Source organism: Veillonella sp. ACP1 (assembly GCF_000286635.1).
Taxonomy (GTDB): domain Bacteria; phylum Bacillota; class Negativicutes; order Veillonellales; family Veillonellaceae; genus Veillonella; species Veillonella atypica.
On sequence record NZ_ALKL01000024.1, the window covers coordinates 173,015 to 230,685 of the forward strand.

At 39.2% G+C, this 57,671-nt stretch carries 57 protein-coding genes and 2 riboswitches (2 of these 59 running past the window's edge); of the genes, 46 read left to right on the forward strand and 11 right to left on the reverse strand.

The features are described 5' to 3' along the window. The 7 genes from HMPREF1151_RS08950 to HMPREF1151_RS08980 form a co-directional block, all read left to right on the forward strand. Positions 1-354: the 3' portion of a DUF805 domain-containing protein gene (locus HMPREF1151_RS08950; RefSeq protein WP_009661816.1), read on the forward strand. Its footprint begins 630 nt before the window's first position; the window shows 354 of its 984 coding nt (coding positions 631-984); the start codon falls outside the window, past its left edge; its stop codon occupies positions 352-354. 9 nt (positions 355-363) lie between these two features. Continuing rightward, positions 364-939: a DUF805 domain-containing protein gene (locus HMPREF1151_RS08955; protein WP_009661731.1), complete on the forward strand. Its 576-nt coding sequence runs from the start codon at positions 364-366 to the stop codon at positions 937-939. A 181-nt stretch (positions 940-1,120) separates the two neighbouring features. Continuing rightward, positions 1,121-1,747, forward strand: coding sequence for a DUF805 domain-containing protein (locus HMPREF1151_RS08960; protein ID WP_009661703.1), 627 nt, complete (start codon positions 1,121-1,123; stop codon positions 1,745-1,747). Between the two features lie 319 nt (positions 1,748-2,066). Then, positions 2,067-3,200, forward strand: coding sequence for a PLP-dependent aspartate aminotransferase family protein (locus HMPREF1151_RS08965; protein WP_009661751.1), 1,134 nt, complete (start codon positions 2,067-2,069; stop codon positions 3,198-3,200). Positions 3,201-3,212: 12 nt separating this feature from the next. Continuing rightward, entirely contained in the window at positions 3,213-4,397 is a 1,185-nt protein-coding gene (locus tag HMPREF1151_RS08970; RefSeq protein ID WP_009661846.1) for a MalY/PatB family protein, read from the forward strand. 11 nt (positions 4,398-4,408) lie between these two features. After that, entirely contained in the window at positions 4,409-5,368 is a 960-nt protein-coding gene (gene metA / locus HMPREF1151_RS08975; RefSeq protein WP_009661841.1) for a homoserine O-succinyltransferase, read from the forward strand. Between the two features lie 555 nt (positions 5,369-5,923). After that, positions 5,924-7,195, forward strand: coding sequence for an O-acetylhomoserine aminocarboxypropyltransferase/cysteine synthase family protein (locus tag HMPREF1151_RS08980; protein WP_009661723.1), 1,272 nt, complete (start codon positions 5,924-5,926; stop codon positions 7,193-7,195). A 359-nt stretch (positions 7,196-7,554) separates the two neighbouring features. Here HMPREF1151_RS08980 and HMPREF1151_RS08985 read toward each other — a convergent pair whose 3' ends face one another. Further along, positions 7,555-8,148, reverse strand: coding sequence for a PepSY domain-containing protein (locus HMPREF1151_RS08985; RefSeq protein ID WP_005375308.1), 594 nt, complete (start codon positions 8,146-8,148; stop codon positions 7,555-7,557). A 317-nt stretch (positions 8,149-8,465) separates the two neighbouring features. On the opposite strand from HMPREF1151_RS08985, the gene HMPREF1151_RS08990 reads away from it, so the two are divergent. After that, positions 8,466-9,023, forward strand: a complete 558-nt coding sequence (locus HMPREF1151_RS08990) for a biotin transporter BioY (RefSeq protein ID WP_005375383.1) — start codon at positions 8,466-8,468, stop codon at positions 9,021-9,023. 55 nt (positions 9,024-9,078) lie between these two features. Here the strand turns inward: HMPREF1151_RS08990 and HMPREF1151_RS08995 are convergent, their stop codons facing one another. The 4 genes from HMPREF1151_RS08995 to HMPREF1151_RS09010 all read right to left on the reverse strand — a co-directional run bounded on the left by HMPREF1151_RS08995 (position 9,079) and on the right by HMPREF1151_RS09010 (position 14,066). Then, complete coding sequence (locus HMPREF1151_RS08995) at positions 9,079-9,852, reverse strand: TIGR03943 family protein (protein WP_009661763.1); 774 nt, start codon at positions 9,850-9,852, stop codon at positions 9,079-9,081. 12 nt (positions 9,853-9,864) lie between these two features. After that, on the reverse strand, positions 9,865-11,391 hold the full coding sequence (locus HMPREF1151_RS09000; protein WP_038141577.1) for a permease: 1,527 nt from the start codon (positions 11,389-11,391) through the stop codon (positions 9,865-9,867). Beyond that, complete coding sequence (locus tag HMPREF1151_RS09005; protein ID WP_009661718.1) at positions 11,388-12,353, reverse strand: GTP-binding protein; 966 nt, start codon at positions 12,351-12,353, stop codon at positions 11,388-11,390. The genes HMPREF1151_RS09000 and HMPREF1151_RS09005 overlap by 4 nt, the downstream gene beginning before the upstream one ends. Before the next feature lie 264 nt (positions 12,354-12,617). Further along, positions 12,618-14,066, reverse strand: coding sequence for an aminoacyl-histidine dipeptidase (locus HMPREF1151_RS09010; RefSeq protein ID WP_009661750.1), 1,449 nt, complete (start codon positions 14,064-14,066; stop codon positions 12,618-12,620). 231 nt (positions 14,067-14,297) lie between these two features. On the opposite strand from HMPREF1151_RS09010, the gene HMPREF1151_RS09015 reads away from it, so the two are divergent. Genes HMPREF1151_RS09015 through HMPREF1151_RS09025 form a run of 3 tightly spaced genes read left to right on the forward strand, consistent with a single transcriptional unit; the run spans position 14,298 to position 17,524 of the window. Beyond that, positions 14,298-15,749, forward strand: a complete 1,452-nt coding sequence (locus HMPREF1151_RS09015) for a nicotinate phosphoribosyltransferase (protein WP_009661872.1) — start codon at positions 14,298-14,300, stop codon at positions 15,747-15,749. Between the two features lie 8 nt (positions 15,750-15,757). After that, positions 15,758-16,528 carry an NAD(+) synthase gene (gene nadE / locus HMPREF1151_RS09020; protein WP_009661746.1) on the forward strand — a complete coding sequence of 257 codons (771 nt, stop codon included), beginning with the start codon at positions 15,758-15,760 and terminating at the stop codon, positions 16,526-16,528. Positions 16,529-16,546: 18 nt separating this feature from the next. Next, positions 16,547-17,524, forward strand: a complete 978-nt coding sequence (locus HMPREF1151_RS09025; protein ID WP_009661699.1) for an asparaginase — start codon at positions 16,547-16,549, stop codon at positions 17,522-17,524. Between the two features lie 84 nt (positions 17,525-17,608). On the opposite strand, the gene HMPREF1151_RS09030 is transcribed toward HMPREF1151_RS09025, so the two are convergent. Beyond that, positions 17,609-18,385: an adenosylcobinamide amidohydrolase gene (locus HMPREF1151_RS09030; protein WP_009661786.1), complete on the reverse strand. Its 777-nt coding sequence runs from the start codon at positions 18,383-18,385 to the stop codon at positions 17,609-17,611. A 172-nt stretch (positions 18,386-18,557) separates the two neighbouring features. Between HMPREF1151_RS09030 and HMPREF1151_RS09035 the strand changes: the two genes are divergently transcribed. The 3 genes from HMPREF1151_RS09035 (at position 18,558) to yfbR (ending at position 21,033) form a co-directional block, all read left to right on the forward strand. Then, complete coding sequence (locus HMPREF1151_RS09035; protein WP_009661757.1) at positions 18,558-19,469, forward strand: mechanosensitive ion channel family protein; 912 nt, start codon at positions 18,558-18,560, stop codon at positions 19,467-19,469. A gap of 45 nt (positions 19,470-19,514) precedes the next feature. Next, positions 19,515-20,369 carry a D-alanyl-D-alanine carboxypeptidase family protein gene (locus HMPREF1151_RS09040; RefSeq protein WP_038141579.1) on the forward strand — a complete coding sequence of 285 codons (855 nt, stop codon included), beginning with the start codon at positions 19,515-19,517 and terminating at the stop codon, positions 20,367-20,369. 76 nt (positions 20,370-20,445) lie between these two features. Then, on the forward strand, positions 20,446-21,033 hold the full coding sequence (yfbR, locus tag HMPREF1151_RS09045) for a 5'-deoxynucleotidase (RefSeq protein ID WP_009661728.1): 588 nt from the start codon (positions 20,446-20,448) through the stop codon (positions 21,031-21,033). Between the two features lie 9 nt (positions 21,034-21,042). On the opposite strand, the gene HMPREF1151_RS09050 is transcribed toward yfbR, so the two are convergent. After that, positions 21,043-21,921 (reverse strand): epoxyqueuosine reductase, encoded by an 879-nt coding sequence (locus HMPREF1151_RS09050; protein ID WP_009661803.1) that lies wholly within the window; start codon positions 21,919-21,921, stop codon positions 21,043-21,045. A gap of 128 nt (positions 21,922-22,049) precedes the next feature. Between HMPREF1151_RS09050 and HMPREF1151_RS09055 the strand changes: the two genes are divergently transcribed. The 15 genes from HMPREF1151_RS09055 (at position 22,050) to HMPREF1151_RS09125 (ending at position 37,054) form a co-directional block, all read left to right on the forward strand. Continuing rightward, positions 22,050-22,832, forward strand: a complete 783-nt coding sequence (locus tag HMPREF1151_RS09055) for a xanthine dehydrogenase family protein subunit M (RefSeq protein WP_009661720.1) — start codon at positions 22,050-22,052, stop codon at positions 22,830-22,832. Beyond that, positions 22,832-23,284, forward strand: a complete 453-nt coding sequence (locus HMPREF1151_RS09060; protein ID WP_009661798.1) for a (2Fe-2S)-binding protein — start codon at positions 22,832-22,834, stop codon at positions 23,282-23,284. The genes HMPREF1151_RS09055 and HMPREF1151_RS09060 overlap by 1 nt, the downstream gene beginning before the upstream one ends. Then, complete coding sequence (locus HMPREF1151_RS09065; RefSeq protein WP_009661823.1) at positions 23,284-25,575, forward strand: xanthine dehydrogenase family protein molybdopterin-binding subunit; 2,292 nt, start codon at positions 23,284-23,286, stop codon at positions 25,573-25,575. The genes HMPREF1151_RS09060 and HMPREF1151_RS09065 overlap by 1 nt, the downstream gene beginning before the upstream one ends. Before the next feature lie 33 nt (positions 25,576-25,608). Then, positions 25,609-26,367, forward strand: a complete 759-nt coding sequence (gene yqeC / locus HMPREF1151_RS09070) for a selenium cofactor biosynthesis protein YqeC (RefSeq protein WP_009661716.1) — start codon at positions 25,609-25,611, stop codon at positions 26,365-26,367. A gap of 8 nt (positions 26,368-26,375) precedes the next feature. Beyond that, a complete protein-coding gene (locus HMPREF1151_RS09075) occupies positions 26,376-27,092 on the forward strand; it encodes an NTP transferase domain-containing protein (RefSeq protein ID WP_009661842.1) in 717 nt (238 codons plus the stop codon). Next, positions 27,089-27,901, forward strand: a complete 813-nt coding sequence (gene yqeB, locus HMPREF1151_RS09080; RefSeq protein ID WP_009661845.1) for a selenium-dependent molybdenum cofactor biosynthesis protein YqeB — start codon at positions 27,089-27,091, stop codon at positions 27,899-27,901. The genes HMPREF1151_RS09075 and yqeB overlap by 4 nt, the downstream gene beginning before the upstream one ends. Continuing rightward, positions 27,885-28,616 (forward strand): XdhC family protein, encoded by a 732-nt coding sequence (locus HMPREF1151_RS09085; protein WP_009661743.1) that lies wholly within the window; start codon positions 27,885-27,887, stop codon positions 28,614-28,616. The genes yqeB and HMPREF1151_RS09085 overlap by 17 nt, the downstream gene beginning before the upstream one ends. Next, positions 28,606-28,920: an XdhC family protein gene (locus tag HMPREF1151_RS09090; RefSeq protein ID WP_009661844.1), complete on the forward strand. Its 315-nt coding sequence runs from the start codon at positions 28,606-28,608 to the stop codon at positions 28,918-28,920. Before HMPREF1151_RS09085 ends, HMPREF1151_RS09090 begins: the two co-directional genes overlap by 11 nt. Before the next feature lie 99 nt (positions 28,921-29,019). After that, the gene (gene cdaA / locus HMPREF1151_RS09095) at positions 29,020-29,832 is read left to right on the forward strand and encodes a diadenylate cyclase CdaA (RefSeq protein WP_005375475.1); all 813 of its coding nucleotides are present in this window, start codon (positions 29,020-29,022) and stop codon (positions 29,830-29,832) included. After that, entirely contained in the window at positions 29,829-30,746 is a 918-nt protein-coding gene (locus HMPREF1151_RS09100; RefSeq protein ID WP_009661855.1) for a YbbR-like domain-containing protein, read from the forward strand. The genes cdaA and HMPREF1151_RS09100 overlap by 4 nt, the downstream gene beginning before the upstream one ends. 2 nt (positions 30,747-30,748) lie before the next feature. Further along, entirely contained in the window at positions 30,749-32,350 is a 1,602-nt protein-coding gene (locus HMPREF1151_RS09105) for an NAD(P)/FAD-dependent oxidoreductase (RefSeq protein WP_009661707.1), read from the forward strand. Between the two features lie 135 nt (positions 32,351-32,485). Beyond that, positions 32,486-33,838 (forward strand): phosphoglucosamine mutase, encoded by a 1,353-nt coding sequence (gene glmM / locus HMPREF1151_RS09110; RefSeq protein WP_009661814.1) that lies wholly within the window; start codon positions 32,486-32,488, stop codon positions 33,836-33,838. Positions 33,839-34,261: 423 nt separating this feature from the next. Further along, positions 34,262-34,972, forward strand: coding sequence for a YaaW family protein (locus HMPREF1151_RS09115; protein ID WP_009661727.1), 711 nt, complete (start codon positions 34,262-34,264; stop codon positions 34,970-34,972). 94 nt (positions 34,973-35,066) lie between these two features. Further along, positions 35,067-35,621 carry a hypothetical protein gene (locus HMPREF1151_RS09120; RefSeq protein ID WP_009661775.1) on the forward strand — a complete coding sequence of 185 codons (555 nt, stop codon included), beginning with the start codon at positions 35,067-35,069 and terminating at the stop codon, positions 35,619-35,621. Between the two features lie 14 nt (positions 35,622-35,635). Then, positions 35,636-37,054, forward strand: a complete 1,419-nt coding sequence (locus HMPREF1151_RS09125; RefSeq protein ID WP_009661831.1) for a hypothetical protein — start codon at positions 35,636-35,638, stop codon at positions 37,052-37,054. 103 nt (positions 37,055-37,157) lie between these two features. Here the strand turns inward: HMPREF1151_RS09125 and HMPREF1151_RS09130 are convergent, their stop codons facing one another. Continuing rightward, on the reverse strand, positions 37,158-38,510 hold the full coding sequence (locus HMPREF1151_RS09130) for a hypothetical protein (RefSeq protein ID WP_009661738.1): 1,353 nt from the start codon (positions 38,508-38,510) through the stop codon (positions 37,158-37,160). A 542-nt stretch (positions 38,511-39,052) separates the two neighbouring features. On the opposite strand from HMPREF1151_RS09130, the gene glmS reads away from it, so the two are divergent. The 10 genes from glmS (at position 39,053) to HMPREF1151_RS09180 (ending at position 48,320) form a co-directional block, all read left to right on the forward strand. Then, positions 39,053-40,885, forward strand: a complete 1,833-nt coding sequence (gene glmS / locus HMPREF1151_RS09135) for a glutamine--fructose-6-phosphate transaminase (isomerizing) (RefSeq protein WP_009661807.1) — start codon at positions 39,053-39,055, stop codon at positions 40,883-40,885. Positions 40,886-40,943: 58 nt separating this feature from the next. After that, the gene (gene trpS / locus HMPREF1151_RS09140) at positions 40,944-41,930 is read left to right on the forward strand and encodes a tryptophan--tRNA ligase (protein WP_009661729.1); all 987 of its coding nucleotides are present in this window, start codon (positions 40,944-40,946) and stop codon (positions 41,928-41,930) included. Between the two features lie 28 nt (positions 41,931-41,958). Continuing rightward, the gene (locus HMPREF1151_RS09145) at positions 41,959-42,444 is read left to right on the forward strand and encodes a hypothetical protein (RefSeq protein WP_009661774.1); all 486 of its coding nucleotides are present in this window, start codon (positions 41,959-41,961) and stop codon (positions 42,442-42,444) included. Between the two features lie 103 nt (positions 42,445-42,547). Beyond that, positions 42,548-43,360, forward strand: coding sequence for an amino acid ABC transporter substrate-binding protein (locus tag HMPREF1151_RS09150; protein WP_009661770.1), 813 nt, complete (start codon positions 42,548-42,550; stop codon positions 43,358-43,360). Between the two features lie 123 nt (positions 43,361-43,483). Further along, the gene (locus tag HMPREF1151_RS09155; RefSeq protein ID WP_005375469.1) at positions 43,484-44,140 is read left to right on the forward strand and encodes an amino acid ABC transporter permease; all 657 of its coding nucleotides are present in this window, start codon (positions 43,484-43,486) and stop codon (positions 44,138-44,140) included. A 9-nt stretch (positions 44,141-44,149) separates the two neighbouring features. Further along, a complete protein-coding gene (locus tag HMPREF1151_RS09160; protein ID WP_009661810.1) occupies positions 44,150-44,908 on the forward strand; it encodes an amino acid ABC transporter ATP-binding protein in 759 nt (252 codons plus the stop codon). A 55-nt stretch (positions 44,909-44,963) separates the two neighbouring features. Continuing rightward, positions 44,964-46,229, forward strand: a complete 1,266-nt coding sequence (locus tag HMPREF1151_RS09165; RefSeq protein WP_009661733.1) for a hypothetical protein — start codon at positions 44,964-44,966, stop codon at positions 46,227-46,229. 141 nt (positions 46,230-46,370) lie between these two features. Further along, positions 46,371-46,817 (forward strand): universal stress protein, encoded by a 447-nt coding sequence (locus tag HMPREF1151_RS09170; protein ID WP_005379465.1) that lies wholly within the window; start codon positions 46,371-46,373, stop codon positions 46,815-46,817. A 142-nt stretch (positions 46,818-46,959) separates the two neighbouring features. Next, positions 46,960-47,946, forward strand: a complete 987-nt coding sequence (locus HMPREF1151_RS09175; RefSeq protein ID WP_009661874.1) for an IS30 family transposase — start codon at positions 46,960-46,962, stop codon at positions 47,944-47,946. A gap of 83 nt (positions 47,947-48,029) precedes the next feature. Further along, positions 48,030-48,320, forward strand: a complete 291-nt coding sequence (locus HMPREF1151_RS09180; RefSeq protein ID WP_005379548.1) for a metalloregulator ArsR/SmtB family transcription factor — start codon at positions 48,030-48,032, stop codon at positions 48,318-48,320. Between the two features lie 88 nt (positions 48,321-48,408). Here HMPREF1151_RS09180 and HMPREF1151_RS09185 read toward each other — a convergent pair whose 3' ends face one another. Beyond that, the gene (locus HMPREF1151_RS09185) at positions 48,409-49,398 is read right to left on the reverse strand and encodes an AEC family transporter (protein ID WP_009661737.1); all 990 of its coding nucleotides are present in this window, start codon (positions 49,396-49,398) and stop codon (positions 48,409-48,411) included. Between the two features lie 212 nt (positions 49,399-49,610). Between HMPREF1151_RS09185 and modA the strand changes: the two genes are divergently transcribed. The 3 genes from modA to HMPREF1151_RS09200 all read left to right on the forward strand — a co-directional run bounded on the left by modA (position 49,611) and on the right by HMPREF1151_RS09200 (position 51,804). Then, positions 49,611-50,399: a molybdate ABC transporter substrate-binding protein gene (gene modA, locus HMPREF1151_RS09190; RefSeq protein WP_009661726.1), complete on the forward strand. Its 789-nt coding sequence runs from the start codon at positions 49,611-49,613 to the stop codon at positions 50,397-50,399. A gap of 98 nt (positions 50,400-50,497) precedes the next feature. Then, complete coding sequence (gene modB / locus HMPREF1151_RS09195) at positions 50,498-51,166, forward strand: molybdate ABC transporter permease subunit (RefSeq protein ID WP_005379554.1); 669 nt, start codon at positions 50,498-50,500, stop codon at positions 51,164-51,166. Positions 51,167-51,174: 8 nt separating this feature from the next. Then, positions 51,175-51,804, forward strand: coding sequence for an ATP-binding cassette domain-containing protein (locus tag HMPREF1151_RS09200; RefSeq protein WP_009661755.1), 630 nt, complete (start codon positions 51,175-51,177; stop codon positions 51,802-51,804). 45 nt (positions 51,805-51,849) lie between these two features. Here HMPREF1151_RS09200 and cytX read toward each other — a convergent pair whose 3' ends face one another. Then, positions 51,850-53,049, reverse strand: coding sequence for a putative hydroxymethylpyrimidine transporter CytX (cytX, locus tag HMPREF1151_RS09205; RefSeq protein WP_009661802.1), 1,200 nt, complete (start codon positions 53,047-53,049; stop codon positions 51,850-51,852). A gap of 52 nt (positions 53,050-53,101) precedes the next feature. Then, positions 53,102-53,207: riboswitch (TPP riboswitch) on the reverse strand. A gap of 81 nt (positions 53,208-53,288) precedes the next feature. Further along, positions 53,289-53,383, forward strand: a riboswitch (TPP riboswitch). A 62-nt stretch (positions 53,384-53,445) separates the two neighbouring features. Between cytX and thiD the strand changes: the two genes are divergently transcribed. Together thiD and thiM are read left to right on the forward strand one after the other, a co-directional pair. Then, on the forward strand, positions 53,446-54,288 hold the full coding sequence (thiD, locus tag HMPREF1151_RS09210) for a bifunctional hydroxymethylpyrimidine kinase/phosphomethylpyrimidine kinase (RefSeq protein WP_009661739.1): 843 nt from the start codon (positions 53,446-53,448) through the stop codon (positions 54,286-54,288). Between the two features lie 4 nt (positions 54,289-54,292). Beyond that, positions 54,293-55,798 (forward strand): hydroxyethylthiazole kinase, encoded by a 1,506-nt coding sequence (gene thiM / locus HMPREF1151_RS09215; protein ID WP_009661788.1) that lies wholly within the window; start codon positions 54,293-54,295, stop codon positions 55,796-55,798. A gap of 177 nt (positions 55,799-55,975) precedes the next feature. On the opposite strand, the gene rbr is transcribed toward thiM, so the two are convergent. After that, positions 55,976-56,521 carry a rubrerythrin gene (gene rbr / locus HMPREF1151_RS09220; RefSeq protein ID WP_005379557.1) on the reverse strand — a complete coding sequence of 182 codons (546 nt, stop codon included), beginning with the start codon at positions 56,519-56,521 and terminating at the stop codon, positions 55,976-55,978. A 604-nt stretch (positions 56,522-57,125) separates the two neighbouring features. Here rbr and HMPREF1151_RS09225 point away from each other — a divergent pair. Further along, positions 57,126-57,329 carry a DUF951 domain-containing protein gene (locus HMPREF1151_RS09225; RefSeq protein WP_005379561.1) on the forward strand — a complete coding sequence of 68 codons (204 nt, stop codon included), beginning with the start codon at positions 57,126-57,128 and terminating at the stop codon, positions 57,327-57,329. 9 nt (positions 57,330-57,338) lie between these two features. Continuing rightward, positions 57,339-57,671, forward strand: the 5' portion of a protein-coding gene (gene selD, locus HMPREF1151_RS09230) for a selenide, water dikinase SelD (RefSeq protein WP_009661871.1). 699 nt of this gene lie beyond the right edge of the window; only the first 333 of its 1,032 coding nucleotides appear in the window; its start codon is at positions 57,339-57,341; its stop codon lies off the right edge, out of view.

The window sequence follows — 57,671 nt, forward strand, 5'->3', positions numbered from 1 at the left end:
GGTAGTAGTACAGCTGTTGAATCTGCTAAACAGGTTGTAATAAATTATTATACATATCTTAATAAGGAACAATATCAAGAGGCATATCGTTTATTGGCTCATCGAGAACGTGAAAAATATGGCACCTATGATCAATGGGTTAAATCTGTTAAAGCTACTCATAATCGTCAAATGTCTTCGCTCCGTTTACAAGCTGTGTTGCGAGATGATGACGATGTAGATCATATTTCCTTTGAGCTGACTTTCACAGATAAAGCCTATCCTAATCAAATGTTCGTCAAGATGATATATGAGCATGATACGTGGCGTATTGAGTCGATTGTGCCGTACGATCAAAAATATGAAGAGCGATAAGGAGGGCCTATGAATCAGAATATGATATATGATGTAAGTTATATGGATGCCCTTAAACGTGGATTCAAGCAATATGTTACCTTTTCTGGTCGTGCTAGCCGCAGTGAGTTTTGGCGTTTTATGGTGTGCCGAGAAATTATTTTAGACGGGCTAGCTTGTTTCGGTCTTATCGTAGATATGGTGCTCGGCAATACATCGGCTGCTAGTGATTATGCAATGGTGCTGCTCGTCATATTACAGCTCGTATTTTTTCTACCTAGTCTTGCTATTACCTGTCGTCGATTGCATGATGTTGGAAAGAGCGGATTAACATTTCTTTTAGTATTTATTCCTATTGTTGGTATCTTTGTGCTCTTATCTAATCTTGTGAAAAAAGGTGACGTATCCATGAATGTGTATGGGGGAAAAACAGGGTATACCTGTGTTACACCTGTTATGGAGCAACAGTTAGGCCTAGAGCATACGCCTACTGTAAGAGAAGATATTTTGATGGGTGCGGTGGCTATTATTTTATACGTTTGGATTTTTACCCAGCAGTTTGTTGAAAGTGCATGGGTATCCTTTAATGCTAGAGGCATGTTCTAGTCAAACCTCGTTTTACCATTTGGTAAGACGAGGTTCTTTTTATATGAAAATTTTATGAAAGTTTAAATATGGATTTATTGACTATATTGAAAAATATTGTAAAATGAATAATAGATGAAACTAAATAATTCGAATTAGATACTAAGTATTATGTAAATCATATTGTAGAAAGAGGTTCGGCATGCGTGCTTGTCCAAAGTGTGGACAAAGAATACCTAGTTCAGAGCGTTATTGTCCTTATTGTGGGCATATGAAAAATATTCCATTACCACTTGATGCCTATGAATTGGGTTTTATAGAAAATTTTAAACACTGTGTGGTTCATAAATATGCGGATTTTGAGGGACGTGCTAGTCGCAGTGAATACTGGCATTTTATGCTTGTGTACCAATTAATTATAGCCATTATATTGTTTATATGTGCTGCTATTAGTTGTGTAACACCTGTATCGGGGACAACGGGCGTTGGACTAGGTTTGGTAGTCCTTTTTATTTTGTCCATTGGATTTATCATACCAGGTGTAGCCGTTGCTGTTCGACGTTTACATGATCTTGGTTGGTCTGGGTGGCCTGTTCTATTGGGACTCATACCTTTTGTCGGGATTCCGGCAGTATTAATATTAATGGCCTTGCCTGGAAAGACCGCGGCTAACCGGTTTGGAAATCCAACAGGGGTAGAAGTCATTACAAAGCAAATGGCACATAAATATGGATTTATTGATGCGACCCCATCTACACCATTGACTATAGTACTTATAGTGGTGTTAGTTGTATTATGGTTACTAGTGGATTGGATGTTAGCAAATTGAATATATGTATAGAGCATCAGGATTAAAATAGAAGGTCTGTGAAAATGAGCAAAATTGCATTTTCACAGACCTTTATTGTATGTAAACTAAAAGTTATGACAAGTCATTCAAAATACATATGACTCAATAGACGTATTCAGCTATATGACAAGCCTTTTTAATTGACTAAGCACAGCGTACTTTTTATAATAGATATATTATAATACTATAGTTTCGAAGTGGGATTATTATTTCCTAGTTAAATACAGGAATTATATTATCTACGGTTGTAGTTTGCAGATAGAAACATATCTTATCAGATATATAAGGAGACAATACGATGAAGTTTAATACAAAATGCGTCCACGGTAGTGGTAAACCAGATAGTACAGGGGCCATCTCTCCAGCCATTTATATGTCCAGTACATTTACACATCCTGGTTTAGGTGAAACCACAGGATTTCAATATACACGTGAATCTAACCCAACTCGTGATCGCCTTGAAACTTTAATTGCAGGTCTTGAAGAAGGTACTGATGCTATCGCCTTTTCTTCTGGCATGGCTGCTGTTGATGCAGTATTCCATTTGTTTTCCCCTGGAGACCATGTTATTTTAGGGGATGATTTGTATGGTGGATCCATTCGACTATTTACTAATATCTACGAAAAGAATGGTGTTGAATTTACTTATGTAGGCACATCTGACCTTGATGCTGTACAAGCAGCATTTAAACCTAATACTAAAGCTGTTTATATTGAAACACCTACAAATCCGATGATGGAAATTACTGATGTACGTGCGTTGAGTAAAATGGCACATGACCGTAATGCACTTGTTATCGTAGATAATACATTTTTAAGCCCTTATTTCCAAAAACCATTACATCTTGGTGCAGATATTGTTGTTCATAGTGGGACTAAATTTATCGGTGGTCATCATGATGTGATTTCTGGTTTTACTATTGTGAAAGATGATGATTTGGCAGCTCAGTTGCGTCTTATTTATAAGACAGTAGGCGCGTGTTTATCTGCCTTTGATAGCTGGCTTGTCATTCGTGGCATTAAAACTTTGGCGCTCCGTATGGAACAGCATCAAAAGAATGCCATTGCTCTCGCAGAATGGTTGAAACAAGAACCGAAGGTAACAAAGGTATTATTCCCTGGACTTCCGGACCATCCAGGCTATGAAGTGAACAAATCTCAAACTACTGGCTTTGGTGGTATGTTGTCCTTTGAAGTAGATAGTGAAGAGACCGCTAAACAAGTGTTAGAAGGTATTCAATTGATTCAATTTGCTGAAAGTTTAGGCGGCACCGAATCCTTGTTGACATATCCTGTTACACAAACACATCCAGATTTAAAACCTGAAGATGCGGAACGCAAAGGGATTACACGTCGATTGTTGCGCTTGTCCGTTGGCATTGAAGATACAGATGATTTGATTGCTGATTTAGCACAAGCTTTCAATAAATAAAAGGAGGCTATTATGGGCCGATATAATTTTGACAAAATCGTAGATCGCAAACATACAAAGTCTCTAAAATATGATTTTGCTGCACAACGTGGTAAACCTGCTGATGTATTACCATTTTGGGTAGCGGATATGGACTTTGAAATTCCTAGTGAATTAAAGCAAGTCTTGTTAGATCGCGTTAATCATGGTATTTTCGGATATACGGAATCTGATGATGCATATTTCAATGTACTAAAAGAATGGTTTGCTAGCCGTTTTAATTGGAATATAGATAAAAAATGGCTCGTAAAAACTCCGGGCGTTGTATTTGCTCTTGCTATGGCAGTACGTTCTTTCACAAAGGAAGGGGAAGGCGTACTCATTAATCAACCTGTATATTATCCATTCAGCATGGTCATCGATGATAACGATCGTAATTTGATTAACGTTCCTTTAATTCAAGGGGCAGATACATATACAATCGATTTTGAAGGCGTAGAACGCGCTATTGTTGAGCATAATGTAACATTATTCTTGCTTTGTAATCCGCATAACCCTGTGGGCCGCGTGTGGACCGAAGATGAGTTAAAACGTCTTGGTGATATTTGTATTAAACATAATGTTATTATTATTAGCGATGAAATTCACGCGGATTTTGTATGGGATGGTCACAAGCATACTGTTTTTGCTAATCTTGGTGAAAGCTATGCTGAGCATTGCATCGTTTGTACAGCACCTAGTAAGTCCTTTAATATTGCAGGCTTACAAGTGTCTAACATTTTCATTCCTAATGATTCCTTGCGTCATCGATTTATCAAAGAAATTGACCGTGCAGGATATAGCCAATTGAATACGATGGGACTCGTAGGTTGCCAAGGCGCTTATGAAGTCGGTGGACCATGGCTTGATGAATTAAAGGAATATATTCAAGGTAATATTCAATATACCCTTGATTATTTTAAAGAACATTTACCAAAGTTGCACATGTATCGACCTGAAGGTACGTATCTCATGTGGTTTGATTGCTCCCAGTTGCCATTGACACCGGAAGAACGTGAACAATGGCTACTTAATGATGCAAAGCTATGGCTAGATAGTGGCTCCATGTTTGGTAAAGATGGTGAAAAGTTTGAACGCATTAATGTTGCCTGTCCTCGTGCAACATTGACAGAAGGTTTAGAGGCATTGCGTCGCGCTTATATTGCTAAAGGGTTTTAGGAGGTTTCACGATGCCCATTAAAGTTATTAAGAATTTACCGGCTATAACAAAGTTAGCACAAGAGAATATCTTTGTAATGGATACAGAACGAGCGGAAACACAACAAATTCGGCCGCTCCAAATTTTACTTGTCAATTTGATGCCTACAAAAGAGGTTACAGAAACACAAATCCTCCGCGCTCTTAGTAATAGCCCATTGCAAGTAAACCTAACTTTATTGCATACAGCATCTCGAAAATCTAAGAATGTAGATGAAGAATATTTAGATACCTTTTATCGTACCTTTGACGAAGTTAAAGACGAGTTTTTTGATGGCTTGATTATTACTGGTGCTCCTGTAGAGCTAATGCCTTTTGAAGAAGTAGATTACTGGGATGAGCTCGTAGAAATTATGAATTGGAGTGAAGAACACGTATACTCCACGTTCTATATTTGTTGGGGCGCACAAGCTGGTTTGTACCATCATTTCGGTATCAATAAACAAATTATGGATACTAAATTGTTCGGCGTTTATGAGCATGATATCTACAACGATCAACCAGTTCTCTTGCGAGGATTTGATGAAAAGTTCTGGATGCCGCACTCCCGCCATACAACAGTTTCATTAGAGCAAATTAAAGCACATAGGGAATTAGAATTGTTAGCTGGTTCTGAACCAACTGGGGCTGCTATCGTACGTAGTTTGGATAATAAACATATCTTTGTTTTTGGTCACTCTGAGTACGATTGGGATACACTCAATCGTGAATATGTACGAGACCTTGCTAAAGGTGAAGACATTGCGGTGCCAGAAAACTATTTCCCAGATGATGATCCAAAGCAAAAACCAATCGTAAGATGGCGTTCTGTAAGTACATTGCTATTTACGAATTGGTTGAACTATTACGTATATCAAGAAACACCATATATTATTGAACAAATTCAGAAGATGAAGTTTGAACGAGATAAAAATTTTGGTGCTTATATTTAAATACAGAGTATGTTGTCAGAACCTACCAGTTCTCAAAGCCGACACGCTACTGCGCTAAAGCGGAGCCCGAAGTCGTTTTGAGAACTGGTAGGTTCTTCTCATCTCGTACTTTAAGTTGGAGGCACCCAAATTTTGGGAAGCCAAAGTCGCCTTTGGGAACGCATTCGGTTCTTTTTATATCCATTTGTTTTAAGATGCGCCAAAATTTAAGTAGAGCTTGAAGTCGTTTTGATGTCCCCGAGGTACTTTATATCCATATTATATTTAAAGGGCGCCAAAATTTTGGCGCCCTTTAAATATGTTATATATGAAGAAAACCAAATCGGTTTCCAAGGACGACTTTGGCCCTGCGAAGGCCGTAGGCCGGAGTCAGACCCGGCCGGTGGAGCCATTGGAAATTGATTTGGTTGCGAAAGATGCACCAAAATTTTTGCCATAGCTTATAGTTATGGAGAATGTATTATAAAAAGTGGTAGACATATTTTTTAATACATAGTAATATAATAGGCATAAGAAATGAAGTTTATTCCTTTAGATGAATGGGAGTTGAATTTAATGAGCAAACAATATAAATTTGAAACATTACAATTACATGCAGGTCATACGGTGGATCCAACAGGTTCTCGTGCAGTACCTATTTACCAAACAACATCTTTCGTATTTAAAGATGCAGAGGAAGCAGCTGGCCGTTTTGCCTTGACTAATCCTGGTGGCATTTATTCTCGCCTTGGCAATCCTACTACTGATGTATTAGATGCTCGTGTAGCTCAACTTGAAGGTGGTGCTGGTGGTATTGCTGTAGCATCTGGTTCTGCAGCGATTACATACTCCATTTTGAATGTAGCGAGCGCAGGTGATAATATCGTTGCTGCATCTACATTGTATGGTGGTACATATAACTTGTTCACTGCTACATTGCCTCGTTTTGGTATCGAAACTAAATTTGTTAATCCTGACAATTTGGAAGAGTTTGAAGCAGCTATTGATGATAATACTAAAGCTGTATATATCGAAACTATCGGTAACCCAGGTATTAATCTTATCGATGTTCAAGCAGTAGCTGATATTGCACATAAACATAATATTATCTTAATCGTAGATAATACATTTGCATCTCCATACTTGTTCCGCCCATTAGAACATGGTGCTGACGTAGTAGTTCACTCTGCTACTAAATATCTTGGTGGTCATGGTACAACATTGGCTGGTGTAGTTGTAGAGTCCGGTAAATTCGACTATAAAGCATCTGGCAAATACCCTAGTTTCGTTGAAGGTGACGAACATTACAATGGTTTAGTATACGGCGATTTACCAATTCCTTTCACCGTAAAAATCCGTGCTCAATTGCTTCGTGATACAGGTGCATGCATTACGCCTCTAGCATCTTGGCAAATCTTGCAAGGTATTGAAACATTGTCCTTGCGCGTAGAACGTCACGTAGAAAATACTCGTAAAGTAGTGGATTTCTTGAGCAAACATCCTAAAGTTGCTTGGGTTAACTATCCAGAACTTGCAGATAGCAAATACAAACCATTAGCTGACAAATACTTCCCTAATGGGGTAGGTGCCGTATTTACATTCGGTGTAAAAGGCGGCAAAGAAGCAGGCATTAAATTGGTTGATGCATTGCAAATCTTCTCCAACCTTGCTAATGTAGCTGATGCTAAATCTCTTGTTATTCACCCTGCATCTACAACACATGCACAACTTAATGAAGAACAACAAAAATCTGCTGGTGTTACACCAGATATGATTCGCCTATCTGTTGGTCTTGAAAACATTGATGACATTATCGATGATCTTTCCCAAGCATTGGATAAAGCTTAATCCTTAACTTCTCAACTCCTTAAAGCATAACTCCAAAAACCTATAGAACATAAAAAGAAAACCTTGTAATAAGAGGCTGTACCAAGATGTCGTGACATAATTTGGTACAGCCTTTTTGTTTTGCATTCCATTGTTGAAGGGGATAGGACAAAACGTGTTGTTGATGTATAAATTTTATATAAGAAACAGCCCTTGAATTCAACGATTCAAGGGCTGTTAATATGTGTATATGTGTGTTTAAAAGGGTTTGTTTTATGTGTGTATAGTTTTTATGAGTGTTTAGTTTTTGAGTGTGTTAAGAAATTGGAGAGATATATTATATAGTGGTTAGGTATGTCTATATAATATATGGATTATGCTTAGTATTTAGTAGTTTTTACTTTAGCACTGAGAACTTTACCGGAAATAGCATCGATCTTAACGTCTGCTTTTTTGTCGCCGCCGTTAGTCATGTCTAGTTTGTAGACAAGTTTGTTGCCGTCCATTTCCAATTCCCATTCCATTGTTTGGAAATCGCTGCCTACGCGTTCGATAGCTCTTGTTTCAGCAGATTCTGGTGTGATGGAGTTTTGTGGATTAAAGCTGTGAGATTTCTTTAATTTGTTCCATGCACTAATGGATTTTGCTTGATTGGAAACAACTTGACCTGTTGCTTCATCGATTTTCATTTCCACTTTTTGTGTCTTAGTATATGCTTCTACTTCGTAAGTTGGATGATGTTTTGCATCATAGGAGATAGAAGTTACCATTGCATCTGGATAGTAGCGATGTAATGTAGTAACAGCGCCTACGTAGTCGATTTCGCTACTTTGCATTGGAGATGCTACGCTACCAACACCATTCCAGGAACTAGGAGCTGGGTAAGTAGGAGCTGCAGATGCTACGCCTGCAATCAATACAGTACTTACGCCAAGAGCACATAATACTTTAGACAAATTATTTACTTTTTTCATGTTAATTACCTCCATAAAAGGATTTTGCTTAAAAGCAATTGTGCAAGTAGATTTTACTCAATCTACTTATACATAATTTAATATCACAAAATGAATATAAAATGAAAACTAAAACTATATACTTATTTTTAGGTATATACATAATATATTCGACATACATTATGTATATCCTTTTTTTTATTTGTATATTTTGCATAATGTAAACTTAATATAAGTATATATGGTTGACATAAATAAAATGGAATGGTTTAATAACCTTGAATAGATATGTAGTTTGTTTAGATAGGTTTCTTTTATTCTATTAATGGAGGTATACCATGAGTTCCATTTCCAATCGACGTCTCAGCACAAGAGAGTTGACAATGACAGCCTTATTTGTAACATTAATTACAGCAGGTGCATTTATTCGTGTGCCACTTCCAAACTGTCCATTTACACTGCAGATTTTATTTACTACACTGGCTGGTATTATATTAGGCAGCCGCCTCGGTGCCATTAGTGTAGGGATCTATATTATATTGGGACTTATCGGTGTACCTGTGTTTACATCTGGCGGCGGGCCAGGCTATGTATTGCAACCTACATTCGGCTATTTAATTGGATTTATGGTTGGCGCCTATGTGGTGGGGCGCTTCAGTGAGCTTTCACCAACACATTCTGTTAAGACCTTACTCATTGGTGCCATAATTAATCTGCTCATTGTATATGGTTTTGGCATGATCTATTTATATATGATAATGAATGTATATTTAGGGACACCTATTGGTTGGTGGGCTGTTATCTGGTCTTGTTTCTTGATTCCTGTTGGGCCTGACGTATTTTTATGTGCTGTAGCTGCTGTGATGGGGAAACGTATTATAGGCCATTTGCGATAATATATACAAAATAGTAATAGAGGGCTATCACATTTGTGGTAGCCCTTTTACTATGTTATGGATATACATATCCTAAAATTTCTTGTGCATCTTTTGTTTTGTTGATTTCTATGTATGGTTGCTTGCGCCCGTGAAAGTCTCGTGTTGATACAGTGCCTTCTATGGTTACCCATTGTTTATTGCTATAAGAATCTCCATCATTCTTATGCATTGTTAGACCAATAGGGGCTACGTCTGCAATACAGCAAGCCATGGCCATACGTGAAAGTGTAAACTCATTGGATTTTAATGTATTGTCTTCTCGGTTAACATAACCTGTCATATAGATTTTGTACCCTACATATTCCTCTGGTTTAGAACCAAGTGCAACGATGGTGCGATAATAGTTATCCGAGTTTAATACGATTTCCTTTTTAGATTTTGAAATGCCAGGATCTTTGGCCTCATTATTGATTGTAATAACTTCGCCAATATCGTCTTGAGAAAAATTAAAATCATTAGTATCTTCTGTGGCGGCCGTATTTCCAGTTACTTGTACAGAATTAGGCGATAAAATTGGTGGAACCACAAATAACACAAGAGGAATTATGATTGGTGTAATAGAGCGCCAATTATGTTTATATTGTTTATTTGGGGACCAAAGGATTGAAACAATGCCTCCCAATAACAGAGCTATACCTGCTAAGAGTAAAAATAATTCATATCGAGGAGCCACATATAATTTATATTGGCCCGTAATGAGTAGATATAAAAAACTAATACCTAATGCCGTATATAGCAGACCCTTGATGACACTGAGTATATCTTTGTTTCGTAGTTCTGATAACATAGTCTGTTCTCCTTATACATTAAATAAAAATTGAAATAGCAATGTTATGATATACGTAATAATACTAATAGTAATAACTAAACGAAGTATAAATGATGTTGAGATATACTGACGTAACATATATACGTTTTTGATGTCAATCATAGGACCTAACCATAGGAAACCAAGAACTGCTGATATAGGAAATAAATTGCTTAACGAACGGCCTATAATGGCATCTGATGTAGAACATAGGGAGAAGAGGAAAGCTAAAGCTAGTAATAATGCATTAGCAATAGGTGTGGCTACATCGAGTGAACCAGAGAAGAAGGTAGGTTTTATCCATACTTGGAATAGGGCTAATGTGAAGGCTGCTGCAGAGAAGTAAATAAGTAATTGACTGAATTCACGCTCTACGTGCAATAGAAAGATTTTCTTTTTATTGCCTTCTTGATTTGATGAACCATACTGATAATCTTTTGGCTGAGGTAAATTGTTAGTGATGGTAGATAATTTGTGTGGTTTCCATTTAAATGTGAGGGCCACCATACATGCGATTAATATACCACCAATTATGCGAGCTAGTATTATTTGTGGCGTATCTGGAAATGCATAATAGGTTGCTAATAATGCGATGGGGTTCATAATAGGACTTGCGAGCATAAACAATAGTCCTATATGTTGAGGGATACCACGCTTTAATAATGCATTAAACATAGGAATAGTAGCACAATCGCAGATAGGTAATACAAGACCGCTACCAATGGCGATGCCATAGCTTTTAATAGAGTCTGCTTTCAGATAACGCATTAGCCAACGATCCGGTACCAATAGTGTGATAGCAGAAGAAATGATGGTTCCTAACAATAAAAACGGTATCCCTTCAAATATGATGCCTGATGCAATGGCTAGGACTTGATGGATGGAATAGGAAATACTATGACGGAATACAGTGACCAGTAATATATATAATGTCAATATAGCCACAATACCGTACAATGACCATGGCCATATCGGTTGAGAGAGTCTATTGTGAATGTCCTTTTCAGTAGGATTGACCAAAAGAGAACATTCGGGATTATAGGACTGTAAGAGTTTCTTTACTGCTTTGATTTGTGTCGTATCATTCGCATATAACATAATATAATCGGCGCTGTATAGTTGCGATACGACTCTATCCCCTAGTGCCTGTATCATAGATGTTATACTGTTGCTCTTTGCTGTGTAGATGACGCGTTCTAGATGACAGAATTCTTTTAGAATTGAATTGAAGAAGATGAGTTCTAACTGTTGAAATGAAAACATGCCATTCCATTCAATCCATATTTCTTTCGGTGTTGTTGTAGAAATATAATCCTGTATTTGTTGCACCACATGAGATAGGTTTTCTTCTATATCATCTGGCTCAATGGATAAAGGACTTTTTATAAACTCTGTATTACCTGTTTCAAAGCTGATGATTTCTGTAGAACCTAGTTTTTTTCGTTCTCGTAGCTCTAGATTGATTAGGGTGGTTTTGCCAGACCCTAATAAGCCTGTTACGACATATACAGGAATCATGATGCACTGCACACTTTCTCGTTTATAGATGGAATATCTATTTCGGTGCCAATAACAACTAGGTGATAGTCATTTAAGTGTGTAGCTGTTATAGCACAGGATTGCGGTGTGTATTGTAATTCCATAGGGCCTGATGCGGTAGGAATAATACCTTTAATCCGTAGTATTGTAGATGGTAAATTATTACAAAAATCAATCCATTGTGTATCATCGAGGGATTGTAGATTATGGAATGTATGGGTCACAAATGGTTGGTGCTCGTGATGGTGGACATCATGGTCATGATGACTGTGATTATCATGGTGAGCACCGTTGTAATCCTCACTGTCGTTACATGTATGGCAACTGCAGGTTTCGGAATCATGTTCATGTGCCTTATGAGTATTAGATTTTAGTTGGTTTATATCCTGTTGAAGTGCATCTACATCGGTATATATTGCCGTATGTGGTGCTAATTCAATGATGAGTTGTTTTGTTTTTTCAACCTGTTTTTCATCCTCTACATGAGTAAGTAGAATGGCATAACAGTGTTTGATTTGGTCCTTAAAGAAGGGGCCAAAGTTCTTAATTGCCATAGGTGCCTGCATGGCATCTACGACCGTTATAATCATGCTGACATAGGCTTTACTGGTGATATCGTCATCATCACAAGTATATAAAATTTCACTTAATTTACTAACACCAGATGGCTCTATATAGATTTGATCGATATCTTGCGTAGATAGAATATCGATTAAGGCATTTTTAAAGTTGCCTTGCAGACTGCAGCAAATACAACCGGAGGTTACTTCGCGTACAGTTGCGCCCGATGTAGATAATTGTTTTGCATCGAGACTGGTTTCACCAAAATCATTTTCTATAATTAATATACGTTCATTTGTGTTACCACAGTTTAATATATGCTGTAAATACGTTGTTTTTCCGGCTCCTAAGAATCCGGATATGATCGTAATTGGTATCATAATACGCCTCCCTTGTAAATGTAAACATAGTATACTACTCTTACATAACATATAAAAATACCCATAAGGGTATAAACAATAGTTTACAAAGTTAAGTAATAAGCGAGTTATAAGAAAAATTGATAATATTATACTAATATGAGTATATGTGAACATGTTTATATATTTATAACGTTGATTTTACAAAAAAGCGTATGCCTCATAGGATATATATGAGTACATACGCTTATTTGAATAAATATTATTATGTAAAACTTTGAAAAATTATTGTAATTTTTCTAGTAATGCTTTAAGGAATACATATACATGTTCTACAGAAGGTAGATGTACGCGTTCCGTATTTGTATGTGGGCTAATGATTGTTGGACCAAAGCTGATCATTTCAGTATTTGGTAAAACATTCTTTAATAAGCCACATTCTAGGCCTGCATGAACAGCGTTTACGCGGGCAGGGGTGTCGGACATAGTATTGTAAAGTGCGATAACTTGTTCTTCTAGTTTAGAGCCTTTATCGTATTCCCATGCAGGATAACCGCCGCTGCGGGTAGCAGAAACGCCTAATGTATCAGCAAGGAGTAATAATTTTTTAGTTAAGTATTCTAAGCTGTTTTTATTAGAGCTACGAACTGATACGAGGATGTCTATCGTATGTGTGCCTTCAGAAACAATAGCGAGATTATCTGATGTTTCTACAAGCCCTTCGATGGTTTGGCTCATAGAGTGAACCCCATCTTCTGCAAGATAGAGGTAGGAAATTAAGGCTTCTGCCGTATCATCAGCATACACTGTTGCCGGTGTAGGAATTTCTTCCACTACGAATGTTAAATCAGGATCTTTGATTGCAAATTCATGTTTGTATTCTTTTTCGTAGAATTTGATAAGGGTCTTAATCGCTTCTATATCCTCGTTGCGTACAGACATGGTTGCAACCGCTTTAGATGGAATCGCATTATGTTTAACGCCACCTACGAAAGAAGCTAGATTAAAGGAATATTGTTTTTCTAAATCATAAAGAACGCGAGCAAGTACTTGGTTTGCATTAGCTCGTTGTTCGATGATTTCGATACCGGAATGACCACCCTTTAAACCTTTTACAGTTAGTGAAAGCCCTGCATCATAACCAGGTAGATTATTTTCGCGCAATAGTGGGATAGATACATTAACGTGGCAGCCGCCAGCGCAGCTCACGCAGAACTCATGTTCCACTTCAGTGTCTAAGTTGATTAGATAGTCACCTGTTACTTGACCTTCTTTTACCGCTGCAGCACCATCCATACCTGTTTCTTCGTTAGTTGTGAACAATACTTGTAGTGGACCATGTTGTTGGTTCTTATCTTCTAGGACTGCTAAAATCATAGCGCCGCCCATGCCATTATCTGCACCCAATGTAGTGTCATCGGCGTGCATCCATTCGCCTTCGATGATGTTGGCGATTGGATCTTTTGTAAAATCATGGTTGGAATCATGACCTTTTACGCATACCATATCGATATGACCTTGAAGGATGACGGATGGACGATTTTCATAGCCTGGTGTAGCCGGTTTTTTGATAACTACATTCCACTCACTATCTTGGGTGGCTTCGAGACCTAAATTGTGAGCAAAATTGACAATGTAATCGCTAATGCCCTTTTCGTTGCCAGATCCACGTGGGATTTGGCTCATTTCTTTAAATATTTCTAATACGCGTTTTGCTTGAACGATTGCGTCCATTTGGCACCTCTCATTCTGAAAATATATCCCATATAATTCTAATTATCTTAGTTGCTATGAGATTATTCATGTTTATTCATTAGTTAATAAGTAATTATTATCTATAATATAGTTATATCACATGTACTATGAATAGAAAAGACGATGTATATAGTTTATAATAGTATCATGCGTAATGTATAACGAACGCGCTGTATTATATACCTTTTATTTATATAGGATGGTGAAAGTATGCAACATGAACGTCGCAACATTAGTATGCTTATGGATCTCTATGAGATGACCATGGCTCATGGGTACTTTACGAAACAAGACAATACAGACCGCGTTGCCTTCGACGTATTTTACCGTCGCAATCCGGACAAAGGTGGATTTGCTATCTTTGGCGGATTGGAACAAGTTTTAGAATACATTTTGAATCTTCATTTCGATGAGGAGGATATGGCGTATTTTAAATCATTGCATTTATTTAGTGATGAATTTTTAGAGTATTTGCGCAACTTCAAATTTACCGGTGATGTATATGCCTTCAAAGAAGGTACCATCATATATCCTAATGAGCCGATTATGACCATCGTAGCACCTCTTATCGACGCACAAATTGTGGAAACAGCAGTGCTTACTATGATTAATCATCAATCGCTTATTGCTACAAAGGCGAACCGCATCGTGCGCGCCGCCGATGGGCGCATTGTATCCGATTTTGGGGCTCGTCGCGCTCACAATGTAGACGCTGCTGTATATGGTGCGCGGGCGGCTTTCATAGGCGGTGTCAATGGGACTGCCACAGTTCTAGCGGGACAACAATTTGGGATTCCCGTAAATGGTACCATGGCACATAGTTGGGTTATGTACCACGATTCTGAATATGAAGCATTCAAGTCCTATGCTGAAGTGTATCCGGACAGCGCTGTGTTCTTGGTGGATACCTATAATGTATTAGAATCGGGTGTACCAAATGCCATTAAGGTTGCCAAGGATATTTTGGAACCGAATGGTCATCGATTAAAAGGCATCCGCCTCGATTCTGGTGACTTAGCATATTTAGCTAAGCAAGCGCGTCGTATGCTCGATGATGCGGGGATGAACGATTGCAAGATCATGGCATCTAATAGCCTTGATGAATATACGATTTCATCCTTATTAAATCAAGGTGGCCCTATTGATATCTTTGGCGTAGGGGAACGATTGATTACGTCGAAAACGGATCCTGTATTCGGTGCTGTATACAAGATTGCAGGCGTTGAAAAAGGCGGCGTATGGGAACCGCGCATTAAGATTTCTGAGTCTGTGGAAAAGATTACCAATCCTGGATTGAAACAGGTATATCGCGTTTATAATGAAGATGGTCGCGCTATTGCTGAATTATTGACATTACCTGGCGAAGTGCCATTCACAGACAAACCATATCGTTATATCGATCCAGAAAAACCGTGGAGAGAATTGTATTATGAAAACTGTACATTTAAAAATATGCAGGAACTCATGATTAAAGGGGGCGAGCAAATCGTACCATCCCCAACATTGGAATCGATACGCGCCTATGTACAAGAACAATTGGCTCATGAGATTTGGCCGGAAGAACAACGCTTTGAAAATCCACATCGTCACTATCTAGATATGAGCCCTGACTATTACCATATGAAGATGGACTTATTGAATCGTATTGGTCGTAAAAAATAGGAGGGCCTATGCTTACACATCCAGAACGAACAAAAGAGGAATTAGTGGCGTGGATTCGGGACTATTTTGAACAAAATGGGCCTGCATGTTCCGCTGTAGTCGGCATTTCGGGCGGTAAGGATTCTAGCGTAGTAGCCGCTCTTTGTAAGGAGGCGCTTGGTGCAGAACGCGTTGTAGGCGTCCTTATGCCAAATGATGTACAATCCGATATAGATGATGCAAAAGAGGTGGTGGCGCATCTTGGTATCCCCTATATGATTGTGAATATTGGTAATGCCTATCGTGCATTAACGGAGGCCATTGTACAAGGAGAGGGCTTTTCCAATGTAACGGGCCGTACAGATTTAGCGCGAGATGCAGAAATCAATACGCCGCCTCGTTTGCGGATGGCCACATTATATGCGGTAGGTCAAAATTTGCCACATGGTGCACGTGTTGCTAATACATGTAATGGCTCTGAAGACTATGTGGGCTACTCTACCAAGTTTGGCGATGCAGCAGGTGACTTTAGTCCGTTGGCGAATCTCGTGGTTGAAGAGGTACGTCAGATTGGACGCCTTTTAGATATTCCACGTCATTTAGTAGACAAAACGCCTAGTGATGGCCTCAGTGGTCAATCCGATGAGGATAAACTAGGATTTACTTATGCCGTTCTTGACCGATATATTCGAACCGGCGAAATTGAAGATATAAAAACGAAGGAGCGCATTGATTATCTACAACGCATTAATCGTCATAAACTTGAATTAATGCCTTCTTTTAAACCGTCTACATTATGATATTTATAGGAGGATATGATGACTAAGAAAATTGCAATCATTGGTACAGGCGGTACCATTGCGGGCCAAGGTGCTTCAGACACTGATTTGACGGGTTATACAGCAGGTGTGTTGCCCCTAGAAGAAATTATATCCTCTGTACCTGGCGTTAGAGAGTATGGCCCTTTTGTGTGCAATCAATTTTGTAATATTGAAAGCTCAGATATAACGCTATTTCAATGGGTCCGTCTATCAAAATTAGTGCAGAAATGTGTGGATAATGATGATATTGCAGGTGTTGTTATTACACATGGCACGGATAGTATGGAGGAAACAGCGTATTTCTTACATCTTACTGTTCATACTGATAAGCCTATCGTGATAACAGGTTCTATGCGCCCAGCAGGTGCTGTCAGTGCTGATGGTCCTATTAATTTATTACAGGCTATACAAGTGGCTCGAACACCAGAGTCTTATAACAAGGGCGTATTAGTCGTTATGAATGGCTATATTGATGGTGCGCGGGATGTAACTAAAATGAATACAACTAACGTGGCGACCTTTGGTAGCCCTAATGCAGGTCATCTTGGTATTGTACAAGATGGTATAGCCCAATACTATATGTGTCCGTTGCGTAAGCATACGATGGAATCTGAGTTTGGCTTGCCAGAGGACGATGACTTACCACGTGTTGAAATCTTAACCTGTTATGCAGGTATCGAAGAAATTATGGGGCTTGCCATAGTGGCAACGAATCCATCGGGTTTGATCTTAGCTGGTTTAGGCCATGGTACGATACCAGAACCTATCCGCAAGGTAACATCCAATTTACCAATACCTGTTGTACGCGCATCCAGAACGGGAAGTGGTATAGTATCTAAGGTTCCCCAAGATGTGGAGGCAGGCTATTTTGTATGTGATAGCTTATCACCTCAAAAGGCTCGTATCTTGTTGATGTTGGCCTTACAAAAGGAACGCACTTGCAAGGATTTGGAACGAATCTTTAAAGAATACTAACCCTTACAAGCAATTGTATGCGGATGAGACAGATATAAAAAGACCCTTTGTGATTATTCACAAAGGGCCTTTTGCTTGTATAAATCATTCGGTACCGATGGCATTTTCTAATGCTCGTTGTACACCTAGGTATACAGCTTTGGCTAAGGTGTCGCCGAATAGAGAATAGGATCCTGCATCAGTTAATACATCGCCATTTGTATTGATAGTTAAGATGATGCCATCTGTAGCAGTTCCAGTAGCGGAGGTATTCGTTTCTTTTGCTAAACTGTGAACTATATGTGTATTGTATTTGGGAAAGTCCTGGGTACTTTCCACCTTCCAATCTTGTAATGCTGCTGTTTTAGCCTCAGTAATCGTCATGATGGCTTTCACCATCGCACTATCTGTTAAGGCCTTGTTGGTAAATACGAGGATATTAATTGTGCCAGGAGTGTGGAATTCACCATCTTTTTCTTCATAACAATAACCTGTACCTGCACGATGGGCCGTTTTCTTATAACCACCAGTGACAATGGTTTCAACGATTGTATCACTTTCTTGTACCATTGTGTACGCATGAAGGGATGGTGTAGCAGAGGTTAACAGTGCAGTGCTGAAATGTACAGGCACATCGATATGCTCAAATTCTTGAGCTAAATAGTTTGCTACAGAGCCACCTGGTAGATCTTTTTCTGTTTCAATATGGTAGGTTAATTGTTGATTGCGTACACCTAATGTATGGTGAAAGCCTCCATTTAGTTGACCGCTGCTCAAGGAATAGTGAATGTCGTCAAAGAGTACGGTTACAGAGTTGTATTCTTTAGTGACATGACCGCCCGTTATTAATTCATCTGGCGCTGTATATGGATTATTAGACATATAGGACTCCCTAGTTTATCATTGTTAGATATAGAATATAAAGCTATAATAAAAGGTAATATTTTATTATCTTCATATAAGTTGTTTATAATACATAATATTTACATGTGAAATTATATCATATGTTTACCATAGATTTGAGTAAGTCACCTTAAGCATTGTGGGGGTATACATGTACGAATTCTTAGCAACCGCATCAGAGCTGTTATTTAAAGATGCCAATGTATTGTTAAAATTAAGAGAATGGTTTTTTAGCCAAGCCGGCAATATTTTGCTTGCTCTTATTATATTTTTTGTAGGCCGCTATATTATTCGGTGGATTAAAAACGTTGCTGTTCGTGTTATGACACGGGCCAACTATGATACTGCCGCAATGGGCTTTGTATCTCAAATTATTAATTATGTATTGCTTGTAGGTTTATTATTAGTCTGTCTTAATCAAGTTGGTGTTCCTACAACATCCTTTGTAGCAGCTTTCGGTGCTTTTGGTTTAGGTATTGGCTTAGCATTACAAAATAATCTAGCGAACTTAGCATCAGGATTATTGATTTTAATATTCAAACCATTTCGTGCTGGACACTATATTGAGGTTGGGGACATTATAGGGAGCGTTACATCCATACAGTTTATGAATACTATTATCACTACAAAGGATCAGAAACGGGTGTACATACCAAATTCGATTCTTACATCTCAATCAGTAACGAATTATTCCTATATGACTGAACGAATGATTCCGTTTGTTTTTGATATTGGCTATAACAATGATCATCATGAAGCAATTAAGATATTAAAGACCGTTTTTGCCAAGGATAAACGTATTCTAAATGCTAAATATATGGAGATTGGTATTTCTGAATTTGGTGATAACTCTGTGCGTATTTCTGCGTTTGCAGAAGTTAAAACGAGTCAGTTTCTTGATGTTCGATATAGTATTATGTCCGATGTAAAAGATGCTTTTGATAAGCATGGTATAGATATTCCATATCCACAACGTGTTGTATATATACAAAACGCAGATACTTCTACAGGTGAAATTAAAGGAACTAAGAAAAAAGTAACTACCACGAATCAAGAAATCTGATAAATCATGAATTTACAAGTTAATAATATGTAGAAAGAGATTGATATGAGAGATTTAATAATGTATAGGCACTTAGTATGGCAACGTTTTATATTGGCGTTAGCTTTCATAGGTGCCATGCTCTTAGGTACTGTTGCTCATGGTGCTGCACCTACGCCACCATCTACCATTGGTGAAGCCGTGGTACTCATTGATGCAGATAATAAGGAGATTTTATTTGCCAAGAATCCCGATAAATGGATGCATCCGGCAAGTACAACGAAAATGGTAACCTTATTAACAGCACTTGAGTTAAAAGGAACACAATTAGATGAGTTAGCAACGATTAGTCCTTATGCAACTAGCATGGAGGAATCTAATCTTGGTGTACATGTGGGCGACCAAATCACCTTGGAAGGTGTTCTTGAAGGTATGATGGTAGCATCTGGTAATGATGCGGCTGTAGTGGTGGCAGAGAACGTAAGTGGGTCTGTAGAAAATTTTGCGAAGGATATGAATCGCATAGCTGCTAAGGCAGGGGCTAAAAACAGCGTATTCCTCAACCCTCATGGATTGACCCAAATGGGTCATCATTCAACGGCACGAGATTTGGCTTTGATTGCATCTTATGGGATGAAGTATCAAATGTTCCGCGATAAGGTGGCGAATGATTACTATAAGGTGCCATATCAAAATCGCACACCTGAAACGATTCGCACTACCAACCATTTCATCCGCAATAAATACCCTGGTGCTAATGGTTTAAAGACTGGCTTTACAAATGCGGCGGGTGAATGTTTGATCGCATCGGCTACGCGAAATGGGCACACTATGATTGTGGTGATGCTCAATGATGACAACCGTTGGAATGAGGCCGTTCAGTTCCTAGACTATGGCTTTAAATTACGCGGTGTTATTTAATAATATAACTATTTAGTTATACATACTATAAAAGGTCCTACCTTCTGGTGGGACCTTCATTGTAAGGGGGATATGTATGAGTTCATTTTTTGCTTTTTTAAAACGGATGCGCTTTATTAACCGTTGGAGCTTGATGCGCAATACGGAAACTGAAAATATTCAAGAGCATAGCCTTGAGGTGGCTATGGTAGCTCATAATTTAGCGGCTCTTAAAAATGAATATTTTGGTGGCAACCTAGATATTAACAAGGTGGCTGTCATTGCCATGTACCATGAGGTGAGTGAAATCTTTACAGGGGATATGCCGACGCCTATTAAATACTTTGATCCTAAGCTTCGTTCCTTGTATGGCGAGGTGGAAACCTTAGCGCAAGAAAAAATGTTAAGCACATTGCCGAAACGATTGCAATCCGTTTATAAACCGTATATTGTAGATGCTGAAACATTGCCTGAATGGCCGATTGTGAAAGCAGCTGATACATTATCTGCGTATATGAAATGTGTCAATGAATTACATGCGGGCAATGATGAATTCAAGGAGGCGCACGATACGATTTTGGCCAAGTTGAAAGCTCTAAATATGCCAGAGGTGGACATGTTCATCGAAGAATATGTACCGGCTTTGAGTGAGTCCTTGGATAAACTTAATTACTATAAAATATAGTAGGTAGCATTAAGGTTTTGTAATATATTCCTGATTGCGTATCAATATCTTTTTACCGCGCCATGAGAAGGCTCGATGACCGTGTTTTGCCTTAAACTCCTTATTGGTCATAGACTCTAATTCATCAACATCCACATAAGGTTCGATAGATTGAAATCCAATAATGGGTGTTGTAGGTAAGTCCTTATTATGGGGGCATACTTCTTGGCATACATCACAACCGAATAACAAGGGTGATTTCCTGATGATGGCTTGTTCGTTATCGGTGAGATCGCCTTTTTTTTGTGTTAAATAGCTTTTACAGGTGGCGTAATTAAATGCATTGCCATCTAGACATTGACCTAAGCAGGATGTAATACACCGATTACAGCCCATACACGTATCGGTCATAGGCGTATTGGACTCGAATTCTAATGTGGTGAGCACAGTACCGATAACGATATAAGAACCCCAAGTTGGATTGATAAAGCATTTATTTTTTCCATAGAACCCAAGGCCTGCTAAATAGGCCATATATCGATCAGCTAAGGGACTCGTATCGCAATGGATAGAGAATGATGCATCTGGGGCAGTCGTTTTAAGTTCATCTACGAGACGTTGTAAATAGTCTGTCACCACTAGATGGTAATCAGTGGCCCACGTGTAACGGGATAGATTCGTAGGACCTTCATGTGGCACATGATAGGGAAATAGACAGACGATGGCGCTGTGTGGCATAAAGTCTGTTGTGCCTATCAGTCGTTCGTCTATGTCGGCTGCTGTGAATGGACAGGGATTGGATTCCTGCAAAATTTCACGGGCCTCTATAGGGAGTGGCCATGACGTGGTGCCCACTACGGGTATATGTAATTGTTTGCAAACTTCTTGTAATTTTATATTGTTTGTCATAGATTTACGGTGTAATAGTTGTTACAATTATATATATAAGCAAAAATAAAAGGTTTTATGGCAACATTGCTAATAGTAAATGGCTTAAGATAATGATTGTTTTTAGTATACCATTGTGAGGATAGATTATGTTAGCCTTTTTGAAAGTGTTACAACCGAAGACGGTGGAAGAGGCCTATGAAATGGCCGTAAAAAATAAGACGGCACCGATGCTTGCTGGCGGGTGTTGGCTGCGCTTAGGTCGCCGTACATGGCCTGCAGTAATCGATATGGCAGGATTAGATTTACGATATGTTCGTGAAGAAGATAACGAATTTGTTATTGGTGCCATGGCGACACAAGGCGATGTAGAACGATTTGAACCATTACAACGCTTTTGTGGCGGTGCTGTAGTACGTGGTGTCAAAGAAATTCTAGGCGTCCAATTTAGAAATATGGCTACCATGGGTGGATCCGTAGCTAGCAAATTTGGCTTTTCCGATATCATTCCTGCCTTGCTAGCTGTTCATGCAGACATCGTAACCTATAAAGGTGGTCGTATGTCCATGAAGGATTATATGAATTATCGGGAACGTGATATTTTAGTTGAAATTCGCATCCCTAAACGCGAGGTGCCTGTTGCGGTTGAGGCGTTGCGCATTTCTCGTGGCGATTTTCCATATTTAACCGGTTCTATTCGCCGTGATGATACAGCCTATGAAGTCTATATCGGGACCCGTCCAGGTGCGCCACAACTAGCAGAGAAAGCGAGTGCTTTGCTTTCAGAAAAAGGATTAGATGCATTGGATGAGGCAGCACGGGTTGCATCAGAGGAATTAGTATATCAAAAGAATTCTCATGCATCCAAGGAATATCGAATTGAGATGGCTAAAGCCATGGTTCGCCGGTTAGTTAAGGAGGTGGCACAATAATGGAATTAGTATTAAATATTAATAATAAGAATGTAATCGTTAATGTGCCAACGGATGAAATGCTATTAACTACGCTGCGTAACTTAGGCTATTATAGCGTACGCTGTGGCTGTGATACGACAAACTGTGGCTTATGCACTGTTTGGGTAGATGATGAAATCACGTTATCCTGCGCATATCCTACATTCCGTGCGCCAGGCCATTCCATCACAACCCTCGAAGGTCTTGAAGAGGATGCATCTTTATTAGCAGATTGTCTTGCTTCTGAAGGGGCAGACCAATGTGGTTTCTGTACTACCGGTATGATGATGAGTGCTATCGCATTGAAGCGTAGAAACCCTAATGCCAGTGATGATGAAATCCGAGAATACTTGATTGGCAATCTCTGTCGCTGCACCGGCTATGAGTCGCAGCTCCGCGGTGTTCGTAAGTATCTACAAGGAGGTTTATAATGAAGCACATTGGTAAGTCTTATGATAAAGTCGATGCCAAGGGCATACTCAGTGGTAAACCTTCTTATACAGGCGATTTTGTGCCAAAAGATGCCCTCATTATTAAGGTGTTGCGTAGTCCCCATGCACAGGCGAAAATTAAATCCATTGATACATCTAAAGCTAAATTAATCCCTGGTGTAGAGGCTATTTTTACCTATGAAGATGTACCGAATACGCGATTTACTTTGGCAGGTCAAACCTATCCAGAGCCATCTGCCTATGATGCGTTGATTCTCGATCCTGTAGTCCGCTATGTAGGTGATGAAGTGGCCCTCGTCGTGGCTAAAGATGAAGCTACTGCATTGAAGGCGATGCCTCTTATTAAGGTTGAATACGAGGTGCAAAAACCGGTACTTGATTTACGCACGGCTATGGACCATGAAACAGTAGTCCATCCAGAAGACGATATTCTCAATCACATTCCGGTAGGACAAGACTATAAACGCAATATTTGTGTATCCTACCATAAGCGTGTTGGTGATATTGAAGGGGAACTCGCTAAATGTGATTATGTCGTAGAAGGCACATATTTCGATCAAGCTACGCGTCAATCTGCAATGGAACCATTCCAAAGCTTTGGCTATATTGATCATTTAGGACGTATTGTCATCGTTAGCTCTACGCAAATCGTGTTCCATGTGCGCCGTCATATTGCACGAGCACTAGGAATTCCTGCATCTAAAATCCGCGTTATTAAACCTCGCATTGGCGGTGGTTTTGGATCGAAGCAAACGGCTTGTACTGAATTGATGACAGCATTTGTAACATGGAAATTACAAAAGCCATGTTATTTACTATACGATAGAACTGAAGCACAAACTTGTTCTACTACACGTCATGCTCGTGAATGGTATATTCGCGTAGGTGCTACAAAGGATGGCATTATCCAAGTTATTGACATGGACTCCATTACTGATGCAGGTGCTCATGCAACCCACTGCTTTACGACAACCACAGCGGGGGAACATAAATCCGTGCCATTGTATAACAAGGCAAAAGCGGTGCACTACGGCACGGAAGGGGTTTACATGAATCATACGCCGGGCGGTGCCTTTCGTGGCTATGGTGCTACAGAAGCTTTGTGGCCGTTGGAGTGTGCTGTTAACCGATTAGCAGATGAAATGGAAATCGACCCAGCTGAACTTCGTCAAAAGAATCTAATTGCTGCTGGTGAACGCAGCTTAGTATATGATCCTGATGAAATTATGGATTCTGGACTATTCCAAGAAACCGTAAATAAGGTTAAGGAAATGGCTCGTTGGGATGAGCGTCCTCATAGTTGGGACATTGATGAGCGCTATCGCGGCGGTTTGGGGATGGCTCTTGCTTTACAAGGGTCCGGTGTTGCTAATATCGATGTAGCATCCGTAGAAATTCGTCTCGGCGATGATGGTAACTACACATTGTATACGGGCTCTTCCGATATGGGGATGGGGGCTAATACAATTCTTACACAAATGGCTTGTGAAGCTATTGGTTGTCCGATGGAATCTATGACGGTTGTCGAATCTGATACGGATATCGTACCATTTGACCCAGGTTCATACGCATCGAGTACGACTTATGTAACGGGTACAGCTGCGAAGATGGCGGCTGAAGAACTGAGAGAAAAGATAATCCATAAATTAGCGCAATTTATGGATGTTAAACCAGAAGATATTGATTTTGACGGCTTAGTAGGTGTGACTAAGGACGGTACAAAGAAAATGTCCGTTCAAGAACTAGCGCCTAAGCTATTAGTCGGAACTACATCCGAACAATTAACGGGGTTCGCAACATGGGGTAGTCATACATCTCCACCACCATTCATGGCTTCTATCGCGGAAGTTAAGGTAGATAAACAAACGGGGCAAATTATACCATTACATATGTATAACTGTGTAGACTGTGGTACCGTTGTGAATCCGAAATTAGCGCGCGTACAGGTTGAAGGTGGCGCAGTACAAGCTATTGGTATGGCTTTGTATGAAGATGTTAGATACTCTAGTAATGGTCGTTTAGAAACCAATAATTTCATGACCTATAAGATTCCTACACGTCAAGATATTGGTGAATTACATACAGCCTTTGTCGAATCATATGAGGAAAGTGGTGCATATGGTGTTAAATCCATCGGTGAAATTGTTATTAATACAGCTTGTCCCGCAATACAACATGCTGTAAAAAATGCAGTTGGTGCGGATATTCGTACATTACCTATGACACCAGAGAAGGTATTTATGGGGATGGACGAGAAATATAAAGTATAACCATTTCTACATTCCTAAAGGGGGCCTCGTGCTATGACATCACAAACGCAGTACTGGAATCGTCTTATCCAACCTGGCATTGTCGCATTGGTTGGGGCTGGCGGCAAAACAACGGTCTTATCTAAGCTAGTCGAGTATGGTCGGTTGCAAGGACAACCTATCGTAGTGACGACTACGACACATTTGTATGAATCACAAGTGGCTCAATATGAACCTATTTACACAAAGGATATCAACGATGTTGATGAATATTGTACAAAACGTATTCAACAAGGGTATTGTGGCGCCTGGTTTAACGGTATTACACGAACTAAGGTTGATGCTGTAGATTGTGAAAGCATAGATGGCCTCAGTGCGTTACATCCAAACTGGCAAATCGTTGTTGAAGCAGATGGGGCTAAAGAAAAATGGCTTAAGGCACCAAAACATACGGAACCTGTTATCCCAAGTCAAACAAAGACGACTATAGGGGTAGTGAACCTTCAAATGCTAGGTGCATCCCTTGATGAAGATCATGTTCATAATTTGGAATTAGTTCAATCCATTGTACATCGCGAAGAAGGTGCCATCGTAACACCTCATATGCTTGCTCAAATCGTGCTTCATAAACAAGGTTTGTTCCAATATAGTAAAGGTAAGAAAATCTTGTTCTGCACAGGGTATGACACGGTACAACATCGCATCATTGATGATTTCATAAGCCATGTGGTAGATAGTGATATTACGGCTATTGTGTTGGCTGATGGGTATAAGGCTAGCTGTGAAATTCGTCGTATTATTCAATGTCGCTAGGTAACAAAATGGAATATAAAACATGTGAAAGCGCTCCCTTAGGGGGCGCCCTTTCACGAGAAATACCACGTATTGGTGTTGTTTTATTAGCAGCAGGTCAGTCGCGACGAATGGGAAAGAATAAACAATTACTCCCGTGGCGAGGAAAGACGATTCTTGATGCTGTATGTCATGCATTACAAGTTGGATGGGAACAAAGTAATTCTTCATGGAATTTAGAAATCTATCCTATGGTTGCCGTTACAGGTGGGGACCATGATATTGACCGTATTGCTAGTAGTTATGGATTTTCCATTACTCATAACAGTCGTTCTGATTTAGGTCAAGGTACATCCATCGCATTAGGCGTGCAATACTTGGTGAATACATTTGGCACGCACCCTTTGGATGGTATTATTTGCTCTGTTTCTGATCAACCTTTACTAGACTCTATGGTTATTGAAAAACTCATTGCTAGCTTTCAACAGCATAGAGATGAAACCAATAGAACAATCGTAGTACCTAAATATGGACCTACGCAGCATCCTGGGAACCCCGTTTTATTTGGTGCCCATTGGTTTGAGGCGTTGCAACATATCGAAGGGGATCAAGGTGGTCGAACGATTATTCGCGGTGTGGGGCATAATTTTGTAGAATATGTAAGTATTATTCCTGAATGGGGATTTGATATAGATACGCCAGAGGATTATAACGATTTACAACATCGTGAAAGTGAGGGTGTATGAAGCCTTTAATACTTGTGCGCGGAGGCGGAGATATCGCTTCCGGTGCCATTTATAGATTGAGACGTGCAGGGTACCCTGTAGTGGTTAATGAAATTGCTATACCTACTATGATTCGCAGAGAGGTCAGTTATGGCAATGCTGTTCATTGCGGTGAAATGATTCTTGAAAGGTTAGTCGCCCGTCATGTGTATATCGATGAAATTCAGGATACTTTAGCACAAGGGGTGATTCCTGTTGTTACATCGTCCTACGAAGAGCTATTAGAACAACTGCATCCAGATATTGTTGTCGATGCCATTTTGGCTAAAAAGAATTTGGGGACTACGAGACTCGATGCGCCCTTTGTTATTGGTGTAGGCCCTGGATTTAGTGCAGGTCGCGATGTGAATGTGGTCATTGAAACGATGCGTGGACATAATTTGGGACGCTGTATCTATGATGGTGAAGCGGAACCTAATACGGGTATTCCTGGTAATGTGGGTGGCTATACACATGAACGCGTGATTCATTCCCCGAAGGCCGGTTTGTTTACGGCGAAACGCCATATTGGCGATGAGGTGCAAGCTAATGAAGTGATTGGTTATGTCGATGAAGAACCGGTGCGTGCTAAGATTACCGGTACGTTGCGGGGTATTTTAAAAACGGGACTCATCGTTTCTGACCATTTTAAATTAGCCGATGTGGATGCTCGCTGTGAGGAATCCCATTGTTATAGTATTTCTGACAAATCCCTGGCTGTTGGTGGCGGCGTTTTAGAGGCTGTTACTGCATGGGACTATGAAAGGAATAAAGATGGAAAGCATTTATGATATTATGAAAGACTGTTTGCAGGTTACAGAGCCAACATTTTTGGTGACGATTTTATCGGGGCCTCGTCAAGGGGATAGAACTATCTATAATCAGGATGGGGATATATTATATGGTGACGCTATAGAAGGTTTTACACTAAATAGAGTTAAGCCAAATGCTTTATGTGTATTTGGTAGTACTGAATGCTTTGTCGAACCTGTTGAAAAGGATCCATCTGTTCTTGTACTGGGTGCTGGTCATGTGAGCCGTGCTATTACAGATTTACTCTTATTTATTGGGTGTCGTGTTACAGTGGTTGATGATCGTCCTGAGTATGTGGTGCCTGAATTCTTTGACGAGTGTGTAACAAGAAAATGTTTGCCTTTGAATGATTTTAGAGACAAGTTACCTCTTGATGAATACAATGGCTTTATTATCGTTACGAGAGCCCATGAATTTGATAATACGTGCTTGGAACAATTGAGAGATCGATTGCCTACTTATATGGGCGTTATGGGTAGCCAACAACGCATTCATTATGCATTAGAAAATTTGAAAGCCAAAGGTTGGACGCAAGAGGAACTCGATATGATTTATGCTCCTATTGGACTAGATTTGGGTGCTCAAACACCGGAGGAAATTGCGTTATCTATCGTCAGTGAGTATCTTGCTGTTGTGCGAGGTAAACAAGGCCAGTTTTTACGTAGAAAGAGAGTTGTAAATCATGAATCGTGAGTTTGTAGAATATTTGAGTCAACGCACAGGTGAAACACTAGCAGTGGCAACAATTCTTCATACTGCCGGTTCTACACCACGTAAAGCGGGTACATCGATGGTTGTATTCCCTGATGGGTCTATCTTTGGTACTATCGGTGGCGGCCGTGCGGAAAATGAAATACGCCTTAGCGCCATTGATTCTATGAATAAGAAGGAACAGCATCGACGTATCGAAGTGAAATTAAATGATGATGTAGCCGTTAAAGAAGGTATGGTCTGCGGTGGATGCATGGATGTGTGGATTAAAACGCAAAATGTATAACTCTGTTTTAAATTTACAGTGCTCATAAAATGCGATAAAATATAAGGTACAGCTAAGATAATGGCTGTACCTTATTATTTTGTATAAGGAGTTGCGAATATGCATTTTGAAGCCCTCATACATACCTTTAGAATCCTTGATCTCATCGATATCTTGACGGTTGCTATCGGTATTTATTATATGTATAAACTCTTAAAGGATACACGCGCTGTAGCCTTGTTGAAAGGGTTATTATTTTTGGCTATTTTGAATGTTTTAAGCCATGTAATGAATTTGTATGTTATTAACTGGATTCTCCAACAAGGGATGACTGTTATCCTCTTTGCGTTACCTGTCGTGTTCCAACCGGAACTACGTCGTGCCCTAGAGCAACTTGGGCGTGGCCGTATTTTTAGTAAAGCACAGAATGTAAACGAAGAAGAAATGGACATGGCCATCAATGAAGTGATGGCTGCTGCTCGCGTTATGTCCCGTGAACATACAGGGGCCCTTATCGTATTTGAACGTGAAGTAGGTTTAAATGACTTTATTGATACAGGCATTATTGTTGATGCTGTACTTAGTCGGGAATTGATTAAAAATATTTTCGTTCCTAGTACACCTCTTCATGATGGGGCTATGATTATCCGCAATGGCCGCATTCAGGCTGCAGGTTGTCTATTGCCGCTTACCGAGGACCGTACATTAAGTACCGAACTTGGTACACGTCATCGCGCGGCTATCGGTCTGTCTGAACAAACAGATGCGGTTGTCGTTGTTGTCAGCGAAGAAACGGGTGTCATTTCTTATACCTATGGCGGACATATTTATCGTCACTTACCAGAAGATCAAATTAAAGAGGCCCTTCGTACATTTATGGAAAGACCTCGTCAAAATATTACGAGCATGTGGAAATGGGGTGGCAAGAAATGATGATTCATTTGAAACGCAACTGGCCTGCAAAAATACTTTCATTATTGGCAGCCATCGTCATGTGGTTTTTTATTATGCGCGACCAAAATCCTGTGATGGAGGTTTCCTATACGGTGCCTGTACAGGTGCAAAATTTGGCAGCTAATTACATCATAGAGGATGCACCTCAATATGTACGCGTTACGCTTAGTGGGCCACGCGATACGATTATTAATTTGAAGTCTGAAAACCTTAAGGCCTATATAGATGCATCAGGGGTTTCGACGGGACAAAATAATGTAACTATCCACTTTAATCCACCATCGGGGATGAACATAGTTGAGATTAAACCTGATACGGTAACGATTAATGTTGATGAATATGCATCAAAGAAATTACCTGTTGAAATTGTCCCAATCGGACAAATTCCGGATAATGTGGCCATGAAATCGGTTACTGTGATTCCGAAGGAAGTCACTGTATCCGGTCGTAAACAACAAGTAATGGCTGCCACACGGGTTGTCATGAAGGTTAATGTGGCCGGTCAAACTAAAAACTTTAGTGCTGTTGCTGATTTAGAAGCTTGGGATAATGCGGGCAATGTGCTCGATGTAAATATTAGCCCAACACAAGGCCAAGCACAGTATGAATTAAATTTACTTAGAAAAGATAAAGCCGTACCTATTTCGGCAATAACCGTAGGTCAAGTAGCGGATGGTTATGAAGTCAAAGGTATTACGATTAAGCCTGTACAAGTAACAATTACAGGCCGTGAAGAAATGGTGGATTCTGTTTCGGATCTTAAGACGGAATCTATTGATATAAGTAATGCTACGGCACCTATTGATGGTACCTATAATATAGTAATTCCTGATGGCCTTACTAGTAAGATGACTACGGTTCATGTAACAGTGGATATACAAAGAAAAGCATAGATATGATAAGAATAATAAATCTTCGCGTAGCCGTTACCGTAAAGGCTACGATTGAGGAAATAGTAGAAAAGAAATACCCTCAACTAAAGGGGCATATACAGAAAATTCATGTGGTGAGACGTGCCGTTGATGCTCGTAAGAAACCTAATATTGTATTTGTGTACACCCTTTTTGTAGAGGCTCAACATGAAGAAAAAATCATCAAGAAACTAGGCAAGCAAAAGGATGTTACCTTATTTACACCTGAGGATCCAGAACCGATTGTAATTGGTGATAGACCTTTAGCACATAGGCCTGTTGTGATGGGCTTTGGTCCCGCAGGTATGATGGCGGCCTTTTACTTAGCCCGTGAAGGCTATCGCCCTATCGTGTTAGAACGGGGACAGGATGTAGATACTCGTGCGAAGGATGTGGAAACATTTTGGAAAACGGGATCCTTTAAACCTGAATCGAATGTTCAATTCGGTGAAGGTGGGGCCGGTACATTTTCTGATGGTAAATTGACTACGCGCGTCACACATCCGCGGTTGCATGAAATTTCAAAATACTTTGTAGAATTTGGGGCGCCGGAAGAAATTCTATACAAGCATAAACCTCATGTAGGAACAGATAAATTGCGTCATATGGTAAAAGCCATGCGTGAGCGCATTATCGAATGGGGCGGCGAAGTCCGCTTTGGAGCTAAGGTAACCGATGTATTCGTTAATCAGGACCATGTGGTCGGTATCGAGGTGAATGGTGCGGAACGTATTGATACGACTTTAGTTTTATCTGGTGTAGGTCATAGTGCACGAGATACGTATGAAATGTTATTTAAACGCGGTGTCGATATGGTGGCTAAACCATTTGCTATCGGTGTTCGCATTGAGCATCCTCAAGATGTCATCGATCAATCTCAGTACGGTGTGGATCCAAAAAGCCTAGGTTTAGGTGCTGCTGAGTATTCCTTGGTATATCATGATAAGGAATCGGGACGCACTGCCTATAGCTTCTGTATGTGTCCTGGTGGGCAAGTGGTCGCATCTGCATCCGAACCGGGCGGTGTTGTAACCAATGGTATGAGCTTGTATGCTCGTGATAGTGGCGTTGCAAATAGTGCTATCGTCGTAAACGTAGGCCCTGATGATTTTGGTACCCATCCTTTAGATGGCGTGGCATTTCAACGAGAATGGGAACGCAAGGCTTATAAATTGGGTGGTTCAAACTTTAATGCACCGGCTCAAACGGTAGGTTCTTTCTTAGGCCAGGCTGATGCGCCGTCTGTTGAAAGCAGTATACATAGTTATGAACCTCATATCGTAGATTGCGATTTGCACCAGTGTTTACCTGATTATGTATCGTCTGTTTTAGAACGGGCCTTACCGTATTGGGGACGCCGTATCAAAGGTTTTGATAACCCTGAAATCTGTATGACCGGCGTTGAAACGCGCACATCTTCTCCACTTCGTATGGGGCGTGATGAAAATCGCGTATCCACTACAGTCGGTGGCTTTTACCCGATGGGGGAAGGTGCAGGCTATGCGGGTGGCATTATGAGTGCCGCCTTGGATGGTGCAGAAACGGCGATTGTGTGCATGAGCATGTATGCAAAACCTAATGAATGATACTTTCACAAATAGATTTATACATTTACGTGCTATGGTGAAAGCTCAACCTGGATTTTATAAATTGTACAAACTCGTGTGATATAATACACACAACATAGATTGAAATACATTCGTTTGTAGACGGAGGAGAATATGGCTCGATTATTTGGTACTGATGGTGTACGTGGCGTTGTTAATGAATTTTTAACACCTGAATTGGCATACCATTTGGGACGTGCAGCGGCAACACATTTTGGTAAAGAAAAAGAACATCCTACATTTTTAATTGGTAGAGATACGCGTATCTCTGGTTCCATGTTGGAATGCGCGTTGGCATCTGGCATCTGTTCTGTAGGCGGTAATGTAGTTATGGCGGGAGTCATTCCTACACCTGCTGTAGCTTACCTTGTAAAGCAACAAGGCTTTGATGCGGGCGCTGTTATTTCTGCATCTCATAACCCATTCCCAGATAATGGTATTAAATTCTTTGATGGTAGTGGTTTTAAATTACCAGATGACGTAGAAGATCAATTAGAAGTATATGTACGTCAAAGTGCAGATAACGAATTACCTCGTCCTACAGGTGCTGGTATTGGTCGTGTAGAGTATAATGCAAATCTTGCACATCACTATGCTCACTTTGTTCGTCATACAATCGATACATCCCTTGAAGGTTTAACGATTGTCTATGATGGCGCGAATGGCGCTGCTTCTAGCGTAGGTCCTGAAATTTTGTCTGGTCTTGGTGCAAAGGTTATCAATATCAATGTCAATCCAGATGGTTTGAACATCAATCATCATTGCGGTTCTACCCATATCGAAGGCTTGCAAGTAGCTGTTCAACAACACCATGCTGATTTAGGCATTGCCAATGATGGTGATGCAGACCGTTGCTTGTTAGTGGACGAAAAAGGTCAAGTCCTCGATGGCGACCAAATCATGCTTTTATGCGCTCTTAAATTGAAAGAAGAAGGCAAGCTCAAAGGTGATACTGTAGTTGGTACCGTTATGAGTAATATCGGTTTCCACAAAGCAGCTGAAGAACTTGGGATGAAAACTGTTTCCACTGCTGTTGGCGACCGCTATGTATTGGAATATATGCGTGAACACGACCTTTCCATTGGCGGTGAACAATCTGGTCACGTCATTTTCCTCGATCATAACACAACTGGTGATGGTATGTTGACTGCTGTTCAAGTGGCGGCTCTTGTAAAAGAAAAAGGCCAACCACTTTCTGAATTGGCTGGCATCATGACAAAATACCCACAAGTTCTTATAAACGTACGCGTTGCTACAAAGACTGGTTGGGAAGAAAACGATATTATTAAGGCTGCTATCGTAACAGCTGAAGGTGAACTTGGTGACGAAGGTCGCGTACTGGTACGTGCATCTGGTACAGAACCACTCATCCGCGTAATGGCTGAAGGTCCTGACCAAGAAGCATTACAATCCTTGTGCCAAGAAATTGCTGATATTATCGGTAGAGAACAAGGACTTGCGGAATAAAAGTAGGGTGTGAGGCGGCAGAGAAACTTGCGAGGATGAAGTCCGCACATCCCTTTGTTCCGAGCATAAGATTTTGCGTAGCGAAATCCAAAGTGAGAAACCATTTTTACTAAGATTAATTCTATGAATCTGATAATAGTGAATCCATTCTACAAATTCATATAGATATAGAAAAATCTCCTATATATGCCTCTTTGAACCTCTTTTGTTGAGTTGCTATTGGCGTATATAGGGGATTTTTTTATTCAATTCAGAATTGATGAGAATAAATATGTACTTTAAATATGTGGAAGAATTGACGCGTTTTAATAGGTGGACATTGACTAAGAATTTGATATAATTTATAATTTGTTCATGAGTGAATCATGAATTATTCATGATTAAATTAAGAGAGAGCTGATTGTTAAAGTAAAAGGAGCTCTTATGGATCAAAATCTTGAATTTATGGCCCAAATGCCCGAGGAACAATTACAAGTATTCGTTGATACGTTGATTGAAAAGGGTGGAATTACAGAAACTTTATCTGTATCAGAAGATTATAAGCAGTATGGTAAAAATTATGCTAAATATTGGCATAGAATTGAAGAAGAATATCGAGCTTTTGGTAGTAATACAATCACTAGCATTTTTTCTGGCCCCAATACATATAGAGAAATTTTAGAAAAAGTATTAAAACAATGTAAAGTTAATTTTTATTCTTCTGATTCAATTGAGACTATGGAAGAATTATTATTGGAATCGATAATAAAAGATATGTGGGAAAAACTATCTCCATCTGAACGAATTGCATTGTTATCGGACTTGAAGGATGATGTTAATAATATCGATTTTAATTCTATTGGAGGTATAACCTCTTCTATGTTAATTCAAGTATTTAGAGCTGGTGGGTTTGCATCCTATAAAATTACATTAATTATTGTGAATGCAATTGCAAAAACAATTTTAGGTCGAGGGTTAAGTCTGGCTGTAAATGCGGGGATTACTAGAGGTTTATCTATTTTAGTGGGGCCGATAGGTATAATATTAACTGCATTATGGTCTATTTACGATATAGCAGGTCCAGCATATAGAGTTATTATTCCTTGTACTATTCTCATCGCAGCCTATAGAAAAATGGAACTTAGTAAACAATAATATTATTTAATAGATTTAATGTTGAGGATACCTCTTTTGTATAAATTGTATATTGCTTTTGTGGAAGTTTAGTTCAGATGAGGAGCAAAATATTATGGGTGAATATATTACTGATAAAAATAAAATGAAATTTCAGAGTCAAGATGCATTAAAATTTGTAGAAAATGTTATCAATGAAGCCTCAGCTGCAATTGATGATAAAAGCATGACAATTAATAATTCTCCATTGGGGGAAACAGCAGCTGGAGCATTGGGTGTTGGAGCTGGTGCAGGGGTAGGTTTTGCTGGATTATATTTTGGTGGATCTGTAGCTGGACTAAGTGCAGCTGGAATTACTAGTGGACTAGCTGCCGCGGGGACATTGGTTGGTGGCGGTATGGCTGCAGGAGTAGCAGTACTGGCTGCACCCGCTGTAATTCTTGGTGGTATTGGTGTAGGGGTAGCATCACATATTAAAAATAAAAAATTAAGAGATGCAAAGAGTATTGTTTATAAAAATGCTTTAGCAAAGCAAACAGCTATTATGAAAGCATTAAAAGAAGAAGCTGATGCCGATAAGGAACGACTTAAATATTTAAATGGATTAAATGAATTGTTAAAAGCTGCTATTAAAGATTTGGGTTATGATTTGGGAATTGATGTGGAATAGGGAGACGTTTATATTTGAGTCAATTTAGATATTCGGATGATGAGTATGCTATAAATCGTATTTTGAAACTAAATCAAGATATATCAAAAACTATATCTAAAAATCATGAACTTTTTGAACAAAGGAATAAAGCGGATTCAAATATAGAATCTACGAAAGAATTATTAATAAAGTTAGGAAAAAAGAAAGATATTAAGAAATTATCAATTGAAGTTGATAATAAGAAGGATAATAGAAGATTAAATCATAGGCCCATAATTCAGGATTGGGAAAGTCTTCTTGCTGAAGCAAATATTAGAGACCCTAAGCAGATTGTATTAGAAGATATTATGTCTGATATTGAGATAAATCAGTCTTTTAATGAATATAATAAGATTGAGGCACAATTTTCAGATAAAACTGGTATTTTTAATAAAACGGATTTATCATTTTTAGTTATTGCAACCGCTTTACAGGTATTAAAAACACTACTTTTTCCATATGTTTCAAAAAAATTTGGTTATGGTGATAGTTTCAATCCTGATGATAGATTAGCTCATAATGATAAATCTATTGAAGCAGAACATAGAGAAGCCAATAATAATTTTAGAGATAAATTTCAGAAACGGTATAAATCGGGCTATTGGATTAATATGTTATATCAGACACCTCCATACGATATAACTGCTGGTTCAAAAGATTTGGGAATAAATATGGGCGGGAAGGCGCATAGAATGTATACTTTGGGTCATGACCCTGTTTTAGGGTGGCTATTCGGTACAGCTAATATATTGACTGATTGTATTACATTTAATTCGTTTGCAAATCATCGAGTTTCAAGAGTGGACCCATTAACTTCTAAAAAGAAGATGAGAATTACAGCTGAGCAGGTTCCATTAACAATGATGTTTAAAGAGTGCTATGATATGTGCCTTGCAAATAAGTTAAATTTGCCAGCAGCTATTTTTGCTCAAGCACTACATTATAAGTCTGATATTTTTACGAAAATGGGATTACCAGTTCCATTATTGTCAAGTTTTAATGAGAATTTTGCTAGTAAATTATATGATGAACATTATGATGCATTATGCTTAGCTCGCGATATGAAGATTATTGGTGCTTCGTTTGTTATTTCTAAAGTGATAGATATAATTATTACACTTACACATGGCTTATTTTATACTGATGAAGTATCTAAAGACTTATATGAAGTACGGACACGAAAAATTCTTCTTATATCTAATTCGATTGCATCTTCTAGTACTGTTATTAATACATTAATAACAAAAGATTTTTGCAAACTTGATATTGGTAGTTTGCTAAATACTATAGGAAACCTTTTTACAGATATTAGATTTATCTTTAGAATCAAAGAAGAGTTTATAGAAAGTGAGATTTCTAATAGTTTACAGAAGGAGTTAGATGAGATAGATTATTTATTTGAATGTTTTTGATTAATAATATGTATTATAAAAAATTAAGAATGTTGTTATAATAAAAAATAGTAAGGTAGAAGTTAGTTTATCGAGTTCTACCTTACTATTTTTATGTTATATATTATTTATCAGCCACAACAAGTTTATATCCATTCAAGTGAATATTACTACCTGTGGTGTCTTCGTTAGTTAAGGATTTTACATAGCTATCGCCTGTAAGTGTCCAAGTGGAGTCTTTACTAAGTTTTAGTGTAACTTCTTTAGCTGTATTGTCAGTGTTTACAGCGCCAACTAGGCTAGATCCATTTGTCATGTCTAGTGCAATGGTGCTGATGGCATCTGCTACGATATTACCGTTTAAGGCTTGGCTGGATGCACGGAGTGTAAGGTGACCACCGTTTTCACCAGTTTTTCCCCAACGGCTGTCTGCCGCTGCTTTCACTAAGGTAGTGGTATTTGGTGTGGAAATGGAGTTACCAGTAAGGTCCACCTCTGCAGTAGTGTTGTTTACATAGATGAACGCGCCTGTAGCGTGAGATGTGAGCGTATTATTTTCGGCTTTGAGGCGTGCAATACCGCTTTCAGCATCGCCAGAGAAGCTTTGGTAGAGCATGAATCCATTATCTTTGTTCCCCGTTACATTAGAGTTTGTAAGGATAATGGAGTTTTTGCCTTCTACGACGCCGATTTCACTATTCTTAGCTTCACCCGTAATATAGTCAGCTGTGATGTTCCCAGTGGAGTAGATGACAGGACTACCTGCACCAGATGTCGTTAATTTAGCTGCTTCTGCATTGATGGTGCCTTCGCCACGGTCTGTAGCGAGTGTAGCAGAGTGAGCACCTTCAGTGGTGATAGTTAGATTTTTGCCGTTTACAGTCCCCTTATAGGTGGCATCTAAGCCACGAGAGGAATCACTTTTTGTGTGAATATTAGTATTCTCTACATTGATGACAGATCCTTCACCTGTAGCAAAGACTGCATTCGAACCATTGGAATTGGATGTAATATTGCTGCCCTTTATGTTGATTTGACTACCATCGATACCGAGGACAACCGCATTTTGACCGCGGAAATTACTGTTGTCATCGCTTGTCGTATTGCCGGTCTTATCGAATACACTGTTTTCGATGTTTACGACTGCTTTATTTTTGCCGATGAACGCATTTTGATCGGATGTTGTATTGGACATCAATTCATGGGCAATAGATTTATTTTCTGTTACAACAGTAGTACCTTTGAAAGTATTAGGATTCGCTTCGGCTTTTGGAGCAGGACCATTAGGTGCACTCATCGGTGGGTTCCCTGCTGGCGGAGCACTTGGTATATCTTCTGCAAAGGTTGGAAGGAATGCCAATGTAGAAAGGGCTGCACCTAATACTGCAGGTAGTACCCAACGGCGTAATTTTCTATATGAATGTTTGTGGTGAAGGGATGTTGCCTTTTTATGTGTTTTGTTATTTTGTGTGTTCATTTTGATCTCTCCTTTTAGACAATAAATATGTATCATGTAAATTTTGATAAATATGATTGTATAAAATTTTTATAATAAGTAGTATAATGATGGTGTATGAGTAATCTATGAAATCATTTGATTCTATGGAGCCCTGTGAAAATAAGCGCTATATCTCGTGTTTAATGCTTTCACAAGGCCTAGATTCTTTACATTCATTACATCGATTTAGTATAATATAATTTAGTATGATTACAATTGTACTAGTTCTGCCACATATTAGTGAAAGGAGTTCCAAATTCGTAAAGGCGAATAGCGCATGTACCCATGAAGGCAGCCATTAGGGTAGACGAGGGGAAGGGTTATCGAATCATCAGCGGATGCTCTTCCGGCATGTTCATGTCGTAACAAGTACTAAAAATCCTATCGGTAACGATGGGGACAAAGGGTATTTGATTGAACAATTTTAGAATAGTAATTAATATATTACATAGAATATTAATTTGTTAGCCTTAGTGAATGGCTGGGGCTATGAATGCCCCCAGTTATAGGAGGATATACTTATGTGCGGTATCGTAGGATACATTGGCTTTAATCAAGCATCTGATTTCTTGTTGGACGGTATGGCGAAATTAGAATACCGCGGTTATGACTCTGCAGGTATTGCTGTAATCGGCCCTGAAAATGTTATTAAAATTCAAAAGAAGGTTGGCCGCCTTGCTAATCTTGAAGCGATTGTAAAAGCTGACCCTAATGAAGGAACTGTTGGTATTGGTCATACTCGTTGGGCTACACATGGGCGTCCATCCGATATGAACGCCCACCCTCATGCATCTGAAGATGGCAAATTCGCTGTTGTTCACAACGGCATTATTGAAAACTACATGCCGTTGAAAGAAGAGCTTATCGCAAAAGGATACCATTTCAAATCTGAAACGGATACAGAAGTAGTAGCTCATCTATTAGAAGATATGTACGATGGTGATTTTGTGGGCACTGTACGTCGCATGCTCGATCGTGTTGACGGTGCATACGCTCTTGAAATTATCTGTGCTGATGAGCCAGACAAAATTATTTGTACTAAAAAAGAAAATCCATTGGTTATCGGTCTTGGCAAAGGGGAAAACTTCGTTGCTTCCGATATTCCAGCAATCATTAACTATACACGTGATACATACATCTTGAACGATGGTGAATTAGCTATCGTAACGTGTGATAATGTATCCGTGTTTGACCGTAAAGGTAATCCTATCGATAAAGAAGTATTCCATGTTAACTGGAATGCAGAAGCTGCAGAAAAGGGCGGTTATGAACACTTCATGTTGAAAGAAATTCATGACCAACCAAAAGCTGTGCGCGATACATTCGGCACACACATTTCTGAAGACGGCAAAGCAGCTGTTTTTGATGAGTTAAATTGGACTGCTGATGATGTAGCAGCTTTCAATAAAATCCTTATCGTTGCTTGTGGTACAGCATACCATGCAGGTCTTGTAACAAAACAATATATTGAAAACTTGGCGCGTATTCCAGTAAGTGTGGAAATCGCATCTGAGTATCGTTACAGCAATCCGTTGACTGATGAAAAAACATTATGTATCGTTATTAGCCAATCTGGTGAAACATCTGATACATTGGCAGCGTTGAAAGAGGCTAAACGCCTTGGTGCTAAATCTTTAGCGATTACAAACGTAGTAGGTTCCAGTATTTCCCGTGAAGCAGATAATACTGTGTACACATGGGCAGGTCCTGAAATCTCCGTGGCATCTACAAAAGCGTATACTACTCAATTAGTAGCAGGCTTGTTGTTCGCTGTATACCTTGGCCAATTAAATGGTAAAATGGATCCGGCTTTAGGCGAAGAAATCCTTTGCGGTATTAAAAACTTGCCTACATTGATTCATGAAATCTTTGAAGTAGACGAAGATATGAAAGCCTTTGCAAAACATTATGGCTTCAAATCTGATGCGTTCTTCTTGGGTCGTGCTATCGACTACGCAGTAGCGATGGAAGGTGCTTTGAAATTGAAAGAAATTTCTTACATCCATGCTGAAGCATACGCTGGTGGCGAGTTGAAACATGGTACATTGGCTCTTATCGAAGAAGGCGTACCTGTTATCGCATTGGCTACACAAGAAGATGTGTACGATAAGATGATCAGTAACATCCGCGAAGTAAAAGCTCGTGAAGCGGTTGTAATCGGTATCGGCATGAAAGGTGACGACGAATTGTCTAAACACGTTGACCATATAATCTATGTACCTCGTGCGAATAAATTCATCGCTCCAATCCTCGCTGTTGTACCATTGCAATTATTGGCGTACTACGCAGCGATTACACGCGGCGCAGATGTAGATAAACCACGTAACTTAGCTAAATCTGTAACCGTAGAATAATATATATAACCAACAGTGCTTCGGCACTGTTGGTTTATTTCAATATAGGGAGACTATTATGGCAGTTATATTTTCCGGCATCCAACCAAGTGGTGAATTGACACTTGGTAACTATTTGGGAGCTTTACGTAATTTCTTAGACTATCAAGATACTGATGAATGTTACTATTGTATCGTTAATCAACATGCGATTACAGTACCACAAGATCCAAAAGAATTATTTCAAAATACTCGTAATTTGGCAGCCTTGTATCTTGCTGTTGGCCTAGATCCTAAAAAGGTAACTTTATTTGTTCAATCCGAAGTACCTGAACATGTAAAACTCGGTTGGGTTATGCAATCTATCAGCTATGTAGGCGAATTAGAACGTATGACACAATATAAGGATAAATCTCAAAAGCAAGGTGACTCTATTCCTACAGCGTTGCTTACGTATCCACCATTGATGGCGGCAGATATTTTGTTATATGGTACTAACTATGTTCCAGTAGGTGAGGACCAAAAACAACATCTTGAGTTGACTCGTAATTTGGCAGAGCGTTTTAACCGTAGATTTGGCGAAACTTTCGTAGTACCTGATATCAAGGTAGGCGAAGGTGGTGCCCGCGTTATGAGCTTACAAGAGCCAACTAAGAAAATGAGTAAATCTGATGATAACCAAAATGCTACAATCCGTCTTTTGGATGCACCAGACTTGATCGTGAAAAAATTGAAACGCGCTCAAACTGATTCTGATAACGCGGTGCGTTACGATAAAGAAAACAAACCTGGCATTTCTAACTTGATGGGCATTTACCGTGCTATCACAAAAGACAGCTATGAAGCTATCGAAGAAATGTATGCTGGTAAAGGGTATGGTGCATTTAAATCGGATATTGCTGATTTGCTTGTAGCAACACTTGAACCAATTCAACAACGATACAATGAACTCATAACAAGCCCTGAACTAGATGTCATTTTAGATGAAGGTGCTGCAAAAGCACATGCAAAAGCATCTATGATGTATCGCAAGGTTGAACAAGCGATGGGGCTTTGCCGTAAATAAGTATTTACATACACTTTTGAGGTCAATTATGACAAAACAAGAGGTAAGCGAACGCTTTTCGGGTGGCCATGTAAAGCACATGGTCACCACACATAAGGCCGTACAGTGGCTAGGACGGATTCTAGGCATTGTAATTTGTGTTGCCCTCATTAAATGGGCCCCACATGATATAGGTAATCGCATGCTTTGTTATGCATTGGTCGTTTGCTTGTTATGGTGGGTACACGGGCTCGATGTAGTGCTCGTATATATTTGTGAAAAAGGCTTTGTTATCAAACAGAGACCGACAAATTTACGTGACTATTTTCGTAGTGCCATTAATTTAGATGATTACTATGTGTATGTTCCTTTTGAAAGCGTAGTTGGGTTTACGCCTGATTGGAAAGAACTACAAGCCGTTAATACTCATGGTGGCATTTATGTAGTACCTTTAGATCTGCAACTTGCACCATATAAGGATAAAATGCGCCTTCAAGCCGCCATAAAACATTATAGAGATACACATGAGATATAATTTTGTAAATTTATTGATTTAACTATTTACAACTTTAACACGCTAAAGTATAATAGGTTCATAAGTTAAAACATGACCTATAACATATTGTGTGGAGGATATTATGAACTGGAAAAAGATTATGGCTGTAGGTTTGGCTGCAGTTTCTATGATGGCTTTTGTAAGCGGTTGTGGTAGTGATACAAAGAAGGCTGATACTCAATTACCTAAGAAAATTGTTATTGGCCTAGATGATAGCTTCCCACCAATGGGCTTTAAAGATGATAAAGGTGAAATCGTAGGGTTAGATATTGACTTGGCTAAAGAGGCTGCTAAGCGCGCTGGTATGGACGTTGAGTTCAAAGCGATTGACTGGTCCAGCAAAGAAGCGGAGTTAAAATCTAAGAAAATCGACGTATTGTGGAATGGTTTAACTGTTTCTCCTGAACGTGAGAAAAATATCTTGTTCTCCGATACATATATGAAAGATAAACAATACATCGTTGTTCGTAACGATGATAATGCTATCAAGGGTAAATCTGATCTTGCTGGCAAGGTTGTAGGTGTGCAACAAGCTAGTACTGGTGAATCTGCATTACAAAACGATCCTAGTGGCAAAACCGTTAAAGAAATTAAATCCTATGCTGATTTCGTAAGTGCATTCATGGATCTTGGCATTGGTCGTGTCGATGCAGTTATCGCTGATGGTGTTATTGCTCGTTACCTCATGACAAAAGAACCTGGCAAATACAAAATTGTAGAAGGCACTGATTACGGCGTAGATAACTTTGCTGTAGGGTTCCGCAAAGATGATAACGCATTACGCGATAAAATCAATGGTATCTTAGCCGAAATGAAAAAAGATGGTACTGCTGATAAAATCGTTGAAAAATGGTTGGGCTCTAGCGCAGATCTAGATAAGAGCGATGCTAAATAGTACGATTCGTGATATACTAATAGTACTGTGGTCAGTATGTACAACTGATAATTAAAGAACGAAATGTACACTAGAGAAGAGGCCATATGCCTCTTCTCTATTCGTGTTTTGAAGGAGTATTTCATGTTAGATTATTTATTGCAGATTATCCCGACCATTGCGGATGGGCTTAAGGTCACCATTGCACTGTTTTGTGTCGTATGGGTACTATCTATACCTGGTGGTATCATATTAGCTTTACTGCGACTATCTAAGCTTCCTGTAGTCGATAAAATTGTTGAAGCCTTTGTATATCTAATGCGTGGTACGCCATTGATGTTACAAATTCTATTTATGTATTATGCGTTACCGATTATGACTGATGGTGCCATTCAAATGGATGATGCAACAGCGGCAGTGGTTACCTTCGTACTTAACTATGCTGCCTATCTTTGCGAAATCTTCCGAGGCGGTATCCAATCGATTCCACGCGGTCAATATGAAGGAGCAAAGGTGCTTGGTTTTACCTATGGTCAAACGATGCGTACTATAATTTTGCCACAAATGTTTAAACGCGTGTTGCCACCACTTGCCAACGAAACGATTAACTTATTAAAAGATACATCTCTTGTATATGTATTGGCAATGAATGATATCTTGCGTATTACAAAATCTATTGTACAACGTGATTTTGATATTTCTGCGTTCCTTGTGGCCGCTATATTCTATCTAATCTTTACATTTATTTTGACAAATATCTTTAATTATTTAGAAAAACGTTTCTCTGTATATGATGAGTAAGAGGTAATTATGACTTTTGTAAATATGGAACGCATAGAGAAACACTTTAATAATAATGTGGTATTGAAAGATGTTTCCTTGCAAATGAATAAGGGCGAAATTGTATCTATTATCGGTCCATCTGGCTCCGGTAAGTCTACATTTTTGCGCTGCTTAGGTCAGTTGGAAACGATTGACGGTGGTACTATTACCGTTGATGGTGTAACGTTGGCATCTACAGATGCTAGCGGCGTCGTTACCTACGCTGATAAACATACCATGCATGATTTATTACTTCGCATGGGTATGGTATTCCAATCCTTCAATTTGTTCCCCCATATGACTGTTCTTGAAAATATTATGGTGGCACCGCATATGGTAAAAGGTATGAAAGATACCGATATTATGCCAATCGCAGAACGCTTACTTAATAAAGTAGGTCTTTGGGATAAACGAGATATGTATCCCTCTAGATTGTCTGGCGGTCAACAACAGCGTGTGGCGATTGCTCGTGCATTAGCCATGAACCCAGAAATTATGCTCTTTGATGAACCGACGTCTGCCCTTGATCCAGAATTGACTGGAGAAGTATTAAAAACGATTAAACAACTAGCCGATGATCGGATGACTATGATTATTGTTACCCATGAAATGAACTTTGCTCGAGAAGTTTCAGATCGTATCATCTTTATGGCAGATGGTATCATTCAAGAAGAAGGGGAACCGGAACAATTGTTTACCAATCCGCAATCTCCTAGAACTAAAGCTTTTTTAGAAAATATGTTATAATCCTTACCACCTATGTAATCATAGGTGGTACCTTCACATATATGAAAGGAACTTTATGAAATTACCTATCGCATTAGTATTAGCTGGATTGTCCATCGTATCTAGCGTTGCTTACGGAGCCTCTCCTGAACATGCTACGCCAAAGTCTATCGTAGCCTCGCAAGCAGATGCTCTTTCCGTATTGCCAGAGCAATATAAATCGTATGCTACTAAGATGAATACGGTTGTAAAGGATACGAAACACGGTTATACTTTCACCATTCCTTGGCGTGTAAATGATGGTGTTATGATTGATATGGATGTACGGAGTGAAAGTGAACATATACAGGGGTATTCCTTTAATTTGTCTGGACCAAATCAAGACGACGCCTATACCGTGTCTTTTACAAAGAGAAATAATACACCGCAAGGCAATGTGTCACAAAAGGTGTGGAATACAACATGGTATGATGTTCCAATTAAGGGTATGACGGATGAAGAATACCTTCGTATTTGGCGTCAACATAGTAATGTATTTGATACTAACGATATAGTGGGCGGATTCTTCCCAAAAAAGGGTGCACAAGCAGCACGCTGGAGCCGCACGACACCGAAGTCTTATGCAGAGATGACATCTACGGAAAAGGTTCATTCTATTTTTGAAGCTGAATTTATTATGGAAAAAGATCCAACGCATCGCTATAATCTTGTAAGTACGTATCCACCTATTCAGGCTAAATTTATGGAACAAGGTCTTATGGAAACGACAGTTCCTTCATTTTCTTTGTTAGATACTAAGAAGACTGGCTCTACATTAAATAATGTTAAGAAGCTATTGTCAGGTTCCAGTGATATCAATGTAGCAGAAGGTTTGAAATTCGTTAGTCCTAAAGGATTTTCACGCATTAATGACCCTAAAAAGATTACTTTCACAAAGGATAAGATTCGTCTCGACATAGAAAGTTTTTCTGTTCCTGTACAAGCGGTGAGCAGTGCTATGCCTACGATGATGGGCAAGCAGATGCTAGGTGACCAATATGTAAAATCTTTGGTGGATGTAAATAAGGCCACCATTGAACGATATGAAACACATATTATTGATGGTTCCGTTATGTTTTATGTAGCTGGGACAATGAAGAATCCTGAAGTCGCAGATACGAATACGGCGGAAACTGTTACATTCGGAGCTACGATTATTCTTGGAAATAATGGCAATGTCGGTGTAGCTCGCATGATAGCACCAATTGGTACTGTATTGACTACACCTGAACTAATCGATATTTTAGATGGATTTAAGTTAACGAATTCTTTAAATATCAACAATTCGTCTCAAGTTCTTTAATCTGCAAAAAAATGTGCTATAATGTATATAAATCCTAATCAAAAAAAGAGGATTTTTCCTAATATGTCTAGAATATTATAAATAGACTAAATGATTTTTAATCATATCCCTTCATGGGGATTAGAAATAGGAGGGGTTAATATGGTTACCTACAAAACTATTGTCGTACCTACTGATGGTTCTGAAAATGCTAAACGTGCACTAGAACATGCACTTGCAGTAGCAGATCGTAACAAAGCAGAATTGATTGTTGTTCATGTAGCAAATATTGTATCTGCTATTTCCAATTTTGATCAAACACCAATTTCTGGTGGCTATGTGTCTGAACAAATTGCAGAAGACATGGAAGAAACAGGTAAAGAAATTTTGAACGATGTAGTGAAAGAAATTCCTACAGGTGTTAAAGTTAAATCTGTATTTGAAGTTGGTTCCCCAGGCCCAGCATTGTTAGCTGTTGCTAAAAAATACAATGCTGATCTTATCGTAATGGGTAGCCGTGGTCTTGGACCTTTGAAAGGTTTATTCATGGGTAGTGTAAGTAGCTATGTAACTAGTCATTCCTCTTGCCCAGTATTGGTCGTTAAATAATATCATACAATTTAAAGGCTTTGTCATTGTGTACAAAGCCTTTTTTTGTGTCTTGAATTTATAATCTAAGTGCAACTAAAAAAGATTCATGGCTTTCTGATAAAATAGTGTTTGCAAAGACATCTAAAAATCAGGAGGAGCCATGAATCATTATACTCATTTTACACTAAAAGAGCGCGAAATTCTAAAACATTTTATTGATATAGGAAAAAATCAAACAGAAATTTCAATTTTACTTGGGAAAAATAAATCGTCTATATCAAGAGAAATCAAAAGAAATAGTCAAAATGGCGAGTACATACCTTGTGAAGCCCATGACAGATATAAAAACAGACGCTTTAATTGTAAACCAAGAAAAAAGCTAGATAATCCAAGTCTATATGAATGTGTAAAGAATTTATTTTTGAGACATCAATGGTCTCCGGAACAGATCTCCTCTCGATTGAAATTTGAAAATTCAAGCTTCACTATTAGTTACAATACAATTTACAGGGAAATATATAATGGTCGTTTTGATGAAAAAGAATTATCACATGGAAATAGAGGAGTTGTTCGCAAACTACGACATCGTGGTAAAAGTCGTCATACAAAAAATTATGAAGAAAGACGTGGAAAAATTCAAATTAGTAATTTAATTACAGATAGACCAGCTCCTGCAAATAATCGAGAACGATTAGGTGATTGGGAGGCTGATACACTTATGGGGCAGACTGGTAAGGCTTGCTTAGTAACATTAACTGATCGAAAAAGTAGGTATCTGCTATGTAAAAAAATTGCAAAAAAGAATGCATTTTTAGTCAAACAAGCGATGATTAAGCTTTTAAAAAATCAACCTCTAGAAACAATAACTCCAGATAGAGGGAAAGAGTTTTCTAAACATGCAGAAATTAGTCAGGAGTTGAATTTAGTAGAATTTTATTTTCCATTTCCACATCATCCTTGGCAAAGAGGAACAAACGAAAACACCAATGGATTGCTTAGAGAATATTTCCCGAAAACTGTGGATATTAATCAATCAGATAGCTATGTTGAAGCAAAAATGAAAGAAATAAATCTTAGACCGCGCAAATGCTTAAATTGGAAAACTCCATACGAGGTTTATCATTCAGTAGAGTTGCATTTGACTTGACAATTCAAGATATAATAGATAGCATAGAGATAGTATTTAAATTTAGATAGATTATTAGTGTTAGTTTAAAAGAAAGGATCCCTATGATCGACGGGAACGAATCATTGTTAAAGTTAGCAGAATTGTTTAAGATTCTTGGCGATCCAACGCGCCTAAAGATTGTTGAGATACTGCTAGAAAATGAGATGTGTGTTAATCATATTGCAGAGACAATGGGCATGGGACAATCTGCTATTTCACATCAGTTGCGAGTATTGCGACAAGCTCGTCTTGTAACATATCGCAAGGAAGGGAAAACTGCATATTATTCTTTAAATGATGATCATGTAGAAGGCCTTGTACGAATGGGTATGGATCACGTATCACATCAATAGAGTACTGTACCTGGTCTATCATATTGCATTATATGAATTAGATACAAGAAAGGGAGCCTCTCGGGGCTCCCTTTTGATGTATATATTTTTAGTATAATGGAAATATATAATAAGCGAATGTGATAAAGAGTGGCATGGTCACTGCCGATAATATGGTGGTACCCATTACGATTTGCGTAGCGTATTCTGGGTTGTTTTTCATTTCGATAGCGATGAGGGCCATGTTGATAGCCGTTGGTACGCTATAGGTAATGACGATTGTTTGTGCCGCAATTGGATGCATAGGACCATAGAAGATAATAAATAGTATGGTCATAACAGCGGCTAATAGGGGACTTATGATAAGTCGTAATGCACTGGCTAACATGACGTCAGCTTTAAAGAAATTCAATGGGGTCCGGTTAATTTGTACCCCTAAGGCTATCATGGCTACACCAACGAAGGCGTTAGCAAAGATGTTGAGGGGAGCAAAGAAGAAGAGCCCGTGAAGATCAAATGGCAATAATTGGCATAGTAAGGCTAGTGGAATGGCGTATACCATCGGCATGTGGAATACGACATTTAGTGCATCTTTCGTACTTAATCGACCTGCACCTGCTTGATAGAATCCATAAGTATTGCTCGTAATGGTTTGAATAATCATGATAGATACTACACTCACGAGTCCTAAGTTAGCATAGGGCGTAGCCCCATCGATGACATATGGTACATTAGCAAATACAAAGATGGCAAGGGCAACCCCCATATTACCTACATTATTGAACATGACACAGTTTTTTAATGTTGCGATTTTAGCTACATCGTAGCCCCCTATGCGCCCAATAATTTCAGAAATAATAGAGTTTAGTATGAGTACACACAGTGCACAGAAAACAATTTCCAATGTACTTGAAGTGAATTTAGCCTCATACATCGCCCTAAATACGAAGGTAGGCAATAATATATAGAAATTAAGTTTGCTCAGTGTATATAAGTCAAGTTTAAATTTTTTATCTAATACAAATCCAACGCCTATAAGCATAAATATAGGAATCATGGAATTCATAAAGATATGGCCTATTAATGTTAATAAATTCATGGTCTCACCTAGAGTTCTATAATATGTATAATTGTGATTACAATCATGGCATACTTCGGTTATAATCAATATACTATGTTATATATATCATACATTTCATATATAGCTTATACCTGATTTCTTTATAATAGTATCATACCATAGGATGTAGTGTTTAGGTTTATATTTTTAAGCATTTATATGTATTAATTCCGTACGGAGTAGGAGGTTGTATGAGAAAAATTCTATTAGTTTTAATGAGTATTTGTATGCTCGCCTTTGTAGTAGGCTGTGGTAATGATGCAAGTAAAACTACGGATAGCGCAAAGCCAAGTACGTCTGAAAAGATTACAATTCAAGCGGCTGCTAGCCTTAAGGGGGCTCTTACTGAATTAGCAGATGCGTATAAGAAAGAGCATAACTTAGCAGATGATCAAATCACAATTAACTTTGCTGGCTCTGGCACATTGCGTCAACAGATTGAACAAGGTGCACCTGCAAGCTTATTCATTTCTGCAGACGAAAAAAATATGAAGATGTTACAAGATAAAGATTTAGTAACAAATGTAAAACCATTTGTAACAAATGAACTCGTTCTTGTAGTTCCTAAAGGACAACCTAAAATTGAGTTACATCAAATCGCATCTGTAAAACGTATTGTTTTAGGTAATCCAGATACCGTACCCGCTGGTAACTATGGTAAGCAAGTACTAACAAAATTAGGTGTATGGGACCAAGTAGAACCTAATGTGGTATATGCTAAAGACGTTAAAGCTGTAACGGCTTCCATTAGCCAAGCGGCTGGTGATGCGGGCTTTATCTATAAGACGGATGCTATTGCAGCCGGTGATGCAGTTGAAATAGCTGCAGTAACACCTGCAGATTCTCATGATCCTGTTATATACCCTATCGGTATTATTAAGAAATATGATAATGCTTTGGCTCAAGATTTCTATACATACGTAATGAGCCCAGAGGGCCAAAAAGTATTGGAAAAATATGGATTCTCTACGTCTAAATAAGAATTTAACGCTAGCTTTTAGGGCTAGCGTTTTCTTATGATACAATAGAGTTATAATTTATTATCCGGCAGAGATTCGTCAAAGAAAGGAGGCACAATATGAGTCCATTTTGGTTGTCATTGTGGGTGGCGAGTTTAGCTCTAGTTATTGTTATATTGACGGGCTTAGCTGCTTGTTACTGGATGAATCGATGTAAGTGGAGTGGTATCGCTATTCTAGATGCCCTAATAACATTGCCGCTCGTATTGCCTCCAGTAGTAGTTGGCTTTGCTTTGCTTATGGTATTTACACCGGGCTATGCATTCGGCGCTTGGTTAGAATCACATGGTTTAGGCGTCGTATTTACTGCAGCAGGTGCCGTTGTGGCCTCTTCTGTTATTGCCTTTCCTTTGTTTTATCAAACGGTACGGTCCGCATTGCAGTCTGTAGACCATAATATGGAGGACGTAGCACGTACATTAGGCGCTTCAGAGCTGCGCATATTTTTTACAATCTCTGTACCATTGGCATGGAAGGGGATTTTAACGGGCAGCATATTGGCATTTTGTCGTGCTATGGGTGAGTTCGGTGCTACCATATTAATCGCAGGTAATATTCCTAAAATTACGCGTACCATGCCACTTGCTATCTATTCCTATGTAGAGGCAGGACAGTACATGGATGCCTTTGAACTCGTTATTTACATTTGTGTGCTTACATTAGCGCTATTGAGCGGGATTCACATCCTTACAAAAGGATCCTTGTTCCGTAATTTAGGGCGTAATTAGGAGGGACTATGATTACATTTTCTTTTACCATAGCAAGACCTTCTATGATTGTGAAAGCCGATGGTACTTTAGCTTCAGGAATTACGGTGTTAACCGGTTCATCTGGAAGTGGTAAAAGTACGTTTATTAAATGTATTGCAGGGTTAGTGAAACCTACAACTGGTATCATTCGATGCGATGAACGAACATGGGTTGACCGAGATCAAAATATATGGGTGCCAGCTCAAGGGCGTCAGGTAGGATATATGCCACAAGGCAATATCGTATTTCCTCATTTATCCGTGGAACACAATATTACATATAGTAAACGAGGCACACCTGATATGTGTGATTCTCTATTAAAACGTTTAGGATTAGAAAAATACCGTAACACTAAGGCTGGACGCTTATCTGGTGGTGAGCAACAACGTGTGGCCTTAGGTCGTGCACTCTATTCAAAACCAACTATATTGCTTCTTGATGAACCTTTATCTGCATTAGATTGGAACCTTCGGAAACAAGTGCGTGAGGATCTTGTTTCCATCATTCGTGAATGGGACGTACCTTGTGTATGGGTGACCCATGATGAAAGCGAAGCTGATGCAGTTGGTGATAGACACTGGAACTGTGAAGACGGACAAATTATTATACCTGAATAGTAAAACACCTTCATAAGCATGATTGCTTATGAAGGTGTTTTTGTTTTAGTGTTGTTTTATTTCGACAGATGAGTTTTCTGTATGACTTATGAAGCCAACGATAGCTGTTACGAAGAATGCCGTTGTAAAGGCTGGCAGTGTAGCACCTATTGTGCTTTCACTATGTAACATATAGTGGTATAAACCAACGGATACGGCCCAAATAAGACCTCGTACGAGATAAGCGGATAATGTTTGTACTTGTTGGCGATTGATAAAGTAGTCCGCCAAAAGAATGGCAATCATCGGTGCAAATACAGAGCCGATGAGGTATAGGAAGTCTGTAATATCATCCATTGGATATAGAATAGCTGCAATAGTACCCACGACAGTAACGATGACGGCTACACCTTTACTAGATGCACTGTTATAGATAGTTGTACTAGATACGCCTGCAGAATAAGCGTCCATAAAGGTTGTAGTTACGGTAGAGAAAATAATAACGATGAGGCCCGCAAGGCCAAGTCCTGCATTCATCATGATTGTAATGATGGAGTCGCCGCCGCCAAATATAGCCGCACTAAGACCTAAGGTGTACATAACGATACTTGTTACAGTGTAGACTGTAGCACTTGTAAGTGATGCGGAGAAAGGTTTTTTACTTTCACGGGTATAATCACTGATGAGCGGTAGCCAAGATAATGGCATGGCGATAGATAATTCAAGGGCAGCGATAAAACTCATGTTTCCGCTCGTTAGAATGATACCTTCACTAGGCCACTGCGATATCATGTGAGCGCCCATGTAAAGGGTGAGACCTAATAATAGCACTGATACGATAGCTTGAATATAGCCCGTATTGTGGAGGCCGATGAAAAGCCACAAAATGACAAGCGCGCCAATGGCTATCGTCCAAATTATAGGAGATAGAGGTGCTAGTTCTTGTAAGGCTAGCATAGCATCGTAGATCATGATGCTAGTCCAGCCGATAAGTTGAAGCATATTTAAAAAGGCAAAGCCTTTAGCCCCTAGTGGGCCAAAGCTGAAGGCGGTAGTATTCATACTGCCTTGCCGCAAACGTCCACCGATGAGGCCAGCCCCAAAGAGCAGTATGCCGCCGATGATATGTCCTAAGATGATGGCATATAGACCTTGGGTGAGTCCTAAGGGGGCCAGATAGGTTCCTGTCATAATTTCCGCTATAGATAGAGCGGCACCAAACCATATCATGGCGAACTGTGGTTGTGTAATGTGTGTGTCTTTCATACGTCCTCCTTGCCAAGGAGTCATAGAAAAAGCCGAGTTCATGGGAACTCGGCTATTAATCCTCTATGTTCCCTACGTTGGCATTATCCAAATCAGGTTATGGGTTAAAGCATTAGCTTACTCTCAGCCCACTCATGTGAGCACCCCGTTATGGCTTCATTATAGGCTGTTAAGAGAAGCCAGTCAATTATTTTCTTGCATAGATTGTATAATGATGTTATAACTAGAGTATAAAAATATATTGCCACTAGGGGTGCTTTTGCTGAGATTGACCATTCAAAACCCTAGACCTGATCCAGATAATACTGGCGTAGGAAAGTGGAGTGCAACATAATACTAAACTATTACGAGACCATTCCATTGGGAGTGGTCTCATTTTATATGTTTGGAGGTATTATGAAATTACATACTGCATTAACAATTGCTGGTACTGACCCGAGTGGTGGCGCTGGCATTATGGCTGATTTAAAATCTTTTCAAAGCCGTAACGTATACGGCATGGCCGTGGTTACGTCCGTGGTAGCTCAAAATACAACGGGCGTACATCATGTAGAACATTTATCGCTAGAGAGTATTGACCGACAATTATACGATGTGTATTCTGACATTGAACCTCAAGCCGTTAAGACGGGCATGATTGCCTTGCCGGAGATGATGGACCTTATCTATCCTTATGTGAGTAAGGGAATTCCGTATGTAATGGATCCCGTTATGATTGCTACTAGCGGTGATCGACTCGTATCAGATGAGGCTGTACATTTCTTAAAATCTAAACTGATTCCTACCGCAACGGTTATCACTCCAAATCGCAGTGAGGCAGAGGTCTTAGCCGATATGTCTATCACTTGTGAAAGCGATATCACAACGGCGGCCAATCGTATCTTACAAGACTTAGGTCCTCAAGTGGTCATCATTAAAGGCGGGCACATCGGTGAAGATGCAACGGATTATGCTTTCACTAAAGATGGTAATATTCGTACGTGGACGAGCCCCAAATATGATACGGTGCATACTCATGGTACGGGCTGTACCTTCTCAGCGATTATTACAGCGGAGCTTGCTAAAGGCCGTGATGTAATGGATGCCATCGGTATTGCGAAGGACTATATTGCTCTTGCTATTAAGTACAATCCAGCGTTAGGCAATGGGTGTGGCCCAGTTAACCACATGGCCTATGGTTTATTGGCGAATGGAACTGAAACGATGGATGAGCTCTTGAAAAAAGATGAGAGGAGATGATGCTATGAACCCATATATACATAATCAAATTAAGCCTGAATTCAATATATTATACACATTGCGGAAGAAAAATCCTCTTGTGATTTGTATTACCAATGATGTGGTACGAACCTTTACTGCTAATGGACTACTAGCCATTGGAGCATCGCCCATCATGAGCGAATGTAGTGAAGATTTAAAGGATCTTATTGTGTATGCATCAGCACTGCTCATCAATATTGGGACACTTACACCTGAGAAGGTTGGTTACTATAAAGAGGCTATTAAACTAGCGAAGGAATATGATGTACCAATTATTCTTGATCCTGTGGGCTGTCATGCAGGAGCTTACCGATTGTCGGTGGTCTTAGATTTGATTAAGACTGGTTCTATTTCGTTATTACGAGGCAATCAAAGCGAAGTTAAGGCTGTTTATGATGCACTGAGTTCTGATAATAAGGATGAAAACTCTCCGTTAGGTAAGGGCGTTGATGGGGCACAGGTAGCGGATAGTGCCATTATCGCATATCGTTTAGCGCGTCTTATTAACTGTCCTGTAGTAGCAACGGGCGAAGAGGATTATGTATCTGATGGAACTCGAGTTTTTGCAGTGCCTCATGGTCATTCGATTATGACTGCTGTAACGGGAACAGGTTGTCTCTTGGGGGCCGTATTAGCAGCCTTTTTTGGAATTTATGATCTCTTTAAGGATAGCCTGTCTACAGGTGAATTTCTTGCCTATGCATTGGCGTATTATGGTTTAGCTGGTGAAAGTGCTGTTAAGGTAAGTGGAATAAAACCAGGTAGCTTTAGCGTAGCCTTTATGGATGCTTTGTATACGCTAGATGATGAGGTGCTTGTATCTGAAAATCGTGTGCGACCCGTAGTTGTACCAGATCAATTACAGGTGTATTTCGTGTGTGGTACACAAGATACAGAGCTTAACAAAAAACGGTTGCTCGAAATCGTAGAAGATGCTTGTCGTGGTGGTATAACCTGCTTTCAGTTTAGAGAAAAGGGCGATGGTACATTAGAAGGTCAACAGAAGTTAGAACTAGCACAACAGTTACAACATATCTGTGCCAAGTATCATGTGCTCTATATTATCAATGATGATGTAGAGCTAGCGGTCGCTGTTAATGCGGATGGTGTTCACGTAGGGCAAGACGATATGTGCTTAGAAGATGTGCGTAATATCGTAGGTCATAAGGTAGTGGGGATATCCATCCATTCCATAGAGGAACTCCATAAGACAGATGTACTGTATGCTGATTGTGTAGGCGTAGGTCCTATGTATACAACTAGTAGCAAGCCTGATGCGCAAGAACCATGCGGCCCGGAACGTACAGCTGAACTACAGGCAGAAGGATTAACCTTACCATGCGTTGGAATTGGTGGTATTACCATAGACAATGCAATGGCAGTACTCCGTGCTGGCGCTTGTGGTGTTGCCGTTATATCTGCCATTGCCCATGCAGAAAAGCCTTATGAAGCGGTTCGACAATTTAAAGAATTAGCATCTAGCCTTTAATAGTAAATAGTATGACTTACGACTCTTAATACATATATAACTAATAGAACACAAAAAAGACGATGACCGAAGTCATCGTCTTTTATATTGAGGTTGTCTGTACATACAGTTAGGAAGAACTGCACTTGCAGTATTACATATCTGTATTTAAAATATTATTTTATCTAAACTTATAGATTAGATGGATTCAACGTGGCGTTGGAAGAAAGCTTGTGGGTGAGCACATACTGGGCAAACTTTAGGAGCTTCTTCACCAACGTGAATGTAACCGCAGTTAGCGCAAATCCATGCAACTGGTTGATCGTTGTGGAACACTTTGTTGCCAGAAACACGAGCTGCTAATGCAAGGTAACGAGCTTCATGGCGAGCTTCGATTTTACCAACTTCGCGCATTTTGAAAGCGATAGCAGTGAAGCCTTCTTTTTCTGCTTCATCAGCGAAATCTTTGTACATTGTAGTGTGTTCATAGTTTTCACCAGCTGCTGCATCGCGAAGGTTAGCTTCGATATCAGCGGAAATGTCGCCACCATGAAGAGCTTTGAACCAAACTTTAGCATGTGCAGATTCGTTGTGAGCTGTTTCTTCGAAATAATCAGCGATTTCGTTCATGCCAGCTTTACGAGCTGCTGCTGCATAATATGTATATTTTTGGAATGCTTGGGATTCACCAGCAAATGCTGTTTGAAGATTTTTTTCAGTGTTAGAACCTTTTAATTCTGCCATTTTAATACTCCTTTGTACTTACATCAAATTTCAAAATTTTTACCTTAGTTATATATTCATAACCACTTGGTTGTGAATGCAATGGTGGGTAACTCACTTGAGTTTAAGTTAAATAAAAACTTATTTATATACTGATTAGATAGACACTTGTCTATATTTGAAAAAAGCACTTGCTTATCTTTTAAATGAGTACTTACCTATAGTTGTAAAGAGGCACTTGCCTATAATTTACACCACAATGTTTTTGATTCGTATACTTAACGAATAATCATTGTTGACTATATTGTAACATACTAAATGAGAAATGCAAGTGTTTTTGTAAAAATTTATTTCGAAAATTTTCTAAATGATAAATGTTATCAATGTAGTAAATAAGCGGTTTTTGAAAGTCTGTTAAGTAATGGATTTATTAAAAATAGAATTACTGATAATGAGAATGAGAGTTACATGGAAAATCATTATTGTTTATAGAACTGTTTGTTTTTGGTAACAATTCTGATTAAGCCGATAGATCTTATTAGTCAAAGTGTACTTTTACCTATATTGGAGAACATATTTTAAGTATAATAATATATATATAATAGAAATAGTATAAGGAGGCGCTATGGCGTTTATTAGATATTATGTGGGCGATATAGTACAAATGAAAAAATCGCATCCCTGTGGCAGTGATGAGTGGGAGGTCAAGCGCATAGGTACAGATTTTCTTATCGTTTGTAAAGGTTGTGGTCATCAGTTGTTGATGCCTCGCCCTAAATTTGAAAAGGCAGCGAAGAAAATAGTATCGCGCTTGCCTGAAAATGAATGAGGTAGGACTATGGTGCGACTCACTGATTATGTTACGAGTGGAGGATGCGCGTGTAAGATTGGTCCTCATATATTAGAACGTGTTTTAAAGGCCGTTACACCTGTTACAAATGAACATGTTCTAGCTGATATGACTGGTGCTGATGATGCAGGGGTATATCAAATTTCTGATCAACTTGCCCTTGTACAAACATTGGATTTTTTCACGCCTGTTGTCAATGACCCTACGTTATTCGGTAAAATTGCAGCGGCTAATGCATTGAGCGATGTATATGCGATGGGGGGGATACCCCTAACGGCGATGAACATCGTTGGATTTCCTGTTCCCTTAGTAGAACAAGGC

What these genes read in the sequence shown, in the direction of transcription:
- HMPREF1151_RS09030 (WP_009661786.1), bottom strand. Translation starts at nt 18,385, where the DNA reads ATGTCTAATAATCCATATACAGCGCCAGATGAATTAATAACGGGCGGT.
- trpS (WP_009661729.1), top strand. Translation starts at nt 40,944, where the DNA reads ATGGCAGTTATATTTTCCGGCATCCAACCAAGTGGTGAATTGACACTT.
- HMPREF1151_RS09105 (WP_009661707.1), top strand. Translation starts at nt 30,749, where the DNA reads ATGATAAGAATAATAAATCTTCGCGTAGCCGTTACCGTAAAGGCTACG.
- HMPREF1151_RS09040 (WP_038141579.1), top strand. Translation starts at nt 19,515, where the DNA reads ATGAGAGATTTAATAATGTATAGGCACTTAGTATGGCAACGTTTTATA.
- HMPREF1151_RS09085 (WP_009661743.1), top strand. Translation starts at nt 27,885, where the DNA reads ATGGAAAGCATTTATGATATTATGAAAGACTGTTTGCAGGTTACAGAG.
- HMPREF1151_RS09035 (WP_009661757.1), top strand. Translation starts at nt 18,558, where the DNA reads ATGTACGAATTCTTAGCAACCGCATCAGAGCTGTTATTTAAAGATGCC.
- HMPREF1151_RS09185 (WP_009661737.1), bottom strand. Translation starts at nt 49,398, where the DNA reads ATGAATTTATTAACATTAATAGGCCATATCTTTATGAATTCCATGATT.
- HMPREF1151_RS09155 (WP_005375469.1), top strand. Translation starts at nt 43,484, where the DNA reads ATGTTAGATTATTTATTGCAGATTATCCCGACCATTGCGGATGGGCTT.
- HMPREF1151_RS09145 (WP_009661774.1), top strand. Translation starts at nt 41,959, where the DNA reads ATGACAAAACAAGAGGTAAGCGAACGCTTTTCGGGTGGCCATGTAAAG.
- HMPREF1151_RS09120 (WP_009661775.1), top strand. Translation starts at nt 35,067, where the DNA reads ATGGGTGAATATATTACTGATAAAAATAAAATGAAATTTCAGAGTCAA.
- HMPREF1151_RS09100 (WP_009661855.1), top strand. Translation starts at nt 29,829, where the DNA reads ATGATGATTCATTTGAAACGCAACTGGCCTGCAAAAATACTTTCATTA.
- HMPREF1151_RS08965 (WP_009661751.1), top strand. Translation starts at nt 2,067, where the DNA reads ATGAAGTTTAATACAAAATGCGTCCACGGTAGTGGTAAACCAGATAGT.
- HMPREF1151_RS09010 (WP_009661750.1), bottom strand. Translation starts at nt 14,066, where the DNA reads ATGGACGCAATCGTTCAAGCAAAACGCGTATTAGAAATATTTAAAGAA.
- yqeC (WP_009661716.1), top strand. Translation starts at nt 25,609, where the DNA reads ATGACATCACAAACGCAGTACTGGAATCGTCTTATCCAACCTGGCATT.
- HMPREF1151_RS09180 (WP_005379548.1), top strand. Translation starts at nt 48,030, where the DNA reads ATGATCGACGGGAACGAATCATTGTTAAAGTTAGCAGAATTGTTTAAG.
- yqeB (WP_009661845.1), top strand. Translation starts at nt 27,089, where the DNA reads ATGAAGCCTTTAATACTTGTGCGCGGAGGCGGAGATATCGCTTCCGGT.
- glmS (WP_009661807.1), top strand. Translation starts at nt 39,053, where the DNA reads ATGTGCGGTATCGTAGGATACATTGGCTTTAATCAAGCATCTGATTTC.
- nadE (WP_009661746.1), top strand. Translation starts at nt 15,758, where the DNA reads ATGCTTACACATCCAGAACGAACAAAAGAGGAATTAGTGGCGTGGATT.
- HMPREF1151_RS08985 (WP_005375308.1), bottom strand. Translation starts at nt 8,148, where the DNA reads ATGAAAAAAGTAAATAATTTGTCTAAAGTATTATGTGCTCTTGGCGTA.
- HMPREF1151_RS09000 (WP_038141577.1), bottom strand. Translation starts at nt 11,391, where the DNA reads ATGATTCCTGTATATGTCGTAACAGGCTTATTAGGGTCTGGCAAAACC.
- HMPREF1151_RS09115 (WP_009661727.1), top strand. Translation starts at nt 34,262, where the DNA reads ATGGATCAAAATCTTGAATTTATGGCCCAAATGCCCGAGGAACAATTA.
- cdaA (WP_005375475.1), top strand. Translation starts at nt 29,020, where the DNA reads ATGCATTTTGAAGCCCTCATACATACCTTTAGAATCCTTGATCTCATC.
- rbr (WP_005379557.1), bottom strand. Translation starts at nt 56,521, where the DNA reads ATGGCAGAATTAAAAGGTTCTAACACTGAAAAAAATCTTCAAACAGCA.
- HMPREF1151_RS09130 (WP_009661738.1), bottom strand. Translation starts at nt 38,510, where the DNA reads ATGAACACACAAAATAACAAAACACATAAAAAGGCAACATCCCTTCAC.
- HMPREF1151_RS08960 (WP_009661703.1), top strand. Translation starts at nt 1,121, where the DNA reads ATGCGTGCTTGTCCAAAGTGTGGACAAAGAATACCTAGTTCAGAGCGT.
- HMPREF1151_RS08990 (WP_005375383.1), top strand. Translation starts at nt 8,466, where the DNA reads ATGAGTTCCATTTCCAATCGACGTCTCAGCACAAGAGAGTTGACAATG.
- HMPREF1151_RS08955 (WP_009661731.1), top strand. Translation starts at nt 364, where the DNA reads ATGAATCAGAATATGATATATGATGTAAGTTATATGGATGCCCTTAAA.
- HMPREF1151_RS09025 (WP_009661699.1), top strand. Translation starts at nt 16,547, where the DNA reads ATGACTAAGAAAATTGCAATCATTGGTACAGGCGGTACCATTGCGGGC.
- yfbR (WP_009661728.1), top strand. Translation starts at nt 20,446, where the DNA reads ATGAGTTCATTTTTTGCTTTTTTAAAACGGATGCGCTTTATTAACCGT.
- cytX (WP_009661802.1), bottom strand. Translation starts at nt 53,049, where the DNA reads ATGAAAGACACACACATTACACAACCACAGTTCGCCATGATATGGTTT.
- HMPREF1151_RS09050 (WP_009661803.1), bottom strand. Translation starts at nt 21,921, where the DNA reads ATGACAAACAATATAAAATTACAAGAAGTTTGCAAACAATTACATATA.
- HMPREF1151_RS09200 (WP_009661755.1), top strand. Translation starts at nt 51,175, where the DNA reads ATGATTACATTTTCTTTTACCATAGCAAGACCTTCTATGATTGTGAAA.
- HMPREF1151_RS09160 (WP_009661810.1), top strand. Translation starts at nt 44,150, where the DNA reads ATGACTTTTGTAAATATGGAACGCATAGAGAAACACTTTAATAATAAT.
- modB (WP_005379554.1), top strand. Translation starts at nt 50,498, where the DNA reads ATGAGTCCATTTTGGTTGTCATTGTGGGTGGCGAGTTTAGCTCTAGTT.
- HMPREF1151_RS09225 (WP_005379561.1), top strand. Translation starts at nt 57,126, where the DNA reads ATGGCGTTTATTAGATATTATGTGGGCGATATAGTACAAATGAAAAAA.
- HMPREF1151_RS09005 (WP_009661718.1), bottom strand. Translation starts at nt 12,353, where the DNA reads ATGATACCAATTACGATCATATCCGGATTCTTAGGAGCCGGAAAAACA.
- HMPREF1151_RS08995 (WP_009661763.1), bottom strand. Translation starts at nt 9,852, where the DNA reads ATGTTATCAGAACTACGAAACAAAGATATACTCAGTGTCATCAAGGGT.
- HMPREF1151_RS08970 (WP_009661846.1), top strand. Translation starts at nt 3,213, where the DNA reads ATGGGCCGATATAATTTTGACAAAATCGTAGATCGCAAACATACAAAG.
- thiD (WP_009661739.1), top strand. Translation starts at nt 53,446, where the DNA reads ATGAAATTACATACTGCATTAACAATTGCTGGTACTGACCCGAGTGGT.
- HMPREF1151_RS09015 (WP_009661872.1), top strand. Translation starts at nt 14,298, where the DNA reads ATGCAACATGAACGTCGCAACATTAGTATGCTTATGGATCTCTATGAG.
- HMPREF1151_RS09065 (WP_009661823.1), top strand. Translation starts at nt 23,284, where the DNA reads ATGAAGCACATTGGTAAGTCTTATGATAAAGTCGATGCCAAGGGCATA.
- HMPREF1151_RS09165 (WP_009661733.1), top strand. Translation starts at nt 44,964, where the DNA reads ATGAAATTACCTATCGCATTAGTATTAGCTGGATTGTCCATCGTATCT.
- metA (WP_009661841.1), top strand. Translation starts at nt 4,409, where the DNA reads ATGCCCATTAAAGTTATTAAGAATTTACCGGCTATAACAAAGTTAGCA.
- thiM (WP_009661788.1), top strand. Translation starts at nt 54,293, where the DNA reads ATGAACCCATATATACATAATCAAATTAAGCCTGAATTCAATATATTA.
- HMPREF1151_RS08980 (WP_009661723.1), top strand. Translation starts at nt 5,924, where the DNA reads ATGAGCAAACAATATAAATTTGAAACATTACAATTACATGCAGGTCAT.
- HMPREF1151_RS09175 (WP_009661874.1), top strand. Translation starts at nt 46,960, where the DNA reads ATGAATCATTATACTCATTTTACACTAAAAGAGCGCGAAATTCTAAAA.
- glmM (WP_009661814.1), top strand. Translation starts at nt 32,486, where the DNA reads ATGGCTCGATTATTTGGTACTGATGGTGTACGTGGCGTTGTTAATGAA.
- HMPREF1151_RS09075 (WP_009661842.1), top strand. Translation starts at nt 26,376, where the DNA reads ATGGAATATAAAACATGTGAAAGCGCTCCCTTAGGGGGCGCCCTTTCA.
- HMPREF1151_RS09170 (WP_005379465.1), top strand. Translation starts at nt 46,371, where the DNA reads ATGGTTACCTACAAAACTATTGTCGTACCTACTGATGGTTCTGAAAAT.
- HMPREF1151_RS09060 (WP_009661798.1), top strand. Translation starts at nt 22,832, where the DNA reads ATGGAATTAGTATTAAATATTAATAATAAGAATGTAATCGTTAATGTG.
- HMPREF1151_RS09090 (WP_009661844.1), top strand. Translation starts at nt 28,606, where the DNA reads ATGAATCGTGAGTTTGTAGAATATTTGAGTCAACGCACAGGTGAAACA.
- modA (WP_009661726.1), top strand. Translation starts at nt 49,611, where the DNA reads ATGAGAAAAATTCTATTAGTTTTAATGAGTATTTGTATGCTCGCCTTT.
- HMPREF1151_RS09055 (WP_009661720.1), top strand. Translation starts at nt 22,050, where the DNA reads ATGTTAGCCTTTTTGAAAGTGTTACAACCGAAGACGGTGGAAGAGGCC.
- HMPREF1151_RS09150 (WP_009661770.1), top strand. Translation starts at nt 42,548, where the DNA reads ATGAACTGGAAAAAGATTATGGCTGTAGGTTTGGCTGCAGTTTCTATG.